We start from the raw sequence: 42,591 nt of genomic DNA on the forward strand, positions 1-42,591 counted from the left end.
GACCTGGACAATCTATATGAGCGTAATGCCTCTTTTCAGTTTCATACTCAACATGTGAAATGTTTATTGTAATACCTCTTGCTTTTTCTTCTGGAGCATTATCAATTGACCAGAAGTCTCTAAATTGTGTTCTTCCTAAAGTTGCTAAAACCTTTGTTATTGCAGAGGTTAATGTTGTTTTACCATGGTCAATGTGACCAATGGTTCCTACATTCACATGAGGTTTAGTTCTTTCAAATTTCTCTTTTGCCATATTCGTTCTACCTCCTTAAAATACATTCTCAATTCCTCTAACCCTTTTAATTATTTTTTCGTATACGGGTTGAGGAACCACTTCATATTTGCTAAATTGCATAGTATAACTTGCTCTTCCCTGACTTAATGAACGAAGTTCTGTTGCATACCCAAAAAGTTCTGCTAAAGGAATTAATGCTTCAATTATTCTTAAGTTTCCTTCACTCAAAATGTTGTTTATTTTTCCTCTTCTTAATGATATGCCTTGAATAATATCTCCGAGATAATTTTCTGGAGTGATGATTTCAACCTCCATTATTGGTTCAAGTAGAATTGGACCGGCTTTTCTTGCTCCTTCTTTAAATGCTTTTGATGCAGCAATTCTATATGCAATCTCAGATGAATCAACAGGGTGGTATGAACCATCAATTAATTCAACACCAATGTTAATTGCTGGATATCCAAGAACTATTCCAGTCTCAAGGGAACCTCTTACTCCATCTTCAACTGCAGGTATAAATTCATCTGGAATTACACCACCTCTTATTTTGTTAACAAACACAAATTTCTGATCTTTCACTGGAAATATTTTTAACACAACATGTCCATACAAGCCCTTTCCACCGCTTTGTCTTATATATTTTCCTTCTTCAATAACTTCTTTTGTAATAGTCTCTCTATAATTAACTTCAGGTTTTCCGATTTTTGCTTCAACACCAAATTCTCTTGTTAATCTATCAACTATTATTTCAAGATGAAGTTCACCCATTCCAGAAACAATAGTTTGACCTGTTTCTTCATCATATCTTACCTTAAAAGTTGGATCTTCAAGAGCGAATTTTCTTAAAGCAAGAGATAGTTTATCTTGTTCTGATTCAGATTTTGGTTCAATTGCAATTGAAATAACAGGTTCTGGAAATTCAATTTTTTCTAAAACAATTGGATATTTCTCATCACATATTGTATCTCCTGTTACACTATCTTTTAAACCAACAATACCTCCAAGTTCTCCTGCCTTTAACTCTTTTATATCCTCTCTTTTGTTTGCATGTAATCTTAAAATTCTTGAGACTCTCTCTTTTCTTTTCAAATTAGGGTTATAAACATATGAACCTGATGAAATAACACCAGAATAAACTCTTATATAATGAAGTTGACCAATATAAGGATCATTTTGAACTTTAAAAACAAGTGCTGTTAATGGATCATCAATTGAGTGGTTCCTTAATTCTTCTTTTCCATTTTCAGGATTTATTCCTTTTATAGGTGGAATATCGAGTGGAGATGGTAAATAATCAACTATAGCATCTAGAAGAGGTTGTATTCCTTTATTTTTAAGAGAACTTCCAAAAAGCAAAGGATAGAAATACCCTTTAATTGTTCCATATCTTATGGCTCTCTTTATTTCATCATGAGTAATCTCTTCACCATTTATATATTTTTCTAATAGTTTGTCATCAGATTCGCAAACCCTTTCAATTAGTTCATTTCTTAATTTCTCTATTTCTGAGTCAATTTCACAAGGAACAGTTTCATATTCTTCACCAGTGCCTTCATTTGACCAAATATATTTTTTAAGTTCAATTAAATCAATAACTCCTGAAAATTTTTCTTCTTGACCAATGGGAAGTTGAACCAAAAGTGGGTTAACATTTAATTTTTCTTTTATTGTTTCTATAACTTTATGATAATTTGCTCCTGTTCTATCCATCTTATTTACAAAAATTATTCTTGGGACTTTATATTTTGATGCTTGTCTCCATACAGTTTCTGTTTGAGGTTGAACTCCACTAACTCCTTCAAGGATAACTATTACTCCATCCAAAACTCTTAAGGATCTTTCAACTTCAGCTGTGAAGTCCACATGACCTGGTGTGTCTATAATGTTAATAATAGAATCTCTCCAGAAACAAGTTGTGACTGCTGATGTTATTGTTATTCCTCTTTCTTTTTCTTGAATCATATAGTCCATTGTTGCTGTACCTTCATCAACATTTCCTAATCTATGAGTTTTCCCAGTATAATATAATACTCTTTCTGTTGTGGTAGTTTTACCAGCATCAATATGTGCTATAAATCCAATATTTCTTATTTTTTTGATTTCGTATCTATAAAACTCCATTACCACCTGAAATGAGCAAATGCTCTGTTTGCCTCAGCCATCTTGTGAGTCTCTTCTCTTTTCTTCATTGTTGCACCTTGATCTGAAAGAATATCAAGCATCTCTTTTGCTAACCTTTCAATCATTGTTTTCTCTCCTCTATCTCTTGCAAATTTAACTAACCATTTTAGAGCAATTTTTATTCCTCTTTGAGGTTCAACTTCAACTGGAATTTGATATGTTGCTCCACCAACTCTTCTTGGTTTTAACTCCACAAGTGGCCTTGCTTTATCTAAAACCTCTTGTAAAGCAATATCTCCTCTTTTACCTGTTTTCTCTTCGACAATTTTTAAAGCAGAATAGACAATCTTTCTTGCCTTCTCTTTTTTTCCACCACTCATAACTTTATTTATTAATTTATGAACCAAAACACTTCCATACACTAAATCTGGCTCAATTTCTCTTGGTTTAACAGGACCTTTTCTAGGCACTATTCACCTCCTACCTTTTTAGGTCTTTTAGCACCATATTTTGATCTTCCTTGTTTTCTTCCCTCAACTCCTGCACAATCATAAACTCCTCTAACAATATGGTATCTAACACCTGGAAGATCTTTAACTCTTCCTCCTCTTACAAGAACAACTGAGTGCTCTTGAAGATTATGTCCTATTCCAGGAATATATGCAATAACTTCTCTTCCATTTGAGAGTCTCACCTTTGCAACTTTTCTTAATGCAGAGTTAGGTTTTTTAGGAGTGGTTGTATAAACTTTTATACAAACGCCTCTTTTAAATGGATTTCCTTCTAAATCCTTTGAACGAGACTTACTTATAACTTTTTCTCTAGGTTTTCTTATTAATTGGTTAATTGTTGGCATAAAACCTCCTCATATCTTCTAAAAAAATTTTTGGCTAAAATTAGCCTTAAAAATTTCAAAAAACTCTATTCAAAATAGAGCAAATTAAAATTATACATTATATTACAACTTTGTCAATAGATTAAATTGGTTCTGCGTGAATTGTAACATTTGAATTTTTAATCTCTTTTTCTATTGCTTTTTCTACAATACTTATTTTTTCATGAACTTCATTTAAAGTTCTATCACCTCTAAGTTTCACATGAAATGTAATTTCAATTTGATTTCCATAATCATGAATATGAATATGATGAACATCCTCAATGAAATCAAATTTATTTGATATATCTTTAATTTTTTTAATAATGTTTTGAGATGGTTCTTCTCCTATTAAAAAACTACTTGACTCAAACAAAATAGAAATTCCAGTATAAATAATTAAAGCTGAAACTCCCATTCCAAAAATTCCATCAAGAATGAACAAACCATATTTAAAAGTAATAAAGCCAATAATTATAAAAAGAGTTGCAATTGAATCACTTCTATGATGCCATGCATCTGCTTTTAGAGAAGAAGAATTAATTTTCTTACCTAGTTCATTTGAAATAAAAGTTAAAAATTCTTTAATTAAGATTGTAATTATTAATATAAAAATAATTAATATATTTACATCAATTTTTATTGGATTCTTAAATCTATGGTAAGAGTTTATAAAAAATTCAAAACCAACATAAATAAGAAGAATTGACATAAAAATTGCGATAATTTTTTCAATTCTACCATGACCAAATGGGTGTCTTTTATCTGGTTTTTTTGATGAAAGGTAAAATCCTATTATAACCATAATCGAAGTTAAAATATCTGAAAGTGTATGAAAAGCATCAGCTCTAAGTGAAATTGAATTTAATAAAATGCTTAAATAAAATTTAACTAAAAAAATTATTAAATTAAAAATTGAAGAAATGGTTCCTTCAAAAATTCCAAAATTTTTGAACTGATCTCCTTTATCGAGTTTAAAAAATTTAATTACAAAATTTATTATCTTCTCTTTCATTATTTCAATATTTTATTCCAAAAAAGATTTGTGTCAAATTAATAAGAGGCAGGGATAATAACACCCTGCCTCTTAAAAAAATTCTTTTTAACTAATCTTGTTTAATCTTCTACATATACTATTCTTCCTTCAACTTGAGGATTAAGAGGTGTGCGTTTCTTAATATATTCAACAAAATCATCCCTCATCCAATTTCCAGTAACCCAAACTAAGGATTTTGAATTTTTAAAGGAGGTATATCCATCTCCACCTGCAGCCATAAAATCATTTGTTGCAACAGTATATACCTTATCTAGTTCAATTGGTTTTCCTTTAATTAAAACTTCAACAACTCTACTCATTGGTGGCTTCTTTTTGTTAACCTTAACTACTAAACCTGAAACTTGAGGAAATCTACCAGCCCCTGCTTCAATCTGCGAGAAACCATTTTCAAGTGCAGCAAGTATATCTTTTCCAGTAAGTTCAATTTTTACTATAAGATTATCAAAAGGAAGAACATTATAAACATCTCCAATTTTAATTGATCCCTTTTTAATACTCGCTCTTATTCCTCCACCATTTGTTATTGCAATATCTGAATTTGCCAACTCTCTCATCATATCCGCAATTAAGTTTCCTAAATTTGTCTCTTTACTTCTCACATTTGCTCTCTCTCCATCAAGGTCAACTAAAGTTTCACCAATCACTACTTCCATTTCTTTTTTCAATTTTTCTTCATATGGTGTAATAAGTGATTTAATAGTATCGTCCTCTTTTATTGAATCTGTAATTGGGATTAATGTATATCTAAAGTTCTTTAATTTTGAACCAGAATATGTATTTTCAAAGTCAAGATAAATTCTTCCTAAATTCAATCCTTTTTCTCCTGTCTGTACAATGTAAACTCCATTTACTAAATCTGCTTGTTTTAAAACAGTATGAGTATGACCACCTATAATTAAATTAATTCCAGAAACATTAGAAGCAAGAGTTTTGTCATCATCTCCTGCTCCATCATTATATCCTAAGTGTGAAATTGCTATAACAAAATCAACTTCTTCTTTTTTAAGAGTTTCAACTGTAGTTTTTGATGTATCAATTGGATCAAGTATTTTTAATCCCTCTATTCCTTTTGGATTAACTAGAATTGGCAATTCTTTTGTTTCTAATCCAAAGAATCCTAATTTTAAAGTTGAAAATTCAAGTGTATCATATGCTTTAGGTGCAAATGTTTTTCCTGTTGAAGTATCAATTAAATTTGCACAAAGGTAAGTATATTTTGCTTCTTTTATTCTTTGAAGTGTTAACTCTTTCCCCCAATCAAATTCATGATTTCCAAAAGTTGCGTAGTTATATCCCATTGCATTATAAATTTCAACAACATTTTGACCTTTAAAGAAGTTTGCTATATTTGCACCTTGAAGGTGATCTCCAGCATCTATTAAGATCGTATTTGGATTTTTTGCTTTTTCTTCTTTGACAATAGTATAAATTCTTGCAAGACCACCATTTTTAGCATCTGTTCCGCTTAAATAACCATGGAAATCATTTGTGTGAAGAATTGTAATAACTGGAAATCTTGCATTAACAATTAATTCGAGAGCTTCTCCAAGTGTTAATTTTTTATTTGGTTCAAGTTTGTTATCTTTCGGTTTAACTATACCTTTTAGAATTGCCCATGCAAAAGTATTTCTAGCCCATGATGAAATCAAAGCACTATCTTCGAATTTATTAAGAATAGAACTATCTACTTTTTGAGCATCCTTTAGACCTCCAATAGTGTATACAGTCATAAGAATAGCTTCCTCTTTTGTTATTGGAAGTCCAGGGAAAAATGTTCCATATCCTGTTAAAATTCCATAATCAACTTTAAGTTCATTTAATGTGAATTCTGTTGATTTACTTAATAAATATAAGAAGTGATTCTTTGTTAAAGTCATAGATGGATCAATATCATAAACTTTATATGGATAAGTATCAATTTTTACATTTCTAAAAAATGTATCAAAAATATTTTTTCTAGAATCAAGAAGATAAGCTGCACTTGGATACATTTTCCAGTTGTTATCAACTTCTGGATAAATTAATTTTTTCTTTTGTATATATTCAATAATTAAATTTCTAATTTCTTCATCAGACTTCCATAAAAGTGGTGCATTTGCAAGCATTGTATAACCGCCACCACCATTTCCTCTATAATTATTTACAGCAAGTTTAAATTTCTGTGTCATTGAAACAGGTTTTCCCTTATAAGTCATCTTTATAACTCTTTGACCAATGGGCTTTGTAATATCAACTTCATATTCTATTCCTTGGACTGTATCAAAGTTATATCCCCTTATGTTTGGATTAACAAGTGGAGTATCTGTTAAACCAAAATCGTATGTATTGTAATATCTATATGACCATTCTAGTGCTTCTTTTATATCTTTTCCTGTTACCTCTTTTACCCAAAGAGTATTTTCATAAATATAAAGCGAATAGACATCTCTAACTTTGATTGCGCCTTTTTGCCACACTGGAGGTACAGTTGGAAGCATTGCTGCTATAGAAATATCTGCTCCTGTTATCTCAAGTTGAACTTTATGTATCAAATCTAACATAGCATTATCCATTAACCTACAATTTGTACCATCAATTGTTTCAACTGCTTCTCCAATTGGGGAGTCAACATATTTAACAGTCTTATCGTGATAATCCTTTACAAGATCTAATATTTCTTGTGCTGCTTCAACTTTATCATCTACAACTAAATTGACGCCTTCTTTTTTAACAATTTTCCATTTATCCCCAGATTTTTCTAAAGTTATATCAAGTTTTGCTAATGCTTGACCCCAATTACTTGGTTGTACACATAAAACACCATTTCTTAAAAATGGTGCGATATTATAATGATCATGACCAGTAATTAATATATCTATTTCAGGATATTTCTGAACAATTGCATCTGCAACATTTCCTTCTCTTAAAGGTTCAAGATATTTGAAATTCTTTGTATCATTACCAAATTCGAAACCCATATGTGCAGATACAATTAAAACATCAACTTGTGGTCTTAAAAGTTTTACATATTTTCCTACTGCTTCAACTGCATCTGTAAATTTATGACCCTTTAAATTATATGATGGAGTTACAGTGTTTGTTTCTTGAGTTGTAACTCCGATTATTCCAATTTTTATTCCATTAACTTCTTTAATAATGTATGGTTTAAGAGGATTTTCTCCAGTTGCCTCATTAATCATATTTGCAGATAAAAATGGAAAGTTAGCGTCTTTTTGAACTTTAACAAGCCAATCATAACCATAATCTTGAATCTCATGATTACCTATAACCATTGCATCATAACCCATATAATTCATAACAAGCATCATTGGATGAGTTTTCTCTTTTTCTATTTTTGTGAAATAATATGTAAGAGGTGTACCTTGAATATTATCGCCATTACTAATTAAAACAACATTTGGGTTTTCTTTTTTAACTTGTTTTATAAGAGTGTAAACTTTTGCAAGTCCTCTATTTGCTGATTTCAGAGTGTAATAATCAATTGGGTATACATTTCCATGCTCATCAGATGTTGCAAGAACTGTAATTTTTGTTTGATTTTGGTTTACTTTAGAATAAGAAATGTTTAATAACCCAAAGATTAACGAAAAAACTAAAATTAAAGTTAATAAAATTTTTGAAAATTTACCCATAACCTAACCTCCTAAAGATTTAGATTTAAAATTTTTAATTTATCACCTCCTTTTCCTTAAATAGCAATATAATTATACCTCAATTATTTGTTAATTAAATTTTAAAAATAAATTTATATTTCTTAACAATTCCTTAATAATTTATTATTATAAATTTAGTTATGAAGATTCTTATAATTGAGGATGATAAAGAGATTTCAAAACTTATAAAATTATATCTTGAAAAAGAAGGATATGAGATAATTTATTCATATAATGCGAATAATGGAATAGAAAAATTTTATGAAGAGAATCCAAATCTTATAATACTTGACCTTATGCTTCCAGATTTTTCTGGTCTTAAAGTATTAGGGGATATAAAAAAGGAAAAAGATATACCAATAATAATAATTACTGCCAAGGGAGAGGAAGACGATAGAGTTATTGGTTTCATCAAAGGAGCAGATGATTATATTACAAAACCTTTCAGTTTTAAAGAGCTTGTATTGAGAGTGAAGGCAGTTTTAAAAAGATATGGTGATGCTGATTTTATAAAATTTAAAGATTTAGAAATTTATCCTGAAAAATTTAAATTATTTAAAAACAAAGAAGAGGTCAAACTTTCATCTTTAGAATTTAAAATTTTTATGACACTATATAAAAATAAAGGTAAAGTTCTTTCAAGAGATGATATTCTTGATTCCGTACATGGATTTTATGGTGAGCCAGTTATTGATAGAAGCATAGATGTTCATATTACAAATTTAAGAAAAAAATTAAATGATGATCCAAAAAAACCTAAATACATTGAAACAATTAGAGGAATAGGTTATAAAATGGTGGAATAATGAAAATTAGATGGAAGATAATTATATTATCAATTATAATAGTTTTAATTGTTTTAATCTTTATAATTTTCTTTCTCAATTATCAAATACCTCAGCAATTTGACGAAGCATTAAGAAGACATGGACCTCCATTACCAAATGAAAGAGGTCCAATGAGATTAGAATTTTTAAATAGAATAAGAAATTCACTTATATTTGGTGGTTTAATTTCTATTGGTATTTCAGTTGTTCTCTCTTATGTTTTTTCAAGATACATTGAGAAACCAATTATTGATCTTAAAGAGGGTGTAAAGAGAGTTGCAAAAGGAGATTTTGATTTTTATGTTAAAAAAGAGAGTGATGATGAAATAGGAGAGTTAGTAGATGATTTTAATTTAATGGTAAAGAAATTAAAAAACCTTGAAGAGATAAGAAAAGATCTTGTATCAAAAGTAACTCATGAAATATCAACTCCTTTAACAGGAATTGCTGGTTTTATTGAGGCAATAGAAGACAGAATAATACCAGAACAAGAAATTCCAAAAGTAATTAAAACAATCAAGGAAGAGGTTGATAGATTATCTAAAATGATTGATGACTTAAGGAACTATTCTTTTATTGAATCTATAAATTTTAAACTGAATTTTGAAAAAATTGATATTAAAAATGAAATTGAGTATGCATTGGAGATAATTAAAAATAAATATAAAGATAAGAATATAAAGATAGATATTAATATAAATTCAATTTTGATTGATGGTGATAAAAAAAGAATAAAGGAAATTTTTATTAATATTCTTGATAATGCCTTTAAATTTTCAAAAGATAATGGCTCTATTTTTATTAAGAATTTTAAAGATAAAAGATTTGTTTATGTTTCTATAAAGGATGAAGGAATTGGAATAGACGAAGATGATTTAAATAAAATTTTTAATAAGTTTTATAGGGGTAAAAACGCAGAAACGAATGAAACAAAAGGAACAGGTTTAGGTCTTTTAATAACAAAAGAATTAATTGAAGCACATAAAGGAAAAATTGAATTGAAAAGTGAAAAAAATAAAGGAACTGAAGTTATTATCTCTTTACCAATTTCTCAATAAGAAAAAAGATTCCAAAGAATATTTTCAAAACCACTTTCTTTAAAAAATGAAAGGTTAATTGGAAGATAAAATTCAGGAAAATAAAAAGAAGCACCAGATAAATTTATTTTAAAACTATTTTTGTCAATTAATATTAATTCATCTTTATAATGTAAAATTTCAGGAAAATAATTTTTATAGAATTCGAAGAAATCAACATATTTATTATTTAATGGAATCAAATAATTTTTTCTTAAATTAATTAATGAATCTTTATTTTTAATTTTATTTAAGTTTTCTTTTAAAAAAGATAATAATTTCTCAGTTTCTTTTGTGTTTATTACTGAAATTTGGATCTCTTCTTTCCCTTGTGAACCAAAATTATATGAGTCAAAGTATGATTCAGCAATTTCTTTTGCAATAACTTGAGGAATAAGGTTTTTATCATTTATCTTTGATATATTATTGAAAATATCATCATAAGGAAAACCATCAAGAGGAACATAAGTTTGAGAGCCAATTATATAATCAACAAAATTTCTGAGTTCATATGAAACTTCAATTGATTGCATAAAACAAGCATCAAACATTAAAATATCTATTTTTCTTCTATAATTTTTATATAAATTTTCCAAAACACTTTTAATCTCTTGAATAGTTAAATAGTCACTTGAATTTTCATCAAAACAAACTCCCTTAAATGTGCTACCTTTAAAATTTCTACCATCACCATGTCCCCAGAGAATAAGAATTATGTTTTCAGGATAATATTTTGAAATTCCAAATTTAATTAAAGAATATAAAACTTGAGGATCTCCACTATTTAAATTTTCATAAATCTTTAAAATTTCCTCTTTATTTTTTTCAATTTCCAAAAGTTTAGTATCATAAATGCCATCAAAGAGTGCTATTATTTTTGAATTTATTTTTTCTCCACTCTTTAATTCATTCAAATCGTCAAGTGCATTATTATAAAGATCATTATCCGCTGCTATATAAATTAAAAATAGGTTTTTAGTCTCATTTTTCTTAATTGGTGTTATAAATATTAATAAAATAAGAAAAAGTAAAAATATTCTATTTTTCATAGATAATTGTTACCTTTTGTTCTTTAGAATCCCAAAAAACATAAGAGTTTAGTGCTTCTGCAACAAATCTTATTGGAACAATCGTTCTTCCATTTATAACAGTTGGAGGAACATCAAGGGCATATTTTTTGTCATTTATATATGAAATATTATTATTTAACCACATTAATATTTCTTTATCTTCAAACTTTATTTTTATACTTTTATCATCATTATTCCAAACAACTTCTCCTCCAAAGCTTTCAACGACAAATCTTAAAGGAACCATAGTTCTTCCTTTTATAATCATCGGTGGAATTTCTAATTCTATTTCTTTGTCATTTAAATAACCAATTTTATTATTTATAAATATTTTTATTACTTTTGATGTTAGTTTAAAAATATGAAATTTTTTCTCAACTATATTATTTTCTTCATTAACTTCTTTTATCTGGTGTCCACTGTCAATTTGGACCACAAGAGTTCTATCTCCTGATGGAGGTAAGTATGATGAAGAAAAAGTTTTTGCGCTTAAATCAATAGAAAACTTAACATCAATACAATCTTTTTCTATTTTTTCAATCACTTTGCTATCAATATGTGTAAATCTTGATGGTTTATCCCAAAAAATTGAAACTATAAATTGTGAGTTAAAATTTTTTAAATTTTCTATTCCAGAGATACATAAATTTATCAATATATCAAATTTTTCGTTCTCAAAAATTATTTCTTTTGAAAAAATTAAATCTTTTATTGATAAATCTATCTTGTCTTCTGAAAATGCTAATTTTGCTGTGGATAAAGTTAAAATTAGAATTAAAATAAAAATTATTTTTTTCATGTTAACCTCTAATATTTAGAGAGTAAAAAATTAATTTTGTTTCAGGAAAAATTCTGCAATTATTGTTGTTTTTTTTCCTTCTCTTCTTACTGATACAGAAAGGTCATTTTCTGTTATTTTTACATATTTTAAAATAAGATTTGCAAAATCTTTTTTAAGATTTTCAATCTGTTTAGGTGATAAAGATAATCTATCTGAATCAAGAACAAAAGAAATTCTCTCTTTTGCTATTAATCCACTCTTTTTAGTACGAAATAAACTCATCTCTTTTCTCTCTTAAATATACCTGAGATTTTATCTAAAAATGATGTCTTTTCTTGATATATTGTAAGTGGTATTTCTTCTCCTAAAATTCTTCTTACAATATTTCTTAATTCTTTTCCACCAATGGAATTGTCGTTTAAAACCGCTGGTTCCCCAATGTTTGTAGAAATTGTTATGTATGGATCTTCTGGGATTATTCCAATAACTTTAATTGAAAGAATTTCTTCAATATCGTTCCAATGGAGCATTTCACCTTTTTTTACCATATCAACTCTTACTCTATTAATTATTAAACTTGGCTCGAAAATTTCCATTGATTCAAGTAGACCAATTACTCTATCTGCATCTCTAATTGAAGTTATCTCAGGTGTAGTTACAACTATTGCTTCTTCTGCGGAGAGAGTTGACATTCTGAAACCATGTTCAATTCCTGCTGGAGAATCTAAAATAACATAATCAAATTTTTTCTTGAGTTCATTTACTATGAGTTTCAAATCTTCAACTTTCACTTCTTCTTTAAGTCTTGTTTGTGCAGCTGGAAGAAGAACAAGATTATCTTTAAATCTTTTGTCTTTAACAAGTGCTTGTGAAAGTTTGCAATTCCCTTCAATAACATCCATGATGTTATATACAATTCTATTTTCAAGACCAAGAACAAGATCAAGATTTCTTAATCCAATATCAACATCAATTAAAGCAACTGTTTTTCCTAGTGAGGCTAAACCAACCCCAATGTTTCCTACAATAGTAGTTTTACCAACCCCTCCTTTACCAGAGGTAACAACTATGCTTTTTCCCAATTTCCCTCCTTAATTTAAAAATTTATTTAATTATCTTTTTCTATATTGTCTTCTTTTTCTTGCTGAATGAAGTCCTGGTTTCTTTCTCTCTTTTATTCTACTATCAAATGATAAAAATCCTTTTGATTTTAATATTCCTCTTGTAGAAGGATCAAGTTCAATAAGTGTTCTTGATATTGCATGTCTTAATGCCTCTGCTTGAGAACTAATTCCCCCACCTTCAACTTTTACTTCAAAATCATAAAGATTTTCTTTATTTGTGATTTTTAAAGGCTCAAGAACTTTTAATCTAAGATATTCAATTGGAAAATATTCTTCAAATTTTTTTCCATTAACAATTATATTACCGTTCCCATTTTTAACTTTAACTCTAGCAACTGCAGTTTTTCTTCTTCCACTAATTAATCCAATCATTTTTCCTCCTTAAATTCATATAGTATTGGATTTTGAGCTTTATGTGGATGATCTTCACCAGCATATACCTTTAATCTTCTCATCATTCTATATTTTAATCTATTTTTAGGAAGCATTCCTTCGACTGCCTCTTTAATTGGCCAATCAGGATGCTTCTTAATTAATTCATTAAATGTATATTCTCTTAAACCTCCTGGATAAAGTGAAGCGAAATAATATTTTTTTGTCTCCATTTTATCACTTGAAAGTTTAACTTTATCTGCATTGATTACAATAACATAATCTCCAGAATCTGCTGAAGGTGTATAATCTACTTTGTGCTTTCCCATAAGAAGTCTTGCAATTTCAACAGATAATTTTCCAAGAGTTTTATCTTTTGCGTCTATAAGCCACCAGTTTCTTTTAACTTCATTAGGTTTTATAAAAGTTGTTTTCATATATCCTCCTTAAAACATTCAATATTGTATTACAACTTGAATATTTGTCAAGTTCTTAAAAATTATATCATAAATTTTTATTTATAAAAGAAGGTTTGATTTATTTATGCAGAAATATCCTCTCCACCATCAACTCTTATAACATTTCCTGTCATCCAGTAAAGATCTTTATCACAAAGAACTGCTATTGCTTTTCCAACATCTTCAGGTGTAGTTAATCTTTTTGAAGGATTTTTTTTAATAGCAATATCAATTAACTTTTCGTATTGAGGAATTTTTCTTAATGCAGGTGTATCTGTAACTCCAGCTTTAATAGCATTAGCTGTTATACTAAAAGGTGCAAGTTCATAAGCAAGTTGCCTTATGAATGCTTCAATTGCAGCTTTTGCGCCTGAAACTGCACCATAATAGGGAAAAACTCTGTCATCGCCTGAACTAACTAGCGCAAAAATTCTACCACCCTTTTTAAATAGTCCTCTATAAAAAATATCTTGAACCCAATAAATGAGTTGATTAGCCATAACATCAAGAGTCATTTCAACTTGTTTCTGATTAATTGCTTCTTCTTTATTTTCATCAATAAATTTTCTTAAAGTTCCAAAAGCAAGTGAATGCAAAACTATATAAATTGAATTCTCCTCTAAATCATTTTTAAACTTCTCCTCCACTTTATTTAAAACTAACTCTCTATTTTTAGGATCTGCTGCATTCAAATTAAAAAAAACAGCCTCAACATTAAAACTTTTTATTTTATTTATAATCTCCTCAACTTTTGGTAAATTTTCTCTTCTATCAAAGTGAACTCCAATTATATGATAACCTTTTTTAGCCAATTCAATAGATGTTGCTGCACCAAAACCACTTGATGAACCAAGAATTAAAGCCCACTCTTTCATAAGGTTCCTCCAATTGAAAATAAAAAATGAAAATTTTATAACCCCCCTAAAATTTAAATAATTAAATGAACTTTTTAAATATTAAAGCAGTATTTACACCACCAAAACCAAATGAATTTGAAAGAGCATATTTAATTTTATATTCTCTTCCAATGTTTGGAACATAATCAAGATCACAGTCAGGATCTTTTACTTCTTGATTTATTGTTGGGTGTACAAAATTTTCTTTTATACATAATATAGTTGCTATTGCCTCAACTGCACCAGCAGCACCTAGAAGGTGTCCTGTCATAGATTTTGTAGATGAGATAGGTATTTTGTATGCTCTTTCTCCAAAAACCTGTTTTATTGTATCAGATTCAACCTTATCGTTTAGAGGTGTTGAAGTTCCATGTGCATTTATATAGTCAATCTCATCTTTCGGAACATTGCCTTTATTTAAAGCAATTTCAATTGCTTTTGCTCTTGGAATTCCAGTTGGTTCAGGTGCAGTAATGTGATATGCATCTGAAGTTTGTCCATAAGAAATTACTTCTGCATATATTTTTGCTCCCCTTTTCTTTGCGTGTTCTAAATCCTCAAGAACAAGAACTCCTGCTCCTTCTCCCATTACAAAACCATTTCTCAATTTATCAAAAGGTCGTGATGCTTTTTCTGGAATTTCATTACTTGTTGAGAGTGCTTTTGCTTGTGAAAAACTTGCAATTCCTATTGGACAGATAGATGCTTCTGTGCCACCTGCAAAAATTATATCTGAATCTCCTCTTTTAATTGCTTCATACGCCTCACCAATTGCTGTAGCACCAGCTGAACATGCTGTTGTTGGACAAGAATTATAACCTGTTATTTTTAATTTCATTGAAACCCACCCTGTTGCCATATTTGGAATCATCATTGCTGCAAGATATGGAGATACAAGATTTGGTCCTTTAGTTATTAAATTCTTGATACCTTCTTCTAAACTAATAATGCCTCCAATTCCTGAAGCAATTATTACTCCAACTCTATATGGATCAATTTTTGATAATTCAAGTCCTGAATCTTCAAGTGCAAGATAAGATGCAGCAATTGCAAATTGAGAAAATCTATCTATTCTTTTTAATTCAATAGGTTTTATATCTTTTTCGTAGTTTCTTAAATCAAAATCTTTTACCTCTGCTGCAATTTGAACATCAAAACCTTCTGGATTAAAAAGAGTTATTTTTGAAACCCCAGATTTTCCTGAAAACAAATTATTTTTAAACTCCTCTAATGTTTTTCCAATTGGAGATATTACCCCCATCCCTGTAACAACAACTCTCCTCATAACTATTATGTTTTGGACAAAAGATAATCTATAGCAGATTTTACATCTTTAATTTTAGGAATATCTGAATCAGGAACCGAAATTCCAAATTCCTCTTCAAGTCCAGTAATTAAATCCATCACCCCTAATGAATCAAGACCTAAATCATCAATAAATTTGTCTTCCTCTTTAAACTCATCAATTCCAGTTTTTTCAAAAAACACTTTTTTAAATTTTTCAAAAACCTCTTCTCTTGTCATAAACTCCTCCTTTAAATTTGAAATCCGAGGGATAGCCCTCCGTCAACTATAAAAACTTGACCTGTTATATAAGAAGAGTCATCTGATGCAAGAAATGTTACAAGTTTAGCAACTTCTTCAGGTTTACCATACCTTTTTAATGGAATCATACTTAAAATCTTCTCTTTTGTCTCTTCATTTAAAATTTCTGTCATCTCAGTTTCAATATATCCTGGTGCAATTGCATTAACTCTTATATTTCTTGAAGCAACTTCTTTTGCAACTGATTTTGTAAATGATATTAACCCTCCTTTTGATGAAGAATAATTAGTTTGTCCTTTATTTCCGAAAATTCCCACAATTGAAGAAATATTTATAATAGAACCTTTCTTTTCTTTAATCATAAATGGTAAAACTTCTTTTGTCATTAAAAACGCACCAACAAGATTTGTTTCTAAAACTTTCATAAAATCTTCAAATGTCATTCTTAAAATAAGGTTATCTTTTGTTATACCTGCATTATTAACCAAAAGATCTATATTATTAAACTCTTTTATAAATAAGTTAACTATATTTTTAACTTCCTTCTCTTTTGAAACATCCCCTTTGAGCAAAATAACTTTTATTCCAAAATTTTCTTCAAGATCCTTTTTAATTTTTTGAGCAAGCTCTATGTTCTTTAAAAAATTTAATCCTATATTGTATTTTTGCTTTGCAAGTTCATATATAATTGCTTTACCTATGCCTCTTGTTCCACCTGTTACGATAGCATTTTTAAACTCTTTCATATTTGTCTTCTTTAATAATTGATTCTGAATTTAAAACTCTTAAATTTGAATAATCTTTTGATATAAGATTTGTTAAAATCTTATTTGGACCAACTTCATAAAATTCATTTACCCCAAAGGAGATGAGTTTTTCAACTGTTTGAATCCATCTAACAGGTTTTGTTATTTGATTCATTAATACATTTTTAATTTCTTCACCATTTTGAATAACTTCATTAACAACACTTGAAATATAAAGATATTTTGGAGAGTTAAAGGTTACTTTATCCAAAATTTGTCTAAACTCATCTTCTGCTTTTTTCATAAGAGGAGAGTGAAATGGAAGAGAGGTTTTTAATGGTAAAATTTTACCTCTTAATTTTTCTACCTCTTTTTTAAATTCTTCGATTAAACTCTCTTCTAAAGAAACTACAATTTGTGTTTTTGAATTATATCCTGCAATTTGAATAACTCCATTTTCTTGAAATAATTCAATTAATTTTTCTAATTCATTAAGATTTAAATTCATAACTGCCAATTGAACTCCTCTAATTTCACCAATAAACTTTTTCATAACTTTTGCTCTTTCTCTAACCAAAAGAAGGGCATCTTTAAATTCTAAAACTTCACTCACAAGAAGTGCAGAATATTCTCCAAGAGAGTGTCCACAAACATAATAAGGAATAATTCCTTTTTTTTCTAAAAATTTAAAATATATATAACTTGTGAGAAGAATTGAAATTTGAGCATTCTCAGTATCTTTTAATACATCATCATCTGCCTCAAATAGAAGATATCTTAAATCAATGTTTAAAATCTCTTCTCCTATTCTAATATACTCTTCACATTTTGGAAATTTTTCTAAAAGTAGAACTCCCATTCCTTTATATTGAGAACCTTGACCTGGAAAAATAAAACTTCTCATTTCTTAATCTCCTCCTTTCTTTTTAAAGTTGCAATTATTTTACCCTCACAAACTATTTCTTTATCCTTTGTACATTTAACATCAAATTTAACAAACCCCATCTTTTCAGAAACAACAAAAGATTCAAGAAAAAGAATATCACCTGGAAAAACTGGTTTTTTAAAAGTAAAATTTTCAATTTTTACAAATATTGGAATTTTTCCTTCTATTAAATCTTTAAAAATTAAAAGTGATACTTGAGCAAGTGCTTCTAAAATTAGAACTCCTGGCATAATTGGAAAATTCTCAAAATGTGCATTAATCCAGAAAGAATCCTCTTTAACTTTGTATTGTCCTAAAATTTTCTTGCCTTTTTCTAACTCAATTATTTCATCAACAAAAAGAAATGGCTCTCTATGAGGTAAATATTTTTTAATTTCATCTAATTTCAACTTTTCCTCCTAAAAATAAAAATTAAAAAAATCGTCAAAGAAAGAGCAAGAATTGTGATAAGAATTTTTTTTGTCTTTTTGTTTTTAACCTTTTCTTTTATGAGTCTTGAAACAATTTCTGGTGAAAGGTGAACATTTGTTTCTTTTAAAGAGAGAAGTTCTTTTCTTATTGCGTCATAATCATTCATAACTCTCTCCTAATATCTTTTTAAGATTTTTCCTTGCTCTATGAATTCTAACTTTTGTAAGGTTTAATGATATTTTTAAAATTTTTGAAATCTCTTCATATGAATACCCTTCAATATCTCTCAAAGTTAAAATTTCTCTATCCTTTTTATCAAGTTTATTTATTGCAATTAAAAGTTTTTCCTTTTTTTCATCCTTTATAATTTCTTCATCAATTTTTATTTCTTTCTCTTCTTCATAAAAGTTTAAATTTTTTTCAATTTTTCTTTTCCTCAATTTTTTGAAGCATGAATTTCTTGCTATTCTTAAGAGCCAAAATTTAAAATCATCATCCTTTTTAAGAGTATTAATATTTATAAAAGCCTTCAAAAATGTCTCTTGAGTCAAATCTTTTGCATCCTCCCTATCTTTTAAAATAAATAAACAATAAGTAAAAATTTCACTTTCATATTTCTCTACCAATTCTGCAAAAGCACTAATTTCACCTTTTTTAACTCTTCTAACAAGTTCTTTATCTATCACTTTATATGACCCTTAAAACTATTTAATGTTACATACTTTAATGTTATAATTTTATAACAAAAGATAGGAGGTGGATAAATTGGAATTACAAGGTAATTTAAAAGATTTTTCTTTAGAAGATTTATTAAAATTCGTAAATTTGACGAAAAGAACTGGAATTATTCAAATTAAAGGAAAGATAGAAAAAGAAGGTGATAAAACTGCAAAAATATATTGTAAAGAAGGAGAAATTATTGATGCTGAAATAGATTCAAAAACTGGTGAAGGAGCTCTATATTATATCTTAGCAATAAAAGAAGGAACATTTGCTTTTTCAAAAGAACTTCCTCCAAACAAAGAGATTAAAATAACAAAAAAATTAGAAGAGCTTCTTTTTGAAGCTTCAAGACAAGTTTCAACTCTAGAAGAAATTCTTAAAAGACTACCACCAATTGATACAATTTTAAAAATAAATCCAGCTCCTCCAACAACAAAAATATCTTTAAGCAAAGATGATTGGACAATTCTAAATAGATTTAGAGATGGAAGAACAATTAAAGAAGTAAGGGATGAATCTAATTTAGGTGAAGTTGAAACATTAAGAAGCATTCTTTCACTTTTAAGTGCAAATCTACTTATACCAGAAGAGGTAGATATCATGAAAATTGTTCCAGAGCATTCTGAAAGAGCAAAACAAGTTTTAAAAACATACATTGGTCTTGATGTTAGTGTTTTCCCTACGCCTAATGTAAGAGCAAATAACTTTTTCTTTAAAGTTGATGGTAAAAAGACACTGGAGCAACTTATGAATGAAATGAAACTAAAAAGAAAAGATGCTCTATCACTTTTTCTGCTTCTTGTAAAAGAAGGAGCTCTTAAAGCAAAAGTTTCTCCAAGTGTTTATCAAAAAATAGAAGAAGAGATAAGTAAAAGTTAAAAAATAAATTTAAAAAATTTATGAAAAAAAATTTATTTATATTTTTTATATTTTTATTAATTATTAATTTTTCCATAAAAGATGTAATTTCTAAAGATTATTATTTTAAAAGAGTTTATACAGAGATTTACATAAATAAAGATGGTTCGTTTGATGTAAACATTGAGAGAACATATCACTTTTCTGGTTCTTTCACATGGGGTACTTATTATATTGATAAAAAGGGATTCACAGAAATTAGAGACTTTTCTTTAAGAGACGAAGAGAAGGAATATAAAAAAGAAGATTATGAATCTCAAGCAGATGGAACTTATATATTTAAAGATTTAGGAAATCAATATTTCATAAAATTTTATTTTAAGGCAGAAAATGAAGATAAGGTGTTTCATTTTAAATATAAGGTAATTGGTGGAATAAAATCTTATCTCGATATTAGTGATTTTTATTGGAAAGTGATAGAAGATAGATGGGAAAAGGACACTCGTGAATTTGAATGTAAAATATATCTTCCAGAAGAAATAAAAGAAGAAAATTTCTATGTTTTTGCACATGGACCATTATGGGGAAAAATAGAAAAATTAGATGGTAAAGGCGCAAGACTTTATATAAAAGATTTACCAAAAGAAACATTTGTAGAAGCAAGAATTTTATTTCCAAGTGAAATACTTGAGACAGAAAAAATTTCACAATTTAAATTAGATGAAATTTTAAAATATGAAAGAGATTTAGCAAATAAATCTAATATCGTTAGATTGAGAGTTAAATTTATTTTTTATTTAATTATCATTATTCCAATTATTTTATTTTTAATTTGGTTATTATTGTTTAGAAAATTTGGTATTGAGTATAAAGTTATTAAAAATTATGAATATTACAGAGAGCCACCAGATAATCTTGATCCTGCTATTGTTGGATATCTTATGAATTGGAAAAATGTATCATCAAAAGAGTTTATTGCAACACTAATGGATTTAATTAGAAAAGGATATATAGAGGTTGAATCAACAAAAAAAGAGGTTGGGACAATTTTTAAAAAAGAGAAAGATGTTTTGCTTTTTAGAAAAACTAACAAAGATCCATCCTTTTTAAAGAGTTATGAAAAAATTATTTATGATTTTTTATTCACAAATCTTATTTATGAAGATCTTTTAAAGTATTACATAGATAAAAAGAAGTTGAAATATTGTGAAAAATTCATAAAAGAAAAGAGTAAACCTCTTTCAGATTTTGCTGGAAGAAGTGATACTGTTGTTTCTTCTATTGATATTGAAAATTATATAAAAAGAAATAGACAAGAATTTAAAACTCTATTTGATGCATTTAGCGAACAAGTTAAAGAAGAAGGAAAATCATATAATTTCTTTGAAGAAAAAGGTTTTAATTTAGTTGTTTTAATGATTGTATTAATAATTGTTTATGCATTTATTTCATTTATTTTAGTTGGAAACTTAAAATTATCAACCTCTTTAATAATTTACTCAATTATTTCATCATTTATTTTATTTTTTCTTTCGACATTTATGCCAAGAAGAACCTTAAATGGTGCTGAAACATTCAATAAATGGAATGCATTTAAAAAATTTTTAAAGGATTTTTCAAATTTAAGAGAGGCAATTCCAATGTCAATTATTTTATGGGAAAAATATCTTGTCTTTTCAACTCTCTTTGGAATTAGTGAAAAAGTTTTAAATGAATTAAAATATTTAATTCCAAAAATGAGTGAAGAGGAAATTAGAAGAAGTAATCTTTTTTCAATTTCTTATCATGGAGGTTCTTTAAATTTCTCAAATGTTTCTGCAAATTTGAATTCATTAGCTTCTTCATTTAATTCAATTTCAAGAATCGCAACATCATCTCTATCTTCCTCTGGTGGTGGAGGAGGATTTTCTGGAGGAGGGGGTGGAGGTGGTGGAGGTGGTGGGGGAGGAGCAGGTTAAATAGAAATTTTTTCTACATTAATTTTCATATCTTCTAAAAAAATCTTACTTCTCTCTTTAAAAGTTTCAGGGTCTTTTGTTGTATAAAATTTTTTAATTCCATTTCCATTATTTTTTATAAGATGTTTAATAAATGGAATTATTTCATATGCTGGATCAACAATTTGAATGTTTTTAAGATTTTTTCTAATTACTTCTTCAAGGGCTGGAAAATGTGTACATCCTAAAATTAGAGTATCAAAGTTTTCAAAAGGCTTTAGGATTTCTTTAACTAAATTAAATGTAGGTGATTCATTTATAATTCCATTTTCAACAATGTTTACAAGTTCTTGAGAACCTACTTCAAGAACTTCAATATTTTCATTTAAAGAGTTTATTTTATTTTTATAGACATGAGTTTTTGCAGTTAAAGGAGTAGAGATTACTCCTATTTTATTGTTTCTTGCTATTTTGATTGCTTTAATAACAGCACCATCTATAACTCCAATTATTGGAACTTTAAAATTTTCTTTAAGATAAGAGAGCGCAACAGAACTAACAGTGTTGCAAGCAACAATAATAAGGTCAATATCTTTTTTTATTAAAAAATTAACAATTTTAAGACTTCTATCAATTATCTCCTCTTTTGTCTTTATACCATATGGGTAATATGCTTCATCTCCAACATAAAAAAAATCATTTTTTGGAAATTCTTTATAAATAACTTTAAAAACAGATAAACCTCCAATTCCTGAATCAAAAATTCCAATTTTACTCATTGATTAAAATATTCAGATATTGCTTCAAAAATTGCTTCTGCAAGTTTTTGTCTCATATTTTCATTTAAAATGATCTTCTCTTCATTTGGATTTGAAATATAAACTGGTTCAATTAAAACACTTGGCATTGTGTTTATATCTTTAACAACTGCAAAACCTTTATTTCTAACTCCTCTATCTATAGTGTTTAAAGCATTTATAATTTTTTTGTGAACTAACTCTGCAAATTTTAAACTAAATGGATGAAAATAGTATGTTTCTGTACCTGAAGTTGAACTTGAAGTTGAAGCATTTAGGTGAATTGATAAAAATAAGTCTCCTCCAGAGGAATTTGCAATTTGAACTCTCTGATCAAGATTTGGAGTACTTTTATTATTTTCTTCTGTTCTTGTCATTAAAACAATAGCTCCACTTTTTTCAAGAAGTTCTTTAATTCTTAATGCAATATCTAGAACAATTTTACTCTCATATGCTCCAGAAGGACCAACTGCACCAACATCATAATAAACGCCTCCAGTATAAGCACCATGTCCTGGATCAAGAATAACAAGTTTTCCGCTTAGACCTTTTGATACATCTCTTGAAAGAGAAATTTTAATTGAGGGAGGTGCTTTTGTTGAAGTAATTTGAATATTTTTATAACCACTCTCAAGCTTCAAAACAATTTTTGTTATTGGAGAAATTGAAGTAGATCTTTCCTTTGTTTCAATATTTGATACAAAATCATATGTTTTGAAATCAACTTCTGGATATGGAAGTGCATTTATTGATAAAGTAAGATTATTTCCTGAGATTGAATAAGTATATTTTGAGATAAAAGATAAATTTATTGTATAGATTACTTTATCTAAACTTTCCTTGTTTATATCAATACCATATATGTATGGGTCAAGATAAAGATTTTTATTATCTTTGTCATAAAAAACTCCTGTATCAATCATAAATGGAAGAAAATCAATTGGAACAAAAAATGTATCTCCTATGATTGCTGCTGTTATAGAAAATTCTCGAGTTTTATTTCCTCTTTGAACTTTTTTAAAATCTAAAATATCAACTTTTAGACCTTTATAGAAAAATGAAAATGTTTTAGAGTTATCATCATATTCTGAAGAGATACCTATTGAAGATAAAAATGATTTAAGAGGTATAAAAAGTGTTCCACTTTTTTCAACAGGTGATGGAAAAAGATAAACATAATCATCTGAGAGATAGACATTATATAAAGAAGCGTTTCCCTGAGATAAAATTGCTATTTGAATACCATTTGTTATCTTTTTGATATTATATTTTATATCTCTTGATAAATCCACAACAATCCTTGTAATTTTTGGGTTTGAAGAAAATTGACTTGCTCTGACTCTTAATATTCCATATTTTTGAATTTCTTTTGTAATTGAACCAGAAAGAATAATTGTATTTTGTATATCTACAACAATTCTTATTGGGTTAGATAAGACAGAATCAGAATAATTTTTTATTTCTCCATTTCCTAAAATATTTATTATTATATTCCCATTTTGTTCAACAAAATTTATATCATTTATCTGAACTTCACCTTGAGTCTGTTTTGGAACTTCTTCACTTGATTTTATCCAAAATAGTTTTCCATTAAAAACTATTTCATAAAAATATATATCTGGAAAAATCAAAGAAATACCAACAATTTGAGTCTCTTTTCCACTAGAAATAATTTCACCTGTTTTCATCTCTTCAGATGGACCCTCATAAAGAAATTTATCTGTAAGAAGTTTATATTTTGTATTTATAAGTTTTGTATCTACAACTTTTTCTATATAAATTAAATTTACTCTTTCTGAAAAAACCCAACCTGCAGAATTGTCTATTTTTGCAAAATACCAAACTTCATTTGAAGAGTTTAGTGCCATACCAGATATTAAAATTTTTGTATCTGGTTCTAAACTTCTTATAACTTCATATGAAATGGAGGGTCCGGTTCTTAAATTTGTATATTCTTTTATAACTCCAGAATTTTCTTTTTTTGTCTCTTCTTTTTTCTGAACTTCAACAACCCAAGAAGCAACAAAACCTTCTTTTCCAAGTTTTTCTATTTTAACTTTATACCAAACTCTTCCATCACCATCTTTTGCTTCAGATAGAACTTTAAGAACCATTCTTTCTGTAATTGTAGTTAAGATATCATAGTTAAGGCCAGGGCCTGTTCTAATGTTTGTTGGAGGGGTAATGATTACTTCTTTAATTTGAGATATGACAAAAGAAATAGGTAAAATTAAAGAAAAAATAATAATAAATAAAAGAAGTTTTTTAATAACCATATTTAATTTCCCTTTCAATCCTCCTCTTTAATTCTCTTTCCTTTATCTCTTTTCTTTTATCATATAGTTTTTTTCCTTTTCCAAGACCAATTAAAACCTTTATAAGGCCCTTCTCATTTAAATAAATTTGTAAAGGAACAACTGTATAACCTTTTTCTGTAACTTTTCCCAAAAGTCTCATAATTTGATTTTTATGAAGCAGAAGTTTTCTTTTTCTCATTCTATCATGATTTCTAATTGAAGCATTTGGATATGGACCTATATCTAAATTTATAACATATGCTTCTCCATTTTGAAATCTAATATAAGAGTCTTTGAAACTAACTCTTCCTTCTTTTATAGATTTCACCTCACTTCCTAAAAGTGAGATTCCAGCTTCAATTTTCTCTTCTACATCTAAAGTTTGAATTGCTTTTTTGTTTGTTGCAATAATTTTTTCTATGCTCATCTTTTCTATTATACTATACAATTAGATAAAACACATAAGAGTTTGTTTCAGATTTGATATAATTATATAACCTGATAAAATTTTTATAGGAGGTGAAAATGATTAGAACTATAGTATATCTTGTTCTCTTCATCCTCACTTTAATCTTTCTCTTTCAGAATGGAACAACTCCAGTAACTTTAAAATTTTTAAGATGGCAAACTCCAACAACTATTCCTGTTGGATTTGTTTTTGTTGGAGCTCTTCTTGTTGGGGGAGTTATTGTTTGGCTTTATCATCTTCCAAAAATGATTTTTTTGAAAACGAAATTAAAGAATTTAGATAGAAAGATAACATTACTTATGGAAGATATAAAAAGAAAAGAGAGAGAAATTGAGGAACTAAAAAAGAAAAAAGAAGAACTTGAAGGAAAAATAAAGGAAAAGATAGAAGAGAAACCTAAAGAAGAAAAACCTTTAGAAGAAAAAACAAAAGAGGGTGAAGAGAAAAAAGAAGAAAAGAAAAATATTTTTTCAATTTTTAAGAGAAAAAGAGTTGATGAAAACAAAGAATTTAATTAGAGGATCTTTAATTGGTGCAGTTTATTTTGCTCTAACAGTAATTTTTGCTCCAATAAGTTTTAAAGCATTTCAAGTAAGAATTTCAGAAGGTTTAACTCTCCTTCCATTTTTAACAAAAGATGCAATATGGGGACTTTTTATAGGATGTTTTATTGCTAATTTTTTCTCTCCATTTGGATTGGTTGATATGATATTTGGTTCTCTTTTAACACTTTTTGCAGCATATTTAACCTATCTATTAAGAAAAACTAAAAAATTATTTTTAGCACCTCTCCCACCAATCTTAATAAATGGATTTGGTGTCTCATTTTATATAACTCTTCTATCAATGGAAAGACCATCAATATCCTCTTTTCCAATTAAAATGTATTTTTCAATTTCTTTATCAATAATTTTGGGAGAGGCATTATCAACATATATAATTGGTTTGCCTTTAACATATTATCTTTCAAAATTAAATTTTTTAAAGGAGGAATCTATATGAAAGTATCACTTGCTCAAATTAACACAAAACTCGGAAATATAGAAGAAAATGTTGAAAAGCATAGGTTTTATATAAATAAGGCTATTGAATTAAAAAGTGATCTTATCATCTTTCCTGAACTTTCACTATCTGGATATTATCTACTTGATGGAACCCTTGAAGTTTCAATTAAAAAAGATGAAATATTAAAAATTTTTAAGGATGAATCAGAAAAAATTGATATTTCATTAGGATTTCCTGAGTTAGGAGAAGATAATATAACATATATATCTCAAATTTATCTTTCAAAAGGAAAAATTTTAAATGTTCATAGAAAAATTTATCCACCAAACCATGGAATGTTTGAAGATTTAAAATTTTTTGGAAGAGGAAAGAGAGTAAAAGCTTTTGATACACCATTTGGAAAATTTGGAACTCTTATTTGTAGAGATTTCTTTCATCCATCTCTCCCTTTCTTATATTATTTACAAAACATAAATTTATTAATTTTAGTATCTGCAATTCCTGTAAGAGGTGGCTATAAAGAAGAGGGTTTATCAATTTATGAATCAACAGAGAAACTTCTATCAATTTATTCACAAAGATTTCAATTTTATATTGTTTTTGTTAATAGAGTTGGTTTTGAAGAGGGAGTTCCATTTATGGGGGGTTCGATGGCTTATGATTCATCTGGAAGAAAAATTTTAGAATTACCATTAATTAAAGAGAGTTTTGAAAGTATTGAAATTAATTTTGAAACAACTAAAAAAGATATATTTAATCTACCATTAAAAAGAGAGGAAGATATAAATTTAATTTTTGAAAACTTAAAGGAGATAAAAGATGGTGAATTTAAAGATTAATTGTCCTTTTGCAAGAGATTTGATTGTCTCTTTTATTAAAGAGGAAAGTGAAAAAATTGGACTTAAAAAAGGAGTTATTGCTTTGAGTGGTGGTCTTGATTCAACTCTTATTAGTTTTCTTACAACTTTATCTTTAGGAAAAGAAAATATTTTTTTAGTTAATATGCCTTATGGTGAACTTGGAGAAAAAGGGAAAGAAGATTCTATTAAAATTGCTGAAGAACTTGGAGTTTCATTAGAGATTGTTGATATTAAAAATATTGTTGATGCATATTTTAGAACTGAGGCAGATAAATTAAGAAAAGGTAATTTTATGGCAAGAATCAGAATGGCAATAGTTTTTGATATTTCTAAAAAAGAAAATGGTTTTGTTATAGGTTGTTCAAATAAAAGTGAACTTTTAGTTGGATACTCAACTTGGTATGGTGATATGGCTGCATCAATTCTTCCTATAGGTGATCTATACAAAACTCAGGTAAGGGAACTTGCCAAATTTATTGGAGTTCCAGATTTTATTATTGAAAAAATACCATCAGCAGAACTTTGGGAAGGACAAACTGATGAAGGTGAGATGGGTATAACATATGAAGAGTTGGATAAAATTCTTTTTCTTTTGGTAGATAAAAGAATGAAGGTCGAAGAAGTTGTTAATGAAGGTTTTGATATTCAAAAAGTAAATAAAGTTAAAAAGATGGTAGTTAACTCACATTTCAAAAGAAGATTACCTCCAATTCCGAAAATTTCTGATAGAACAGTTGGAATAGATTATTTATATTTTAGAGATTATAAAAATTATGATTAAATTAGTTATTTTTGATTTTGATGGTACACTTTTTGATACAAAATTTGATATTGCAAGAAGTGTTAATATTTATTTAGATGAAATTGGATTTCCAAAATTAAAAGAAGAGACTCTTTTTAAATTTATTGGAAATGGTTCAGACTATCTTCTTCAAAAAAGTTTAGAGGAAGTTGGAGCAAAAGATTTCAAAAATTATGACATTGAAAGGTTTCTTGAAATTTATAAAAATGAAGCAACAAAAACAGTTAAACCATTTGATGGAATAGAATCTATATTAAATTATTTAAAAGATAAATTTGTTTTATATATTGTCACAAACAAAGATGAAGAGAGTACAAAAATTATTTTAAAGAAATTTGATTTTGAAAAATATTTCAAAAGAGTTATTGGAAGAGATAGTTTTGGCATTAAAAAACCTGAAAAAAGACTTATGGAAAGAATTATTGAAATTGAAAATGTAAAGCCAGAAGAAATTCTTGTTGTTGGTGATAGTGAGATTGATTTTCAATTTGCAAAAAGCGTAAACTCTAAAATTGCAATAGTTCTTTGGGGAGGAATAGGAGATATTGAAGAATTAAAAAAATTAGATGTAGATTACTTTTTATATAAACCTCAAGAAATATTAGAAATCTTTAAATCTTGATTTTACCTTCTTCAATTAATTTTAATGCAATATCAACGATTTGAGGGTCATACCATGACCCTCTGTATTTTTTAAGTTCATCAATAATTTTCTCTCTTGACAATCTTGGTCTATATGGTCTATGTGTACTCATTGCTTCAATGCTATCTGCAACACAAATTATTCTTGCTTCAATTAAAATTTCATCATTTTTAAGTCCATATGGATAACCACTTCCATCATACTTTTCATGATGTTCTAAAACAACATCTTTAATATTCCATGGAAAGTCTATCTCTTTTAAAATTTCATATCCAATTTCAGGATGCTTTTTTACAAAATCCCAATCAATTGGTGAAAGTTTTACAGGTTTATTTAAAATCTCCATTGGAATTTCTATTTTTCCAATATCATGAACTAAACCTGCAACTCTAATTGTTTCAATAGTATAATCTGAAAGTTTTAACTCTTTTGCAATTAAAACACCAATTTCAGCAGTTCTTCTTTGATGTCCTGCAGTATAGGGCTCTTTCATTTCAACAATTTTTGCAAGTAAATTTATTGTTTGATAGAAAGATTTATGAAGTTCTTCCTCCTTTTTCTTAAGTAAGTTTAAATTTCTTACAGATTCTGTAATATCTCTTATTAATACAAGTGATTTATCCTCTTCAAATTTTACAAATCTTGCTTCATAAAAGCATTTTTCTTCTTTATTATGAGGACAAGGTAGGTCATAAACAAATGATGTTAATACATTTTCTTTTAAAGTTTTTTTAATTGATTCTTTTGTTTTTTCTCCTATATCTTTTCCCATCACTTCAATTATATTTTTACCTAAAAACTCCTCTGGCTCTAAAAGAAGTTTATTTAAATCTCCGTGATAATTTAAGAAATTTCCATCTTTATCTAAAATAAAAATTAAATCTGGCATAACATCAATAATTGCTCTTAATCTATTTTCTTCTATTTTTAAGTTCTCAAAATATTTTACTCTTTCATCTATATCTTCAACCAAAGTGATAAAATATTTTATATTTCCTTTTTCATCCTTGATAGCATTTGTTGTTATTTTTCCCCAAAATATACTTCCATCTTTTCTTATAAATCTTTTTTCTAATATATAATTATTTATTTCTCCTTTCTTTATTTTTTCAAATAATTCAATATTTTTTTCAAGTTCTCCTGGATGAGAATAATCTTTAAAAGTAAATGTCTTTAACTCATCGAGTGAATATCCAAGCATTTTTTGAAGTGCTTTATTGCTTAAAAGAACCTTTCCTTCTGAATCTGTAATATTAACACCAACAGAAAATTGATCGAAAATTGCTTTTATCAACTCTTCTTTCTCTTTTAAATCAAAACTAAATTTAATCTCTTTTGTAATATCAACAACAACTGCTATAGCATATAAAAATTTTCCATTCTCATCTTCAACTCCAACAACATAATCCCTATTGTAAACAATTTCTCCATCTTTTCTTATAAATTTTATATCTAATTCAAAGTTTTTAATTTCTCCTGAAACTAATTTGTTATATATTTCATTTACTCTCATAAAATCATCAGGATGAATGATATCTTTAAATGTTTTTTCTAACATTTCTTCAACTGTATACCCGAGTATTTCAGCTCTTTTTTGATTCATATATAAATATTTTCCATCTTTATCAAGTATTGCAATACCAACATTTGTTGAATCAAAAATTTTTCTAAATCTCTCTTCACTTTCTTGAATTTTTCTTAAATATTCTCTTTCTTTAGTTATTTCTATAGTTGATTCAACAACATATTGAACCTCACCATTTTCATTTAAAACAGGTATTCCTTTAATATGCCAAATTCTTCCATCTGGAGTAGTTATTTCGCCCTCTTCAAATTTTTTTGTTATAAAAGCAATTTTTACAGGACAATTTTCACAAGGAGTGTTCCTCTGATGCCATATTTTAAAACACTTTTCACCAATAAGTTCATCTGGTTTTTTATTTACTGAATCTCCTGCTGCTTTGTTTGCAAAAAGAATATTTAAATCATTATCTTGAACTGTGATAAGTTCTTTAATATTATTTACAACTTTATTAAGTAATTCTCTTTGTTCCTCAATACTTTTAATTAATTCTTCTCTCTCTAAAGAAGCCTCAATAACTTCAACACCACTTTTTAAAGCATAAATATCAAATGGTGAGATTTGTCTTTCTTCATTCAAAATTAAAAATCTAATTACACCTTTTAAATCATTATTTACTAAAATAGGAAAAAAAGCTTCTTTTTTTAAATTTATAGCTTCATCTTTCAATAATATTTCTATTTTATTTTCATCTAGTTCTAATTTTACATCATTATCTTTATAAATCTCATTACTAACCCATTCATATTTTTTTATGAAAAAATTTTTGATATCTTTTTCATAAAAAGAAACTTTGTTAAAACCTCCTGCCTCACCAAGTTTTTTGAGAGCATACTCTATCTTCTCTCTTATAGTATGAGATTTTAATAGTTCAAATGTTATCTCTCTAGCAGAGTTCAATATGTCATAATAAATTGTATCCATTTTTTTCATTATATCAATTTTTTATATTTAATGTTAATATAATTTCAAAATTTCTAATTTGAATTAAAATTAAGTAAAATATTATTTATGATTTATTTTAACACGAGGAGGAGAATTGATTTATAGAAAGTTTATAAAAGGAGATATCTTGATTTCTCAACTTGGTTTTGGAGCAATGAGATTTCCAACTATTTCAAATGAAGAGGATGTTGATATAAAAAAAACTTACGAAATGCTTGATTATGCTATTGAAAATGGAATTAATTATATAGATACTGCATATCCATATCATCATGGTATGAGTGAAATCATTCTTGGAGAATATTTTGAAAAAAGGGGGATAAGAGATAAAATTTTTCTTGCAACAAAAATGCCAGTTTGGAAAATAGAAAAGTTTGAAGATTTTGATTTTTATTTTAATATTCAATTAAATAGATTAAAAACTAATTATATAGATTTTTATCTACTTCACTCTTTATGGAAAGGTTCTTGGGAGAAAATTAAAAATCTGAAAGTTTTAGATTGGCTTTTAGAAAAGAAAAAAGAGGGAAAAATAAAATTTTTTGGATTCTCTTTTCATGATGAGTTTGAAGTTTTTAAAGAGATAATTGATTTTTATGATTGGGATTTTTGTCAGATTCAACTAAATTATATGGATATAAATTATCAAGCAGGAGAAAGAGGGCTTTCTTATGCTTTTGATAAAGGAATTCAGGTTATTATAATGGAACCAGTTAAAGGAGGTAAACTTGCTAATCCACCAAAAAATGTATTAAAAATTTTTGAAAATTATAAAGTAAATAAAACACCAGTTGAGTGGGCTTTATCTTTTTTATTTAATAAAAAAGAGGTCTTAACAGTTTTAAGTGGTATGAGTTCAATTGAACAAGTTAAAGAAAATATCTCAATTGCTAGTAAATATAATGTAAGTTCATTAAGTGAAGAAGATTTAAATATTATTTTAAAAGCAAGAAATGAGTGGTTAAATATTAGAACAATTGATTGCACAAAATGTAGGTATTGTTTACCATGTCCTTATGGGGTTAATATTCCAGAAAATTTTGAAATTTACAACAATTTTGTTATGTATGGCGATTTAAATGAAGCACTTTGGGAATATGAATATTTGAAAGAAGAAGAAAGAGCATCAAATTGCAGAGAATGTGGTGAATGTGAAGAAAAATGTCCTCAAAATTTACAAATTAGAGAGTTATTAAAAAAATTAGTGGAATCTTTTAATAAATAATTTTAATTTATAAATCGCGAGCGTTAAAAGTGTCCCAATTATCTAAATTTCCTGTTTGATAACCTTTGTAAAACCATCTTGATCTCTGTTCTGAAGTACCATGAGTAAATGAATCAGGAACTACATATCCTTGCATCTCTTTTTGAATTCTATCATCTCCCACAGCACTTGCAGCATTTAATGCTTCATCTAAATCTCCTATTTCAAGATAACCTAATTCTTCAACATATCTCGCCCAAACTCCTGCAAGATAATCTGCTTGTAATTCTAATCTAACTGAATATTCATTAAACTCCTTAGAACTTACCCTTTGCCTTATTTTTTCAATTTGATCAGTTATACCTAAAAGGTTTTGAACATGATGACCAACTTCATGCGCAATAACATAAGCAATTGCAAAATCACCTGTTGCTCCAAATCTATCTCGAAGTTCCTCGAAAAAGCTCAAATCAAGATATATTGTTTCATCTGAAGGACAATAAAAAGGACCTGATTGAGAACTTGCTATACCACAGCCAGAATAAACAGCATCAGTGAATAAAACAAGTTTTGGTGGAACATATGTTTCGCCATAATCTTTAAATATATCAGTCCATGCATCTTCTGTATCAGCTAAAACAACTGATACAAATTCTGACAATTCTTTTTCTTCTGCTGTTTCTATATATGTTGTGTTGTTTTTATTATCATTTGTTAAATTATTAAAAATATCTGTTATATTTCCTCCACTGAGAAGTGTATAAATTAATAATAGAATTATACCTATTGCCCCTCCTGCCATAGCAAAACCACCAACACCTCTCCCCCTTCTATCTTCAACATTTTCACTTCTTCTTCTTTCTTTCCATTTCATTCTTTCCTCTCCTTTAAATTTAGATTTCTAATTTTATTTTATCAAAATAAATAAGATATTTTATTGAACTTAAATATTATTAATTTTCATTTAAAACATCTTGGGTTTTAAAATTTGAATTTAGAAATTAAGTTATCTTATACATGGTGCCGAGGGAATGGAAATTTGAATAGTAAAGAAAAATATTTTAAATTTGAGTTTGAAATAAAAAGTGAATTGATAAGCAAAAAATGATCTTAAAACTTTGTAAAATATTTTAGAAATTTACTGAATTAAAATTATTTATATTTTAATACTAAATTTTTCATTGTGTTATTTTATATTTTGTATTTAGATTATTATTAATAATTTAATAATAATTCACTAAATTTAGTATAATAAATAAAAAAAATTCAGGAGGAAAAATTATCATGAATATAGAATTGATTCTATTAATTTCAATTTTGGCTATTTTAGTTATAAATTTAATAATTTATCTTGTAAAAATGAGTGCTCTTAAAACTGATACATCAAAAATTGTGGATAACATATCATTAAAATTACCAGAAAATCTATTTAATGTTTTAAGTAAAATGGGTTTAAATGAACAAATAGGGAGTTTAAAAACTCTTGCAGAAAAAATAGAAAAAGTAAGTGGAGAACTTACTCAAATTTTTAAAAACCCACAAGAAAGAGGTTATTTAGGTGAAACAGTTCTTGAGAATATATTAAAAGATACTTTACCTACAAATCTTTATGGTATAAAAGAAAAGATTCCATCTATTGGAAATAAAATACCAGATGCGTATATTAAACTTGATAGTGAAATTATATGTATAGATGCTAAATTCCCTCTTGAAAATTATAGAAAAATGTGTGAAGTTAAAGACGATAATAAGACAAGGTATAAAAATGAGTTTAGAAAAGATGTTGAAAAACATCTTAATAAAATTTTAGATGACTACATTAAACCAGAACAAGGAACAGCAAAATTTGCTTTTGCTTTTATACCAGCAGAAAGTGTTTATTATTATCTTTTAACAGAAGAATCAGATATGATGAAAAATTATTTAAAAAAGGGTGTTATACCTGCTTCACCTAATATGCTTTACAGTCAATTAACAGTTGCAAAAGCAGGTTTTTATGCTAAAGCACTTAGAGACTCAGCAGATAAAATTGTAAGTCATATAGATTCTATTAAATCAACTGTTGATAAACTTGAGAGAGAATGGTCAACATTTTTTAACACTCATTTTCAAAATGCTTACAATAAAGCAAAAGAGATCCCATATTATATTCAAGAATTATATAATAAAATATCAGAACTTATTAATACAACGAAATTTACTGATTCAAATATTAATTAACAGTTAACTTTAATCTTTTTTTATTAACTCATCTTTTAATAAATCGATTGAATTTTTAAGTTCCATAATTGCATCTTTAAGCTTATCAATCTTTCCATTTGTTCTTAATAGTAAAAATGTTGCAACAACTATTGGAAAGCCTACTTGAGAAATAAGTTTAATTAATAAATCTATTTCCAAAAATGTTCACCTCCTTTAAAAATTTTTATTAAAAATAATTTGTTTTAAAATATAAGTAAGAATAAAATAGTTGGAGGATAAAATGACAATTAAAAGATGCGGAGAATGTCCATGTTTAACAAAAAAGACAAAGGGTGGTCCAATTTTTTTCTATGATGTATTTTGGTGTAATAAATATGATTTAGAGAAAGACCCTAATCAAGAAGCATGTGCATATGCTAAAGACAGAAGCAGTAAAGGTTATAATTTAGATTGCAAGTAGAATTTTACTAAAAAAACTCCGACCTGCCGAGACAAAGAAGCTTTTCCCTTAATTCTTTCAACCTCTTCTCGCACAGGTCAGAGTTTAAATTTTATTCTATGGAACTAAATCTGTTCTTGTTGTTTCAACTATTCCTGCATCTACAAGAGAAGTAAGTTCACCATATCTTGTCAAAAATATATTTTGGTTTATAACCCAATTTGCAAAATTTTGAATATTTTGTTGTGTTAAATTATTTTTTGGATTACTAAATCTCATTGTGAAGGTTCTTCCTTCAGTTTCTGTTGCAAATACAATATAAACTTGTTTGTTCAATAATAATCACCTCCTCTCTTTTTTATTTATTAAGTTTTAATTTAATTTTTTAAAAACTTAAAATTATCCATACTGCTTCCTTATCATTCTGTAAGAAGTGAATATTGGGTCATTAACTAAATTTGCAACCTGCTGGACAAAACCTTCAATTTGTGTATCTGTTGCTGTAGGTTTTATGAAATTTTGGGTCTCACTTCTTGTGTTTCCTTCTGTTCCAAATACAATTCTTATTGAGTGTCTTTCATCTACTACTGGCATCAAACTCACCTCCTTTCATTTTTGATTTTTCAAATAAATCTTTCCAGAAGAGGTTATATGCAATTTGAGAGATTGAAAATATTTCTAAAAGTGTATATTCAAAATTGTTTGTGTTCATAAAAAATTTACCTTGAAGATAAACTGAGAGAGTTCCTATAAGAAAAGAAAAAAGAAAAGCAATAAGAAATTTAATTTGTCTTGACCAATTTTTATTTATAAAGAATTTGACAACAATAGGCATAAATATACCTAAAAAAGAGTTGAACCATATAGGCTTTATCTCTTTAATTAACTCCAAAAGAAGCGCCTCCTCTCATATTTTTATTCTTGAGAAGAAATTTTTCAGAATAGATGATATTTGAAAATTTTTAGTGCTAATTGAACAATTTTTCATAAAATCACCCTTTTCTTTTTAATGAATTAATTTCATTAAGAGAAGAGTTTTCATTACTCTCACCTTTAATCTGTGATAAATCATCTTTTATTTTTCTTACTTGAAATTCAAGAACTCTTACTCTTGTTTCAAGTGAACTATTAAGCATTTCATAGCTTTTAAGGAGTTTCTCAATTGCCTCTAATTCTTTTTTGATTATTTCATCCATATTTTCACCTTCCTTTTTATTCATTTTTATTAAAAAGAAACTCTTTTGCCTCTTCAAAACTTCTAAAAACTTTAATCTCATCTTCTCTAAAAACAATAAAATTTCCTTCATTGTCTTTTGTGATAAATTCATTTTCATTTTTTTTAAAAATAATCTCTAACCTTTTCATTGAAAATAAAAACCTCCTTTTAAAAATTTAAGAAATCTTTTAATTGGGAGATTTCTCCCAAATTTATAAAAATCACTTCCATATCTTTGATGAAATTTATTTGAAAATCTTTTCCTTTTTTACATTGAATTAAAAGAATTCTATTGTTTGTTGTATCAATTCCTAAAATATCAATCGGTGAGTGAGAGCCTGAACTTCTTAAAACTATGTTGAATTTGTCTTTTAAAAAATTCATAACTATATATTCAAATCTTCTTCCTTTTTCATAAAACCTATTCAATTCAATTTCCGCTCCTTAAAAAATCATAGAAATTTTTTAATACTGTAAGAAATGTTCCAAAATCAACAATCTCATCAGGTGAATGAATGTTTTTTATCCATCCAACTTTTAATGCATAATCAATTGAATTTTGTTTGTATGAATTTATATCTAAAAGGTATTTTGAAAATTTATCCCAAGGAAAATTTTTTCCAGGGCACTTTGTTTGAACTATATCTTTATGTCTTAAAACTCTTTCTGGTGAAATTTCATATTTTTTCATTAATTCTTTTACAAGGTACGCTCCTTCATGAAGTTGAATTGGAGTTATAATTTCTAATTCAAAATTACCAATGAATGAGATTGCTAAACTTCTTAAATTAAAATAGTCATCACCTGAATGGATACAGAAGTTATCTTCATCTTCTCCTTTAAATATATTTCCTTTAGGACCTATACCATAGTGATATGGTGCTTTACTCCAAGGAAATTTTTCTTTATATTCTTTCTGGTGATTTTTTAAAATATTATTCCAAATTCTCTCACCTGTTGGATCTTTCTCAATATTTAATGTTCCTGTATGATGAATTATTATGTATTTCACTTCAATTAATTTCATTTTTTGAGCCTCCTTTAAAATTTTTCATTATCTTCTTGAACCTCCTTGAATAAAGATTTTAAAATTCATTGAAGACAACCTATCCATTGCTCTTGGATATTCATCCTTTAGTTTCTTCTCTGAAAGATTTGATGTTATTATAGTTGTTAATTTAAATCTATACCTATAATCAATTAGATAATCAAAAAAACTTTTATTCCACTCATTTTTTACTTCAACTCCAAGGTCATCAATGAGAAGAATTTTCTTGTTTAATAAACTCTCATCTTGCTCTTCAAAAATTTTATATGAGTGATTGTAATAAAATGGATAATACTTTTTAAATAATTCTTGAATAATTAAAAAGAGAATGCTTGTTTTTCCTGAACCAACTGAACCAATTATTGTTAAACCTTTTCCATATAAGATAAATTTTTGAATGTTATTAATATATCTTTCAATTTTCTCTCTTATACTCTCCTCAACTTTATCAAGAGATATATTTAAGAAAGTTTTTCCAAAGTTTTCTTTTAAAAAGTTTTGGTATATTAAGCAAGAGTTTTGACCATAAGAATCACAATTAAATGAAATTCCATCTATTTGAAAATCTCCATCAATACAACTCTCACACCTTTTTGGAATTTGTGGAATTGATATTTTCTCCTTTTTATCTTGAATATCTCTTATAATTTTTTCAATTAAATTTTTAATTTCATCCATAATTGAATTCTCCTAACATTCACCAAAAAACTCTTTTACTGCTTCTTCACCTGTAAAACCTTTGAAACTGAAAGTGATGACTTCTTCTTGAGTGTTTTCAATTAAACCACTATCTTTTTTAGAAAAGAGTTTTGGAGTTTTCTCTTTTTCTCTCCATTTGAGATTCATTCTTTTTGAAATCTCATAAAGATAAGGAATATTTGGTACTTCTCCTTTTTTCTCTTTTATTGTTTTAAGTAAAATTGCCTCAAATTGTCTTGGGGTTGAAAAAGAAAGAATACCTTTAATATATGGAAGATCTTTTTCTCTTATTTTTCCACCATATTTATAAAAGGTTTTTATAATTTCTTTTTCATATTTTGGGAGTGAGAGAGTTTCAATTTGTTGAAACTCTAAAAATTTATTTATAAATTTTTCATTTATAATATTTTTTTCTTTTTCTTTTAGAAGTTTATAAGAAACCTTTTCTTTTTCTTTTTTAAAAAATTGTGGTGAATGTTCACCTTTTTGAGAAAAGAGTTGAGTTGAAGAGAGTTTTGAGAGTGAACATTTATGAAGAGAATTCTCATTAGGGTTTTCTATTAAATGTTCACCTTTTTGAAAAGATGGTTGATTTAGAGAATTTTCGATTGGTGAACATTTTAAAGGTGAACATTCTAAATTAAAATCAATTATTAAAAGATTTACTTTTCCTTTCACTCCAAACTTTGTTATGTGTTTTAACTCTTCCTCTTTTTGTACTTTATAGATATTTTTCACAACAAGAGATGGAGAACATTTATATTTTCTTGAGATTTTTCTAACATTTATATCTTTTCCTTCATAAGCAAGAATTTTTACCTCTTTTCTTATAAGTTCACTTATGCTCATTTTTCTTTACCTCAATTCTTTCTAAAAATTCTTTTATCTCTTCATCTTTCTTTTTTGATAGAGAAATTATTTTTCTCATAAGAAGAACTTCATCATACTCATTGAAAACTTTTGCTAAAATGAGGTATATTAAATGAGTATCTTTCATCACCTTCTAAAGGGAGAGGGGTTTAACCCTCTCCTTCTTTCTTTTCCTCCTCTTTTAATTCATCAATGAATTTTTCAATTATTCTGTCAAGTTTTGACATTTTACTTTTCCTCCTCTTCATCATCATTTTCAATTTCAAAATAGATACTCTCAATTGATGCAATTCTTACATAACCTGTGCAATAATCACTTTTTAATTCAACATATTCATCTTTAACATCTGTAATAAAATACTCTTCCCATTCATCACCAGATTTTGTTTTGATTTGATTTACCATCTTACCCTTTAAATTTTGGAGAAGCTCTTTAAACATTTTTACCTCCTAATAACTCCTCAATGTGAGGAGAAATTATTTTTATAAAATAAGATAAAATTTCATCAAAATCTTTTTCTCCATAAATTTCAACAATTTTTAATTCTTTTTCTTTGCCAACTTTTATAACTTTTTCTTCTTTTTGTTTTGTTTCTAAAACCATCTTTTCACCTTTAAAAATTTCTGTTATTATTTTTATAGCATTAACTAAATATATTATAGCAAATAATATAATATTGTCAAGCATATGCTATAAAAATGTTTTAATTAAAATTGGGAATAGTTTTTTAAATAAAATTTTTTTATGTAATTAAATTTTGAAAAAATTTTTATTCTATTGACAACTTGAAAATATTTTTTATAATATTAGCAAATAGTATAAAGGAGGTGAGATGACAAGTAATGAAAAGATAAAAAAATTAAGAGAAAAATTAGGTCTTTCAATGAGTGAATTAAAGAGGGAAAGTTTGAAAATGTATATGTTTTATTATTTAAGGAGAAAGAAATGACTAAAGAAGAAAAGTTTTTTAATGCTTTAAAAGATATATTTATCGGAGCAAAAATTGAAGGGGTTGGTGGATTTGTTAATTTAATGAAAATAAAAACAAAATATTATGATAATATTGAGAAAATTCTAAAAGATGATATTGAAAAAGCACTAGAAAACTATCCAACTTTCAGAGATGAACTATTTGATAAACTATATACATTTTTTAGTAGATATTTCACAGAAAGTGGTAGTGTATATTTTAATTCAACACCATTTCATAACAATGTATATGAAAAGGTTTATACAGATGATAAAGATGTAATTCTATTTTGGAAAACTCATATGCTTTATTATGTTAAAACAGATAGATTATTCAGAAGTATACCAGTAGAATTTGATGGTAAGAAGTTTTATTTTGACGCTTCAAAAATTGAAAATAAAAAAGCAAATGAAAAAAGAGAATTGATTTATAAATTAAAAGAGATAAAAAAAGATAATACAATTGTCTTTGATGTTTATTATTCAGAAAAAGGTAGTAAGACAAATGTTGAAAATATATTGAGAGAAGTGAAAAAGAAAAAAATAGATTTAAATTATGATGATTTAGAGAAAGCATTTAGAATATTTGAAAGGCAGAGGGAGGTTGATTACTTTATTTATAAAAATGCTAAAGAGTTTTTACAAGAGCAGTTTAATTTATGGCTGTATCAATATTTTTGGAATGGTGGTAAAGAGTGGAATGTTGATAGAGTAAATCAACTTCAAATATTAAAAGATATTGCTTACAAAATAATTGATTTTATTTCACAATTTGAAGAAGAGTTGAAAAAAATATGGAATAAACCAAAATTTGTGAAGAATTCAAACTATGTTATTACACTTGATAGAATAGTATCAAAAGAGAGTGGTTTATCTGTTTTAAAAAAGATATTGAATCATAAAAATATAGAAAAACAAATAAATGAATGGAAAGAGTTAAAGATTATAGATGATAGTTTTAATAAAAATGAAATTATAGTGAATGATGTTTTTGGTGATAAGTTAAATGATAAATATAAATTTTTACCAATAGATACAAAATATTTTAAAGATTTAGAATTAGAAATTGTTGGATTGTTTGATGATTTAGATAATGAATTAGATGGATGGTTGATTAAGAGTGAAAATTATCAAGCATTGAATACAATATTACCTAAATTTAAAGAAAGAGTGCAGACTATTTATATAGATCCACCATTCAATAAAGAAAAAGATGCTGATTATTATTACATAATAAAATATAAAGATTCTACTTGGGCTACAATATTGGAAAATAGATTAAGATTAGCAAAAGAGATTTTAAAAGATACTGGAAGTATATTTGTTAGATGTGATTACAATGGAAATTGGATTGTTAGACCATTGATGGAAGAAATTTTTGGTAAAGAGAATTTTAGAAATGAGATAGCGGTAAAAAGAACAGTTATGATGAAAAGAGAAACAAGAAAATTAGAAGTTGAATATGATATTCTAATTAATTATTCTAAAAATTTAGTAAATAGTAAATTCAATTTAATATGGGAAGAAATTCAACCTAAATGGTCTAAAATGCCAATTAAATATAACAAAGGTGGGCCTACAGGAAAACCAATCATTATTGAAAATAAAAAATTTATCCCTCCTGATGGTTATAGTTGGGCTATTGGTAATGAGATAGCAAATGAAATGTATAAAAATGGAAGATTAAAAATCGAAAAAGACACTTTATATGTTTTATTTGATAAAAGAGCAGTCGGAACAAATTGGCTTGATATATCTGGATATTCAACGAATTGGGGCTTCTCTACAGAAAATTCAGAAGTAATGATTAAAAGAATATTAGAAATTTCATCAGATTGTGGTGATTTAGTTATGGATTTCTTTCTTGGTTCAGGTACTACAACAGCTGTAGCACATAAATTAAGAAGAAAATGGATTGGAGTTGAGTTAGGTGAGCATTTTTATTCTGTTGTCTTACCAAGAATGAAAAAAGTGTTAGCATTTGATAAATCTGGAATTTCAAAAGAAAAAGAAGTAAAAGAAAAATATAATGAAAAATTAGCAGGTGGATTTTTTAAATATTATGAATTAGAGCAATATGAAGAGACATTAAGAAAGGTTAATTATGAAAATTCAGATTTATTTGATAGTTCTGACAAAGATATTTATAATCAGTATATTTTTATGAGAGATTTAAAGTTATTAGATACACTTGAAATTGATTATGAAAATAATAAAGTAAATGTTAATCTATCAAAATTATATGAAAATATAGATATATCTGAAACTTTGTCTAATTTACTGGGCAAATGGTTAAAAAAGATAACTTCAAATGAAGTTATCTTTGAAGACGGTGAAAAGATAGATATCAAAAATTTAGATTATAAATTAATAAAACCATTAATATGGTGGTGATGATATGATGAAAAGATATTTACAAGATATGAAAGGAGAAAGAAATGACTAAAGAAGAAAAGTTTTTTAATGCTTTAAAAGATATATTTATTGGAGCAAAAATTGAAGGGGTTGGTGGATTTGTTAATTTAATGAAAATAAAAACAAAATATTATGATAATATTGAGAAAATTCTAAAAGATGATATTGAAAAAGCACTAGAAAACTATCCAACTTTCAGAGATGAACTATTTGATAAACTATATACATTTTTTAGTAGATATTTCACAGAAAGTGGTAGTGTATATTTTAATTCAACACCATTTCATAACAATGTATATGAAAAGGTTTATACAGATGATAAAGATGTAATAAAATTTCTAAAATATTTTACCTTTATTTCAAAAGAAAAAATCTTGGAAATAGAGAAAACGCTTGAAAAATCACCAGAAAAAAGAGA

At 26.9% G+C, this 42,591-nt stretch carries 52 protein-coding genes; 14 read left to right on the forward strand and 38 right to left on the reverse strand.

Annotated elements, in window-relative coordinates:
• The 6 genes from N3D74_04335 to N3D74_04360 all read right to left on the reverse strand — a co-directional run.
• A partial coding sequence (locus N3D74_04335) for a GTP-binding protein (GenBank protein ID MCX8095392.1) occupies positions 1-253 on the reverse strand: 253 nt, incomplete at its 3' end.
• A 15-nt stretch (positions 254-268) separates the two neighbouring features.
• The gene (gene fusA / locus N3D74_04340) at positions 269-2,356 is read right to left on the reverse strand and encodes an elongation factor G (GenBank protein ID MCX8095393.1); all 2,088 of its coding nucleotides are present in this window, start codon (positions 2,354-2,356) and stop codon (positions 269-271) included.
• On the reverse strand, positions 2,356-2,826 hold the full coding sequence (gene rpsG / locus N3D74_04345) for a 30S ribosomal protein S7 (GenBank protein MCX8095394.1): 471 nt from the start codon (positions 2,824-2,826) through the stop codon (positions 2,356-2,358). Before rpsG ends, fusA begins: the two co-directional genes overlap by 1 nt.
• Entirely contained in the window at positions 2,826-3,212 is a 387-nt protein-coding gene (gene rpsL / locus N3D74_04350) for a 30S ribosomal protein S12 (protein MCX8095395.1), read from the reverse strand. The genes rpsG and rpsL overlap by 1 nt, the downstream gene beginning before the upstream one ends.
• Before the next feature lie 121 nt (positions 3,213-3,333).
• Complete coding sequence (locus N3D74_04355) at positions 3,334-4,245, reverse strand: cation diffusion facilitator family transporter (GenBank protein ID MCX8095396.1); 912 nt, start codon at positions 4,243-4,245, stop codon at positions 3,334-3,336.
• A gap of 101 nt (positions 4,246-4,346) precedes the next feature.
• Positions 4,347-7,919 (reverse strand): 5'-nucleotidase C-terminal domain-containing protein, encoded by a 3,573-nt coding sequence (locus N3D74_04360; GenBank protein MCX8095397.1) that lies wholly within the window; start codon positions 7,917-7,919, stop codon positions 4,347-4,349.
• 161 nt (positions 7,920-8,080) lie between these two features.
• On the opposite strand from N3D74_04360, the gene N3D74_04365 reads away from it, so the two are divergent.
• The gene (locus tag N3D74_04365; GenBank protein MCX8095398.1) at positions 8,081-8,746 is read left to right on the forward strand and encodes a response regulator transcription factor; all 666 of its coding nucleotides are present in this window, start codon (positions 8,081-8,083) and stop codon (positions 8,744-8,746) included.
• Positions 8,746-9,825, forward strand: a complete 1,080-nt coding sequence (locus tag N3D74_04370) for a HAMP domain-containing histidine kinase (GenBank protein ID MCX8095399.1) — start codon at positions 8,746-8,748, stop codon at positions 9,823-9,825. Before N3D74_04365 ends, N3D74_04370 begins: the two co-directional genes overlap by 1 nt.
• Here N3D74_04370 and N3D74_04375 read toward each other — a convergent pair.
• The 14 genes from N3D74_04375 to N3D74_04440 all read right to left on the reverse strand — a co-directional run bounded on the left by N3D74_04375 (position 9,819) and on the right by N3D74_04440 (position 18,878).
• Positions 9,819-10,892 (reverse strand): clostripain-related cysteine peptidase, encoded by a 1,074-nt coding sequence (locus N3D74_04375; GenBank protein ID MCX8095400.1) that lies wholly within the window; start codon positions 10,890-10,892, stop codon positions 9,819-9,821. The two genes, N3D74_04370 and N3D74_04375, sit on opposite strands and share 7 nt — an antisense overlap.
• The gene (locus N3D74_04380; protein ID MCX8095401.1) at positions 10,882-11,712 is read right to left on the reverse strand and encodes a copper amine oxidase N-terminal domain-containing protein; all 831 of its coding nucleotides are present in this window, start codon (positions 11,710-11,712) and stop codon (positions 10,882-10,884) included. The genes N3D74_04375 and N3D74_04380 overlap by 11 nt, the downstream gene beginning before the upstream one ends.
• 30 nt (positions 11,713-11,742) lie before the next feature.
• On the reverse strand, positions 11,743-11,976 hold the full coding sequence (gene minE / locus N3D74_04385; GenBank protein ID MCX8095402.1) for a cell division topological specificity factor MinE: 234 nt from the start codon (positions 11,974-11,976) through the stop codon (positions 11,743-11,745).
• Entirely contained in the window at positions 11,973-12,776 is an 804-nt protein-coding gene (gene minD / locus N3D74_04390) for a septum site-determining protein MinD (GenBank protein ID MCX8095403.1), read from the reverse strand. Before minD ends, minE begins: the two co-directional genes overlap by 4 nt.
• Before the next feature lie 30 nt (positions 12,777-12,806).
• Positions 12,807-13,190, reverse strand: a complete 384-nt coding sequence (gene rpsI / locus N3D74_04395) for a 30S ribosomal protein S9 (protein ID MCX8095404.1) — start codon at positions 13,188-13,190, stop codon at positions 12,807-12,809.
• The gene (gene rplM, locus N3D74_04400) at positions 13,187-13,627 is read right to left on the reverse strand and encodes a 50S ribosomal protein L13 (protein MCX8095405.1); all 441 of its coding nucleotides are present in this window, start codon (positions 13,625-13,627) and stop codon (positions 13,187-13,189) included. The genes rpsI and rplM overlap by 4 nt, the downstream gene beginning before the upstream one ends.
• 104 nt (positions 13,628-13,731) lie before the next feature.
• Entirely contained in the window at positions 13,732-14,523 is a 792-nt protein-coding gene (locus N3D74_04405; GenBank protein MCX8095406.1) for an SDR family oxidoreductase, read from the reverse strand.
• A 61-nt stretch (positions 14,524-14,584) separates the two neighbouring features.
• Positions 14,585-15,829 carry a beta-ketoacyl-ACP synthase II gene (gene fabF, locus N3D74_04410; protein MCX8095407.1) on the reverse strand — a complete coding sequence of 415 codons (1,245 nt, stop codon included), beginning with the start codon at positions 15,827-15,829 and terminating at the stop codon, positions 14,585-14,587.
• A gap of 5 nt (positions 15,830-15,834) precedes the next feature.
• Complete coding sequence (locus N3D74_04415; protein MCX8095408.1) at positions 15,835-16,068, reverse strand: acyl carrier protein; 234 nt, start codon at positions 16,066-16,068, stop codon at positions 15,835-15,837.
• 11 nt (positions 16,069-16,079) lie between these two features.
• Positions 16,080-16,835, reverse strand: coding sequence for a 3-oxoacyl-[acyl-carrier-protein] reductase (gene fabG, locus N3D74_04420; GenBank protein MCX8095409.1), 756 nt, complete (start codon positions 16,833-16,835; stop codon positions 16,080-16,082).
• Complete coding sequence (locus N3D74_04425) at positions 16,822-17,739, reverse strand: ACP S-malonyltransferase (protein ID MCX8095410.1); 918 nt, start codon at positions 17,737-17,739, stop codon at positions 16,822-16,824. Before N3D74_04425 ends, fabG begins: the two co-directional genes overlap by 14 nt.
• Entirely contained in the window at positions 17,736-18,170 is a 435-nt protein-coding gene (gene fabZ, locus N3D74_04430) for a 3-hydroxyacyl-ACP dehydratase FabZ (GenBank protein ID MCX8095411.1), read from the reverse strand. The genes N3D74_04425 and fabZ overlap by 4 nt, the downstream gene beginning before the upstream one ends.
• Positions 18,167-18,358: a hypothetical protein gene (locus tag N3D74_04435; protein MCX8095412.1), complete on the reverse strand. Its 192-nt coding sequence runs from the start codon at positions 18,356-18,358 to the stop codon at positions 18,167-18,169. The genes fabZ and N3D74_04435 overlap by 4 nt, the downstream gene beginning before the upstream one ends.
• Positions 18,351-18,878, reverse strand: a complete 528-nt coding sequence (locus N3D74_04440) for an RNA polymerase sigma factor (protein ID MCX8095413.1) — start codon at positions 18,876-18,878, stop codon at positions 18,351-18,353. Before N3D74_04440 ends, N3D74_04435 begins: the two co-directional genes overlap by 8 nt.
• Before the next feature lie 79 nt (positions 18,879-18,957).
• On the opposite strand from N3D74_04440, the gene N3D74_04445 reads away from it, so the two are divergent.
• Positions 18,958-19,794, forward strand: coding sequence for a DUF4388 domain-containing protein (locus N3D74_04445; GenBank protein MCX8095414.1), 837 nt, complete (start codon positions 18,958-18,960; stop codon positions 19,792-19,794).
• A gap of 20 nt (positions 19,795-19,814) precedes the next feature.
• On the forward strand, positions 19,815-21,731 hold the full coding sequence (locus tag N3D74_04450; GenBank protein ID MCX8095415.1) for a DUF2207 domain-containing protein: 1,917 nt from the start codon (positions 19,815-19,817) through the stop codon (positions 21,729-21,731).
• Here the strand turns inward: N3D74_04450 and murI are convergent.
• Genes murI through smpB form a run of 3 tightly spaced genes read right to left on the reverse strand, consistent with a single transcriptional unit; the run spans position 21,728 to position 25,231 of the window.
• Entirely contained in the window at positions 21,728-22,489 is a 762-nt protein-coding gene (gene murI, locus N3D74_04455; protein MCX8095416.1) for a glutamate racemase, read from the reverse strand. The two genes, N3D74_04450 and murI, sit on opposite strands and share 4 nt — an antisense overlap.
• Positions 22,486-24,801 carry an N-acetylmuramoyl-L-alanine amidase gene (locus N3D74_04460; GenBank protein ID MCX8095417.1) on the reverse strand — a complete coding sequence of 772 codons (2,316 nt, stop codon included), beginning with the start codon at positions 24,799-24,801 and terminating at the stop codon, positions 22,486-22,488. The genes murI and N3D74_04460 overlap by 4 nt, the downstream gene beginning before the upstream one ends.
• Positions 24,773-25,231 (reverse strand): SsrA-binding protein SmpB, encoded by a 459-nt coding sequence (gene smpB, locus N3D74_04465; GenBank protein MCX8095418.1) that lies wholly within the window; start codon positions 25,229-25,231, stop codon positions 24,773-24,775. The genes N3D74_04460 and smpB overlap by 29 nt, the downstream gene beginning before the upstream one ends.
• Positions 25,232-25,329: 98 nt before the next feature.
• Between smpB and N3D74_04470 the strand changes: the two genes are divergently transcribed.
• Genes N3D74_04470 through N3D74_04490 form a run of 5 tightly spaced genes read left to right on the forward strand, consistent with a single transcriptional unit; the run spans position 25,330 to position 28,562 of the window.
• Entirely contained in the window at positions 25,330-25,791 is a 462-nt protein-coding gene (locus N3D74_04470) for a LapA family protein (protein ID MCX8095419.1), read from the forward strand.
• Positions 25,769-26,275, forward strand: coding sequence for a QueT transporter family protein (locus N3D74_04475; GenBank protein ID MCX8095420.1), 507 nt, complete (start codon positions 25,769-25,771; stop codon positions 26,273-26,275). The genes N3D74_04470 and N3D74_04475 overlap by 23 nt, the downstream gene beginning before the upstream one ends.
• A complete protein-coding gene (locus N3D74_04480; GenBank protein MCX8095421.1) occupies positions 26,272-27,117 on the forward strand; it encodes a hypothetical protein in 846 nt (281 codons plus the stop codon). The genes N3D74_04475 and N3D74_04480 overlap by 4 nt, the downstream gene beginning before the upstream one ends.
• Complete coding sequence (locus tag N3D74_04485) at positions 27,098-27,919, forward strand: NAD+ synthase (protein ID MCX8095422.1); 822 nt, start codon at positions 27,098-27,100, stop codon at positions 27,917-27,919. The genes N3D74_04480 and N3D74_04485 overlap by 20 nt, the downstream gene beginning before the upstream one ends.
• Entirely contained in the window at positions 27,912-28,562 is a 651-nt protein-coding gene (locus tag N3D74_04490; GenBank protein MCX8095423.1) for an HAD family hydrolase, read from the forward strand. Before N3D74_04485 ends, N3D74_04490 begins: the two co-directional genes overlap by 8 nt.
• On the opposite strand, the gene N3D74_04495 is transcribed toward N3D74_04490, so the two are convergent.
• Positions 28,552-31,098, reverse strand: coding sequence for a PAS domain S-box protein (locus N3D74_04495; protein MCX8095424.1), 2,547 nt, complete (start codon positions 31,096-31,098; stop codon positions 28,552-28,554). The two genes, N3D74_04490 and N3D74_04495, sit on opposite strands and share 11 nt — an antisense overlap.
• Positions 31,099-31,204: 106 nt before the next feature.
• Between N3D74_04495 and N3D74_04500 the strand changes: the two genes are divergently transcribed.
• On the forward strand, positions 31,205-32,335 hold the full coding sequence (locus N3D74_04500) for an aldo/keto reductase (protein ID MCX8095425.1): 1,131 nt from the start codon (positions 31,205-31,207) through the stop codon (positions 32,333-32,335).
• A 7-nt stretch (positions 32,336-32,342) separates the two neighbouring features.
• On the opposite strand, the gene N3D74_04505 is transcribed toward N3D74_04500, so the two are convergent.
• On the reverse strand, positions 32,343-33,188 hold the full coding sequence (locus N3D74_04505) for a zinc metallopeptidase (protein MCX8095426.1): 846 nt from the start codon (positions 33,186-33,188) through the stop codon (positions 32,343-32,345).
• A gap of 410 nt (positions 33,189-33,598) precedes the next feature.
• Here N3D74_04505 and N3D74_04510 point away from each other — a divergent pair, with 410 nt between their 5' ends.
• Positions 33,599-34,534, forward strand: coding sequence for a DNA recombination protein RmuC (locus N3D74_04510; protein MCX8095427.1), 936 nt, complete (start codon positions 33,599-33,601; stop codon positions 34,532-34,534).
• A gap of 9 nt (positions 34,535-34,543) precedes the next feature.
• Here the strand turns inward: N3D74_04510 and N3D74_04515 are convergent, their stop codons facing one another.
• Positions 34,544-34,714, reverse strand: a complete 171-nt coding sequence (locus N3D74_04515) for a YvrJ family protein (GenBank protein MCX8095428.1) — start codon at positions 34,712-34,714, stop codon at positions 34,544-34,546.
• Between the two features lie 82 nt (positions 34,715-34,796).
• Between N3D74_04515 and N3D74_04520 the strand changes: the two genes are divergently transcribed.
• The gene (locus N3D74_04520; protein ID MCX8095429.1) at positions 34,797-34,976 is read left to right on the forward strand and encodes a hypothetical protein; all 180 of its coding nucleotides are present in this window, start codon (positions 34,797-34,799) and stop codon (positions 34,974-34,976) included.
• A gap of 96 nt (positions 34,977-35,072) precedes the next feature.
• Here the strand turns inward: N3D74_04520 and N3D74_04525 are convergent, their stop codons facing one another.
• The 12 genes from N3D74_04525 to N3D74_04580 form a co-directional block, all read right to left on the reverse strand.
• Positions 35,073-35,291 carry a DUF2922 domain-containing protein gene (locus N3D74_04525; GenBank protein MCX8095430.1) on the reverse strand — a complete coding sequence of 73 codons (219 nt, stop codon included), beginning with the start codon at positions 35,289-35,291 and terminating at the stop codon, positions 35,073-35,075.
• A gap of 63 nt (positions 35,292-35,354) precedes the next feature.
• The gene (locus N3D74_04530) at positions 35,355-35,549 is read right to left on the reverse strand and encodes a hypothetical protein (protein ID MCX8095431.1); all 195 of its coding nucleotides are present in this window, start codon (positions 35,547-35,549) and stop codon (positions 35,355-35,357) included.
• Positions 35,533-35,847 carry a hypothetical protein gene (locus N3D74_04535; protein MCX8095432.1) on the reverse strand — a complete coding sequence of 105 codons (315 nt, stop codon included), beginning with the start codon at positions 35,845-35,847 and terminating at the stop codon, positions 35,533-35,535. Before N3D74_04535 ends, N3D74_04530 begins: the two co-directional genes overlap by 17 nt.
• 100 nt (positions 35,848-35,947) lie before the next feature.
• Positions 35,948-36,151 carry a hypothetical protein gene (locus N3D74_04540; protein MCX8095433.1) on the reverse strand — a complete coding sequence of 68 codons (204 nt, stop codon included), beginning with the start codon at positions 36,149-36,151 and terminating at the stop codon, positions 35,948-35,950.
• 16 nt (positions 36,152-36,167) lie between these two features.
• Complete coding sequence (locus N3D74_04545) at positions 36,168-36,320, reverse strand: hypothetical protein (GenBank protein ID MCX8095434.1); 153 nt, start codon at positions 36,318-36,320, stop codon at positions 36,168-36,170.
• 19 nt (positions 36,321-36,339) lie between these two features.
• Positions 36,340-36,600, reverse strand: coding sequence for a hypothetical protein (locus N3D74_04550; GenBank protein MCX8095435.1), 261 nt, complete (start codon positions 36,598-36,600; stop codon positions 36,340-36,342).
• Position 36,601: 1 nt separating this feature from the next.
• Positions 36,602-37,198: an N-acetylmuramoyl-L-alanine amidase gene (locus N3D74_04555; GenBank protein MCX8095436.1), complete on the reverse strand. Its 597-nt coding sequence runs from the start codon at positions 37,196-37,198 to the stop codon at positions 36,602-36,604.
• 27 nt (positions 37,199-37,225) lie between these two features.
• Complete coding sequence (locus N3D74_04560) at positions 37,226-37,897, reverse strand: hypothetical protein (protein ID MCX8095437.1); 672 nt, start codon at positions 37,895-37,897, stop codon at positions 37,226-37,228.
• 12 nt (positions 37,898-37,909) lie between these two features.
• Positions 37,910-38,767 (reverse strand): hypothetical protein, encoded by an 858-nt coding sequence (locus tag N3D74_04565; GenBank protein MCX8095438.1) that lies wholly within the window; start codon positions 38,765-38,767, stop codon positions 37,910-37,912.
• Complete coding sequence (locus tag N3D74_04570) at positions 38,754-38,915, reverse strand: hypothetical protein (GenBank protein ID MCX8095439.1); 162 nt, start codon at positions 38,913-38,915, stop codon at positions 38,754-38,756. The genes N3D74_04565 and N3D74_04570 overlap by 14 nt, the downstream gene beginning before the upstream one ends.
• 101 nt (positions 38,916-39,016) lie before the next feature.
• On the reverse strand, positions 39,017-39,229 hold the full coding sequence (locus N3D74_04575; GenBank protein ID MCX8095440.1) for a hypothetical protein: 213 nt from the start codon (positions 39,227-39,229) through the stop codon (positions 39,017-39,019).
• The gene (locus tag N3D74_04580; protein MCX8095441.1) at positions 39,222-39,476 is read right to left on the reverse strand and encodes a hypothetical protein; all 255 of its coding nucleotides are present in this window, start codon (positions 39,474-39,476) and stop codon (positions 39,222-39,224) included. The genes N3D74_04575 and N3D74_04580 overlap by 8 nt, the downstream gene beginning before the upstream one ends.
• A 258-nt stretch (positions 39,477-39,734) precedes the next feature.
• On the opposite strand from N3D74_04580, the gene N3D74_04585 reads away from it, so the two are divergent.
• The gene (locus tag N3D74_04585) at positions 39,735-42,152 is read left to right on the forward strand and encodes a site-specific DNA-methyltransferase (protein ID MCX8095442.1); all 2,418 of its coding nucleotides are present in this window, start codon (positions 39,735-39,737) and stop codon (positions 42,150-42,152) included.
• Positions 42,153-42,196: 44 nt separating this feature from the next.
• A partial coding sequence (locus tag N3D74_04590; protein MCX8095443.1) for a hypothetical protein occupies positions 42,197-42,591 on the forward strand: 395 nt, incomplete at its 3' end.

The sequence above is a fragment of the Caldisericia bacterium genome, assembly GCA_026414995.1.
Lineage (GTDB): Bacteria > Caldisericota > Caldisericia > B22-G15 > B22-G15 > JAAYUH01.

Bases quoted from the DNA above. Each gene is read 5' to 3' on its own strand.
- N3D74_04485 (MCX8095422.1), top strand. From the start codon at position 27,098: ATGGTGAATTTAAAGATTAATTGTCCTTTTGCAAGAGATTTGATTGTC.
- N3D74_04425 (MCX8095410.1), bottom strand. From the start codon at position 17,739: ATGAGAAGTTTTATTTTTCCAGGTCAAGGTTCTCAATATAAAGGAATG.
- fabG (MCX8095409.1), bottom strand. From the start codon at position 16,835: ATGAAAGAGTTTAAAAATGCTATCGTAACAGGTGGAACAAGAGGCATA.
- N3D74_04545 (MCX8095434.1), bottom strand. From the start codon at position 36,320: ATGAAAAGGTTAGAGATTATTTTTAAAAAAAATGAAAATGAATTTATC.
- N3D74_04555 (MCX8095436.1), bottom strand. From the start codon at position 37,198: ATGAAATTAATTGAAGTGAAATACATAATAATTCATCATACAGGAACA.
- fusA (MCX8095393.1), bottom strand. From the start codon at position 2,356: ATGGAGTTTTATAGATACGAAATCAAAAAAATAAGAAATATTGGATTT.
- N3D74_04435 (MCX8095412.1), bottom strand. From the start codon at position 18,358: ATGAATGATTATGACGCAATAAGAAAAGAACTTCTCTCTTTAAAAGAA.
- N3D74_04585 (MCX8095442.1), top strand. From the start codon at position 39,735: ATGACTAAAGAAGAAAAGTTTTTTAATGCTTTAAAAGATATATTTATC.
- N3D74_04495 (MCX8095424.1), bottom strand. From the start codon at position 31,098: ATGAAAAAAATGGATACAATTTATTATGACATATTGAACTCTGCTAGA.
- N3D74_04490 (MCX8095423.1), top strand. From the start codon at position 27,912: ATGATTAAATTAGTTATTTTTGATTTTGATGGTACACTTTTTGATACA.
- N3D74_04505 (MCX8095426.1), bottom strand. From the start codon at position 33,188: ATGAAATGGAAAGAAAGAAGAAGAAGTGAAAATGTTGAAGATAGAAGG.
- N3D74_04415 (MCX8095408.1), bottom strand. From the start codon at position 16,068: ATGACAAGAGAAGAGGTTTTTGAAAAATTTAAAAAAGTGTTTTTTGAA.
- rpsI (MCX8095404.1), bottom strand. From the start codon at position 13,190: ATGATTGGATTAATTAGTGGAAGAAGAAAAACTGCAGTTGCTAGAGTT.
- N3D74_04565 (MCX8095438.1), bottom strand. From the start codon at position 38,767: ATGAGCATAAGTGAACTTATAAGAAAAGAGGTAAAAATTCTTGCTTAT.
- N3D74_04570 (MCX8095439.1), bottom strand. From the start codon at position 38,915: ATGAAAGATACTCATTTAATATACCTCATTTTAGCAAAAGTTTTCAAT.
- N3D74_04405 (MCX8095406.1), bottom strand. From the start codon at position 14,523: ATGAAAGAGTGGGCTTTAATTCTTGGTTCATCAAGTGGTTTTGGTGCA.
- N3D74_04580 (MCX8095441.1), bottom strand. From the start codon at position 39,476: ATGCTTGACAATATTATATTATTTGCTATAATATATTTAGTTAATGCT.
- N3D74_04360 (MCX8095397.1), bottom strand. From the start codon at position 7,919: ATGGGTAAATTTTCAAAAATTTTATTAACTTTAATTTTAGTTTTTTCG.
- N3D74_04380 (MCX8095401.1), bottom strand. From the start codon at position 11,712: ATGAAAAAAATAATTTTTATTTTAATTCTAATTTTAACTTTATCCACA.
- fabF (MCX8095407.1), bottom strand. From the start codon at position 15,829: ATGAGGAGAGTTGTTGTTACAGGGATGGGGGTAATATCTCCAATTGGA.
- N3D74_04475 (MCX8095420.1), top strand. From the start codon at position 25,769: ATGAAAACAAAGAATTTAATTAGAGGATCTTTAATTGGTGCAGTTTAT.
- minE (MCX8095402.1), bottom strand. From the start codon at position 11,976: ATGAGTTTATTTCGTACTAAAAAGAGTGGATTAATAGCAAAAGAGAGA.
- N3D74_04365 (MCX8095398.1), top strand. From the start codon at position 8,081: ATGAAGATTCTTATAATTGAGGATGATAAAGAGATTTCAAAACTTATA.
- N3D74_04540 (MCX8095433.1), bottom strand. From the start codon at position 36,151: ATGGATGAAATAATCAAAAAAGAATTAGAGGCAATTGAGAAACTCCTT.
- N3D74_04470 (MCX8095419.1), top strand. From the start codon at position 25,330: ATGATTAGAACTATAGTATATCTTGTTCTCTTCATCCTCACTTTAATC.
- N3D74_04530 (MCX8095431.1), bottom strand. From the start codon at position 35,549: ATGCCAGTAGTAGATGAAAGACACTCAATAAGAATTGTATTTGGAACA.
- N3D74_04520 (MCX8095429.1), top strand. From the start codon at position 34,797: ATGACAATTAAAAGATGCGGAGAATGTCCATGTTTAACAAAAAAGACA.
- N3D74_04450 (MCX8095415.1), top strand. From the start codon at position 19,815: ATGAAAAAAAATTTATTTATATTTTTTATATTTTTATTAATTATTAAT.
- murI (MCX8095416.1), bottom strand. From the start codon at position 22,489: ATGAGTAAAATTGGAATTTTTGATTCAGGAATTGGAGGTTTATCTGTT.
- rplM (MCX8095405.1), bottom strand. From the start codon at position 13,627: ATGAAAACAACTTTTATAAAACCTAATGAAGTTAAAAGAAACTGGTGG.
- rpsL (MCX8095395.1), bottom strand. From the start codon at position 3,212: ATGCCAACAATTAACCAATTAATAAGAAAACCTAGAGAAAAAGTTATA.
- N3D74_04355 (MCX8095396.1), bottom strand. From the start codon at position 4,245: ATGAAAGAGAAGATAATAAATTTTGTAATTAAATTTTTTAAACTCGAT.
- N3D74_04370 (MCX8095399.1), top strand. From the start codon at position 8,746: ATGAAAATTAGATGGAAGATAATTATATTATCAATTATAATAGTTTTA.
- N3D74_04375 (MCX8095400.1), bottom strand. From the start codon at position 10,892: ATGAAAAATAGAATATTTTTACTTTTTCTTATTTTATTAATATTTATA.
- N3D74_04575 (MCX8095440.1), bottom strand. From the start codon at position 39,229: ATGTTTAAAGAGCTTCTCCAAAATTTAAAGGGTAAGATGGTAAATCAA.
- N3D74_04510 (MCX8095427.1), top strand. From the start codon at position 33,599: ATGAATATAGAATTGATTCTATTAATTTCAATTTTGGCTATTTTAGTT.
- N3D74_04560 (MCX8095437.1), bottom strand. From the start codon at position 37,897: ATGGATGAAATTAAAAATTTAATTGAAAAAATTATAAGAGATATTCAA.
- N3D74_04480 (MCX8095421.1), top strand. From the start codon at position 26,272: ATGAAAGTATCACTTGCTCAAATTAACACAAAACTCGGAAATATAGAA.
- smpB (MCX8095418.1), bottom strand. From the start codon at position 25,231: ATGAGCATAGAAAAAATTATTGCAACAAACAAAAAAGCAATTCAAACT.